The following is a 57,671-nucleotide window of genomic DNA, read 5'->3' as shown; positions in this document are numbered from 1 at the left end:
GCGTATTCTTAACAAAAACAGTTAAACTATACAATATAATCTTGCTGACAGTAATAATATATGGTAAAAGTGTAGTGAACAAATGGGGGGAATTATTTTTGAATGAAAGGTGTCAAGAAAGCGTTTCCCTAAAAGGAGGTCTATATGAGGAAAAAGATCAGTTTACTTCTGTGTGGAATCATGATTGTTTTGGCGCTTGGAGGGTGCGCATCGGGATCCGGAACAGACGGACAGCCGGCTGATACGGCAGACATGAAAGGATCGGAGGATTCTTTCGGACCTGTGGAAATCAGCATCTGGCATGATGGGGATGAGGCCATCATGAATGCGTTGCAGACAAGAATAAATGGCACGTTATCATCTGAGAAAATAACCGTTACATTTGTAAAAAAGCCAGGTCTTGCAGATCAGATCAAGCTGTATGGCAATGATGAAGCGAACGGTCCGGATATGTATTTCTCTGCACATGATTCCCTGGGTATCTATGCGGAAATGGGAATCTTGTCTCCTGTTACGGATTTTATAAGTGAAGATGCCATGCAGGATATGCTTGCAATGACTGTAAACGGGTGTACATACAAAGATACCAGGTATCTGCTTCCTGTTTATTTTGAAACCCTCCTCTTTCTGTATAATAAAGATTTATGGAAGGGGGACGTGCCGGATACCACGGATGGGCTGTATGAATACATGAAAGCGAATACGGATATAAACGCCGGATTCTATGGAATGGTGAACCAGCATTCAACAGCTTACAATGTGGCGCCTTTTATTAATGGATTTGGCGGCTGCATCATTGATACCGAAGGAAATCCGGGGTTAGATAAACAGGAAACAAAGGATGCGATCCTGTATAATAAGAAATTTGCAGAATTACAGGCAGATGGAGATTACAACACAGTAACCACATTATTTAATGAAGGGAAAGCGGCAGCCATTATAGGAGGGCCGTGGCTGATGCCAGGAATAAAAGCGGCTGGAATTCATTTGGGATTCAAATCTTTATTGAGCTTTCGCCTGCCGAACGGAAATTCTCTGATGCCCTATGCCGGTATACAGGGCGCAGGAGTTTTTAAACATGCCGCCAGGGACAAAAAAGATGCGATTGCCAAAGTCCTTACGGTGATGGCCAGCCCTGAAACAGGAGTAGAACTGGCGGAGAATTTTAACTGTGCCCCTGCCAATGAAAAAGCCTATGAAGATCCTGAGGTAGCAGCAAATGAAATGGCTGCCGCTATGAAAGAGACGGCGCAGAATGCAGTCCCTGCACCGAATATCCCGCAGATCAGCGTGATGTGGTCACCTGCCGAATCTTTGCTGGCTGCTGTGAATAAGTCAGATGAAGATGTAAACAAGGCTGCCGGACGCTATCAGAAAGAAGCACTGGCTGCGGTCGCGAATATGCAGTAAAGATATTTCGGCCTGATTGAAATAAGAGGAGAGAGTAATGCACAATAAAATGAAAATCCGGCCCTGGATCTATACTTTTCCGGCTATGCTCATAATCGGGGCCATTATCGTTTTCCCCATAGCCTATACAGGGTATATATCAGTTACGAATATGAATTTATACCATTGGGACAATTATAAGATCATTGGCCTTAACAATTACTTCCGGGCATTAGTTAAGGTGGATTCCGGCTTTCTGACGGCACTTTTAACAACGGTGATCTGGACCGTCCTTAACATGGTGATACAGGTTGCCGCGGCATTTTTAATAGCACTGTTATTAAATGTAAAAGGATTGAAGTATTCCAGAGTATACAAGACCCTTCTCATGTTTCCCTGGGCAATGCCAGCCTATATATCCATTCTTTTATGGCGAGTCGGCATTTATAATACGGAATTTGGCTTATTGAATAAAGTGCTGGTTTATTTAGGGTTTGGGAAGTTAAATTACTTATCAAACAATATACCGGCATTTCTATCCTGCATGGTGTTGAATTTATGGATGGCAATGCCTTTTATGATCATGATGATGGACGGAGCGATGCAGAGCATTGACGGGAGCTATTATGAAAGCGCAAGGCTTGATGGGGCCGGATGCTTAAAACAGATACAATACATTACCATACCGGCTATAAAGCCCATTCTTACCCCGGCTGTTATCATGACTGCTTTTACTACCTTTAAGCAGTTTGATATCTTTTATTTGCTGACCATGCAAAAAGGTGCTCTGACCGGTGCCACCCTGCAGACGATCATAACTTATGCCCATCAGAATGCATTCGTGTCCAATAATTACGGTTTATCTTCAGCGGTCTCTATTATTATTTTTGGATTTATTATACTTTTTTCTGTTTTTATAAATCGTGAAATCGGGGAGGAGGAAGGATGAAAATAAAAAAATCATTAAAGCTGATTCTGGTTAACATCATATTGGCAGGCTTGTGCTTTGCTGTTTTGATTCCGGTTCTGTACGCGCTGGCCTTGTCGGTCAACGGTACAGGAAGCGTATTCTCCGGTGATTTCTTTTTGATCCCTTCAAAAGTATCCTTGAGCAACTATAGCTGGATCCTGTTTCAGGAGCCGTTTTTATTGTGGTTTAAAAATTCTCTGATATTGAGCCTGGGAACCATGATACTTGCTATGGGGACGGCCATAACAGCTTCCTATGCATTTTCCAGATTCCGTTTCAGAGGAAGAAAAGCGGTCCTGTATCTGCTGATCCTGCTGAATGCCTTCCCGCAGATATTATCCATGTTCGCCATATTCCGGCTGTTCAAAGCCCTTGACCTGATGGATTCAGGAATCGGCCTGATCATAATCTATGCAGGGTCCATGTGTATTTTCGGTATCTGGAACATGAAAGGGTATTTTGACACCATACCCATAGAATTTGAAGAAGCCTCAAAAATTGACGGAGCCAGCGACATCCAGCTGCTGTTTCGGATCATCCTGCCCCTTGCCAGGCCGGCCATTATAGTTACCGCAGTCATGATCCTGATTTTTGTCTGGAATGAATATTTATTTTCCACGACGTTTTTAATGAATAAGAACAGCTATTCTTTGGCGGGAGGTCTGTATCTGCTCCAGTCCAATGATTACAGCCGGAACTGGCCTGTGTTTTCTGCGGCTGCCATATTGGTTTCTGTTCCTATTCTGATTATATTTTACCGTATTCAGAAATATATGATATCCGGTTTGACGGCCGGAGGAGTTAAGGGTTGACGAAAAGGAGAAAAATTATGGACAGATGTGCGGTACTGCATATACCTCTATCCCAATATGCATTTGCAAATACGGAAAAAGGAATGACGATCCGGATCCGGGTGAAAAAAAAGGATCTGGTTTCCTGTACTCTTTATTATGGAGACCGGGCTTGCAGAAAAATACCCATGGAATTTACTGAAGTTCCCATGAAGGCAACAGCGGAAGATGATTTATTTGAATATTATGAGGCGGTATTTGAAACCCCATTTAACCGGGTATGTTATTATTTTAAGCTGAATGACGGGAAGGAATGGGTTTATTATTATGGAGATAAGTTTACCAGGGAATTGCCGGGTATTACAATCAATCATAAATATATGGAAGGACGAAGTGAATATTATCAGTATCCGGTTATTTTAAGGGAAGAAGTGGCGGATGTTCCTGAGTGGTTTAAAAATGCTGTGGTATATAATATTTTTCCGGACAGCTTTGCCGGGGGAAGGAAATTTATATCCGGTGCAGAACAGGAAAAAGTATTGGAAGATAATCATATATGCCATTCCCGGCTTGGAGGTACGATTAACGGAATCAGGGAAAACCTGGATTACATACAGGGCCTTGGGTTTGACTGTATATATCTGAATCCGATTTTTGCGGCAGGGGAATCTCATAAGTATGATGTTCTGGACTATTACCATATTGATCCCTGCTTTGGAACCAATGAAGATTTCAGACGGCTGGTTGATGAGATCCATGAAAAGGGAATGCATATTATCTTGGATGGGGTATTTAACCATTGCAGCTGGAAATTTTTTGCTTTTGAGGATGTGGTAAAAAATGGAGAGAAGTCGTTATACAAAGATTGGTTTTATGAGTTGAATTTCCCTGTTATCCGCCCGGAAAATGAGGATATAAAGCCGGATTATGCCTGCTTTGCCTACGAAAGAAAGATGCCGAAGTTTAATACTTCCAATCAGAAGGTACAGGAATATTTTACCGGAGTATGCCGCTACTGGATCAGAGAGTATCACATAGACGGCTGGCGGCTGGATGTAGCCAATGAAGCGGCCAGGAGCTTCTGGAGGGCTTTCCGGCAGGCTGCCAAAGAAGAAAATCCCGAAAGCGTATTGATCGGAGAGGTATGGGAAAATGCCGAAACCTGGCTGAAAGGGGATATCTTTGATTCCACGATGAATTATGAATTCAGAAACCTTTGCAGGGATTTTTTCGCTCTGGGCAAAATAGAAGCCGGGACATTTTCCTTTCGTATGAACCAGATGCTTCTAAGGTATCCGGATAATTTAAGAGACGGACAGTTAAATCTTCTGGACAGCCATGATGTACCCAGATTCCTTTCCGTTTGCGGGGATGATGAAAGGCGTTTCCGGTTATCGGTTCTGTTCTTAATGCTTTCCCCAGGCGTACCGAGCCTGTTTTATGGGGATGAAATGGGGATAAAGGGAATAGAGGAGCGGGAATACAGAAGCCCCATGGAATGGGGAAGTGCCAATGAAAGCCTGAGATCATTTGTGACCCAGGTGATAAAATTAAGAAAAGATTATATTGATTATCATTCAAGATATAGTTACTGTCCCGCGGAAAGCGGCAGCCGCCTTTTTGGATTTATGAGGAAAGGAGAAAAGGGAAACATCCTGGTTTATTTAAATGCAGGGGAAAAGGAAGAAAATTTACCGGTCACAGAAAAGTACCGGATATTCATGGAGGATGGTATAGAAGCGGGCAGGATTAAGGCCTGGGGATATGGGGTATATTCATTTTAAGATAATGAGGGGCGGGATGATAAAGAATCCCGCCCCTTATCTTTTTGATGCACAGAGCGTTTTTACTGCCAGTTTATGGTTACATTCCCTGTACCGGAAGCCGGTACGGTGTAGGTGTGATTATTACCGTCCTGCCATGTCACATTTCCTGAACCATCTTTTTTTATTGCTTTAAATTCGATTTTTTGATTTGCTGGCAGGTAGACCGTAAGGTTCCAGTCCGGGTAATCCGGGCAATTTGCCGGCCCTGCCGCCAAAGCCGGAGTCCAGTTTCCAAGGGCGGACACATTGCCGGTAATATAGATATTCTGTCCCCAATTGGTGGCTGCATTTTTTACAGTGAAATTCACGGGGATTAAATCGGAAGGATTGGAATCCGGTACGTATAGCTTAGAGCTGTTCCCGTTTAAAGTAATGGTGATCTTCTTATCAGAATTTACAACGATCTTATCATTTGAATCCATTGCATTGACTAACACGCTGCCTGCTTTAAGTGAACTTTCCGCACGGAGAGGCATGGTAACCGATTCGCTTCCGTCTGCATTTCGGAATGCACAGATTACTTCCTGGCCCGTGTCTTTACCGGAATCCACACGTCTGGAAAAAGCATAAAAATGGGTAGATGTCCACATTTCACGTTGAGTTCCGTTTTGCAAGGCTTCATACTGGGACCTTAAGCTGTTTAATTTTGCTATCAGCTGATAGGTATTGGTTGAGGGATCGAAATAGTCATGCACCACATTTCCCTGATAATCTTTTGTAACCATGGACCAGCGGTTCCAGGTGTCGGCAATACCGTTTATGTAAGAGCCGTTTGTATTACCCCGGTTTTGTTCTGTTCCCTGAAAAACAACGGGGATGCCTCTGGCAGTAAAGATAAAGGTTAAGGCATTGTGAAGTTTATTCACGTCGCCCCCGGCTTCTGTCAGGAAGCGGTTCCTGTCATGATTATCAATAAAGGTAACCATGTCATTTAAATGGGATCCATATAGATGATCCTTGCTGAAAACAGACTGCAGGGATATTTCGGATGTGTTGTTAAAATTCTTTCCGTATGCAAAATCATTTACAATAGCCTGAAATAAAGGAAAATCAAGCATTCCGGTTTCTCCGTTATCCCCGACCCAGTCCTTGATAAAGTTGACATCCATATCGAAATTTTCACCAAAGGTCGGTACGCCTATATATTCCTGCAGGGCGTGGATATCGGCCGGCTTCATGCATTTTGCGGCGTCTACCCGTGCGGCATCCGCACCGGTTAAGGTAAACCAGTTTTTAATCGAATCAAATACGGCGGATCTGGCGTCAGAATTATCAAAATCTATATCATCCAGACCTCCAAGATCACCGCTTTCCAGCATGGCAGTACTTTCCGGAGTATGTGGAAGCTCCCTGTTAAAGTCAATATCCCCTTTATTATGATACCAGTTTTTATTGTTAAAGGGAGACGCCGGCTGAAGCTGAGTACCGGTTTTTAAATTGCCGCCGGTTGTATAGTGCGCATTACTTCCGATCCCCTGAAGATAATCTCCCATATGGTTTGGTACTATGTCAATGATGACTTTTATATTATTTTCATGACAGGTATCAACCAATTTCTTTAAGATCTGCCTGCTTTCTTCCGGATCTTCGGCACCAAAGTAACGGTTGGCACGATTGGGGTCATAAGTATTATACCCGTGATAAGCGGTGGGCCACTGTACCCCGTTAGAATCGGGAACACTCCAGAGTTGGGGATCTGTTACAGGGGATATCCAGATGGCTGTATACCCCATCCCTTTTATGTAAGGTATTTTTTCAATGATTCCCTCCCAGTCTCCGCCGTGCATATAGCGGAAGTCATCCTGTGTATTTTCCGTATTACGGAATGCCTCTCCTTTCGCATTATTATCCGGGTTGCCGTCATAAAACCTGTCCACCATGATCTGGTAAATAGTATCCTGGCGAAGGTTATCCTTTGCCAGTGCATGTGCAGGTATGGGAATGCCGGATATCATGATAATACATAAAAAAGATACAATCAGCTTTTTGAAAAAATGTTTTGCATTCATATACTTTCCTCCTGTACGAAAACGGTTTACTGGTTGCAAAATTATTTTGGTAATTACCAATTGTATACATGTTAAATTATACCAGAAATATTACTAAAAACAATATAAAAACATGCAAAATGCTTGATAAAATTGGGAAAGCGGTGTACTATTATTAGTAAATTTAACCTTATCAAGGAAGTGGTAATAAGATTATGCCCGGTGAAGCGGGGCGCGCTGTGAGCAAGCAGCGAAGCGGATTGGGAATATCCGCTTTGACTAAAAACGGAGGGTTTCATGAATATAACGATTAAAGATGTTGCCAGAGAGGCAGGGGTTTCCATATCTACCGTATCCAAGGTATTGAATGATGGATCTTCCATATCAGATGCAACCAAAGAATATGTAAGAAACATTATGGAGGAGCTTGGGTATCAGCCCAATGAACAGGCGCGGAATTTTGCAAGGAAAAAAACGAATAATATTATTTATATCGTTTTACTGGAAGAACACATCGCATTTAAAAATCCCCATATGTTTGAAATCATGTGCGGGGTCCAGAATGCGCTGTCGAAAAAGAAGTATAATTTAAGTTTTTTAGGTGTAGCATCCGGTGAAGCCTTAAGCCGTATACAGGATATTACAGGAAGAAAAAGTGCGGACGGCATCATTGTTCATGGTTCCGTTACTACCAGGGAAATAGCAGAGTATTTATCGGCAAGCGGATTTCCGCACATCATAATCGGAAGGCCGCCTTTTAAATGCACAGCGTGCTGGATCGATATTAATAACAGCATATCCGGAGAGATGGCAGCGAAACATTTGACGGAATGCGGCTGCCGGAAAATAGCCTTTATCGGAGGCCCAAAGGGAGATGAAATCTCAACAAAACGCTTAAACGGATTCCAGTCTGCAATGTACAACATTGGATACCGGGTTTCCGGTAAATACATAAAATATGGCGATAACAGCAAGGAAAGCGGTTACCGTCTTGCAATGGAGCTGTTTGAGGAAACAGAGCAGCCGGATGGAATAATCTGCGAAAATAATTATATTGCATTGGGGGTCGTAAAAGCGATGAATGCCATAAAAAAACGGATTCCTGAGGATATAAAATTGATCAGCTTTGATGATTATCCTTTATCCCGGATCATCGAGCCCTGTTTGACCGTGGTTGATATCGATGTATATGATATGGGATATCAGGCCGGAGATATCCTGTTCAGGAAGATTAAAAACCCGGAATTGAATGTACAGTCTTATACCACGCTTCCCAGGATTATTGTAAGAAATTCCACGGGAAAAAAGACGATGTAAATTTCCGGTATAGTTTGTAAAGCTTTTGAAAAGTCTCTTGATTAATGATCCGAGTAGATTTATTCTTTAAAAAGTGAGAAGTGCTTCCATTTTTATAAACAATAAAATTTACCCAGGATTTATGAAAATCAGGAGGAAAGATATATGAATGGCAGAAAGAAGTGTGCGGCTGCTGCTATTTCGGCTGCTTTGACAATGATGCTGGCAGGGGGATATGTATATGCAGCAACCCAGCATTTTTACGACTCTACGACCGATGAAGCATGGGAGGGCTGGGTACAACAGTGGGAGAGCCAGGTGAGCACGGACTACGAGAAAATTGCATTGACACCAGGCACCGATGAAACACAAATGAATTTCGCATGGTATTCGAAAACGGACGGGACGGCCACACCGAAGATCGAGCTGTCCAAAAGCAGTGATATGAGCGGTGCGGTCACCTTTGAGGGGTACGCGGCACCGGCAATTGACGGATACAGCAGCAATAAGGTAACAGCTAAGGCTCTGTCAGAGAATACGACCTATTATTACCGATACTATAAAAATGGAGCGCCCGGTCAGGTTGCCTCCTTTAAAACCCATGGTTTCAACAGCTACTCCATGCTGTATGTAGGGGATCCCCAGATCGGTGCATCCAAGGGTCAGACTACTTCCGCAGGGGATAAGCTGGAAAATAAATCCGCCCTCAATACAGCGGCCCGGAATGACGCTTTCAGCTGGAATAAGACCTTGGATACGGCCATGGCGGCCAATCCGGATATCAGTTTTATCCTTTCTGCAGGGGATCAGATCAACAAAAATGTGGAGGGCAGAGATCCCGGCAACGAAATGGAGTATGCAGGTTTCTTAAATGCGGACTGGATGAAATCGCTGCCAATTGCAACTACCATAGGCAACCATGATTCCACAAATGAAAGCTACAGCTACCATTTCAATAATCCAAATGATACACAGTTAGGCAAGACGACTGCCGGGGGGGATTATTTTTATAAATATGGTCCGGCGCTGTATGTGGTTCTGAATACGAACAACTACAACTGTGCGGAGCATGAACAGGTCATGCGGCAGGCGGTTTCTGCCTATCCCAATACGGCATGGAGAATCGTCATGTTCCATCAGGATATCTACGGCAGCGGTCTGGATCACTCTGATTCCGACGGGATTGTGCTGAGAACGCAGCTGACTCCTCTGATGGATAAATTTGATGTGGATGTGGTGCTCCAGGGACATGACCATACCTATTCCAGAAGCTATCTGCTGAAGTCCGATTCAAAGACCCATTCCAGCTATGATTTTCATGATTGGGATAATGTAACGGATGGGGCAGGCAATGTATTCCCTTACAGCAATACTGCTTATCAGGCGGAGAATAACTGCTATACTATTGCGAACACCATGCCTGGCAGCGTGACCAATGCGGACGGTACCCTGTACATGGAAGCCAATTCCGCTACGGGCAGCAAATACTACGAATTAATTCCGAATCAACAGGATTACATAGCGGTCAGAAACCAGAACTGGAATCCTTCCTATTCCGTGATCCGGGTAAATCAGAATACATTTTCCATCGATACCTACGAGATTGCGGACGGGCGGCCACAGAAAATCGATCAAACCTTTACGCTTAAAAAGACCGATATTGCAAGAAGATAATTCTGCATATAATGATTCCGGGCTCCGGGGGCGTCCAGATTTAGCAGGGGCGTCCCTTTTGCTGAGCGTCCGGCTGGAAGCGGTGCATGCAAAATAGAGAGAGGAAGTAGAAAATATGGAGCAAAAACGACTGTCTGACATCTTTGGGAATTTCCGCGGAAGCAAACGGATGCAGCGGGTACTGTCTGCCGCGGTGACAACCGCATTTATCCTGTTCTTAATTTGCTTTAACCGGATTGACATTGTCAATCTGATCTCTACGGAAGGGAGGACCTTTGAACGGGCCCGGGTCATAGAGGTTTTAAAAGACAATATACAGGAGGACGGAAGCAGGGCCGGACAGCAGAGCGTTTTGGTGGAATTACAGTCAGGGCCCATGAAGGGTCAGACGGCGGAGGCCACCAGCAACAACGGATATTTATTCGGGGCGGCCTGTGAACCGGGGATGCAGGTAGTTGTGATACAGAGTCTGGCGGGGGATATCTCGATCCATACGGTTTACAGTGTGGACCGGGAATGGGCGGTGCTGGGATTTGCACTGATTTTCCTGGCCGTGGTCTGCGTGATCGGCGGAAAGAAGGGGGTGCAGGCCTGTATCGGGCTTATATTCACATTCATCTGCATCATCTGGCTTTATATCCCGATGATTTATAAAGGATATTCGCCCTTCCTGGCGGCTGTGCTGGTGGCGGCTGTTACTACCTTTGTCACCATGTATCTTCTGGGAGGCTGGTCCGGAAAGACAGCCTGCGCTGTGGCCGGAACGGTCAGCGGTGTGGTGATTGCCGGGATTTCCGCCTTTCTGTTTGGGAAGGCAGCCCATATTTCCGGATACAATGTTTCGAATATCGAGTCCCTGATGGTCCTGGAAAATATCCGTGGAATCCGGGTGGGAGAGCTGTTGTTCTCCGGTCTGTTGATTTCCGCGCTGGGTGCAGTCATGGATGTGGGGATGTCCATTTCCTCCACTGTTTTTGAAATTCATGACCAGAAGCCGGAGCTTAACAGGAAGGAACTGTTCTGCTCCGGTATGAACGTGGGCCGTGATGCCATGGGCACCATGGTCAATACCCTGATCCTGGCTTTTGTGGGAAGTTCGGCCAGCACATTGCTTTTAAATTATGCATATGAATTGCCCTATCTTCAGGTCATTAATTCCAATAATATGGTGATCGAGATAATGCAGGGGATATCCGGAAGCCTGGGCGTGGTAATGACGGTTCCGATCGTATCCTTTCTCGCATCTTTTGTGGCAGCAGGAAGAAGGGGCATAGAATTACCTCATCTATGATTTCAGGTATTGAATTCTATGCTTCAATTCATCAAATTTTTTTACCAGAATACCGGTTGACCAGTTGTAAATTTCACGGGTCTCATACATCCTGTAATCGCATTCCTGCGCCACAAGAAGCATGGCATAGAGATCATACCAGAGAGCGCGTATGGATTCCTTTTCTGACAACCGTTCCATACCATATCCGTTTTTAAAGTCATCGTTGCTTCCATATGTACGGAATCCGACTTCCATTAAGGGATCTGCCCACAGACTTCTTTCCCAATCGATCAAACCTGTGATCCTGTGATCCCTTACGAAGATATTTCCGTCCCATAAGTCCCAGTGTACCAGGCGGGGAGTTGTGATCTCTTCAAAGAAAGATTCGCTGAGGATCAGATATTTAAAAAGTTCTGATACAGATATTTTTAAATCCACAGACATTGATTCGGCATCCTGAACGGCCAGTTCTATCATATGGAAAAATACGGAATACCAATGGCTGCCCTGCAGGTCCGGCTGTCCGATATAGCCAAATTTATCTCCGGTGATATGGTTGATTTTTCTGTTCAGCTTTCCCGTGTCAAATCTGATTTGTTTTTTTACATCATCCGGCAGTCTGTCCTGCAGGGAAGAAAAGCTGTCTCCCTGTAATTCCTCCATGAAAAAATAAGGGGAAGTACAGATCTTACAGCTGTCATCATAGGAAAGAACCTTTGCAACCGGCACATCTGTTTTTTCTGCGGCAATCTGCATTGCCGTAACTTCGCTTAACATAATGTTCTTTTCATAGGACATGATGTTAACTCCTTTGGGCGGCGCTATTTTTAATATGCATCTGCTGCCGTTTTCAAAGGAGACCCTGTAAGCAACATTAAAATAGCCCTCGGTCAGTTCCGTGACTTCGGTGTATTTTACAAGGGGAAAAGCGTTTGTTATCATAGTATCCAGCACTTCTTTGGTTTGAGAGTTTTTCGTCAGGCTTTTCATATGGTTCCCATCCCATCCATTCTAAAATATGTTTTCCTGTAACCTATATTATATCATTGCATATAAACGAAAGCCATAAGATTTTAAGGAATTGGCGGAAGTCAGGCTATTTTGCAGCATAAGGAACTTTCTTATATTCCCTTGTCCGGAACTCAAACGTCTCGGTTAATGGCTCTCCGTTTTCGTATATCCATGTCTGGATCAGCTGTGGTTTTAAGGAAAACAACCGTTCGTTTTCCAAATATGTATATCGTTCATAGGAGCCTGGAAAATGTTCATTATAAAGAGTACAAAAGACCGGGTTATCCTGTGGGCGGCCCATTTCTTCACAGATCCCCTCGATCTGTATGTTTTCATTGCAAAGTGCTGCATGAGGATTCCCTTTAAGCTGACTGTATTTCCGAAATGTCTTGTCTGTCTGGAAATAGAATAAACCATCTGCAATAATGATGCTCATCATTCTGGAAGTGACCTGGTCATTCCAGGAGGTGGAAAGTACCATTTTTCCATGGTCTGTAAGCTGTTCAAATAGCTTTTGACATTGCCCTGTAAATTGATCTGTCATATTCATACTCCTATATAAAGGTTTGTTTGCGGTTATTTTAGATTATAACATAAGTCCGCATGGCTGTCAGCCGGTATTATCGAAAATTTGTTCGATTGATCAATATAATGGACGGTACCTCATATCCTGTGTTATACTAACTCAGGAATTCGTAATCACAGGTGCGTGAATGAAAGGAGGAACGGTCTCATGGCAAAGAAGAATGTGCGCAATACCAGGGGCAAGATTGTAAATGCTGCCTGGAAATTATTCTATGAACAGGGATATGAGGATACCACCGTAGAAGAAATCATTGAGCTTTCCCGGACTTCCAAGGGGTCTTTTTATCATTATTTTGATGGAAAGGATGCGCTGCTGAGTACCTTAAGCGTTCTGTTCGACGATAAATATGAAGAGCTGACCAAAACCCTTGATCCGGAAATGCCTGCAATGGAGAAGCTTTTGCTGCTCAACAGTGAGCTGTTTGGCATGATAGAAAACAGCATTTCCATTGATTTGCTGGCAAGGCTCCTTTCCACCCAGCTTGTTACGAATGGAGAGAAGCATTTGCTGGACCATAACCGGACTTATTATAAGCTTCTTCGAAAGATCATTGCCCAGGGGCAGGAGAAGGGGCAGATAGGCACCCGTTCCAGTGTCAGCGAGATGGTAAAGCTTTATGCTCTGTGCGAGCGTGCACTCTTATATGACTGGTGCTTGTGCGGCGGGGAATATTCTCTTCGCCAGTACAGTACATCCGTTATGCCCTCCTTTTTAAGCAGCTTTCTTCCTGAATTATAATTGGAAATAAGATTTGTATGATACTTATTATAAAATATAGTACGGTGTTAAAATGTTTTAAAATAAGGGAAAAACAGAGTTTAATATTAAAATCGTCTAGTATTTAGTCTATACTGTAGTCTGTATTGTGTTCTACTTTTGTCCATGCTATAATACTCCCATTATGGCTTTTTGGGCTTATACTAAAAAGCAGTATCAGCATTTCTATAACAGGAGGGACTATATGAGTATAGGACAAGTGGGGATTTTATCCTCTATTCTCATCTATCTGATCGGCATGGTCTACATAGGATTTTATTGCAGCAAAAAGGGCGGCGGGGATTCTGCCGATGAGTTCTATCTGGGCGGAAGAAAGCTTGGGCCTCTGGTTACGGCCATGAGCGCGGAAGCTTCCGATATGAGCAGCTGGCTCCTTATGGGACTTCCCGGAGTCGCTTATTTAAGTGGAATTGCAGATGCAGGCTGGACCGCCATCGGACTGGCTGCCGGTACCTATTTAAACTGGCTGGTTGTTGCGAAACGGCTGCGGCGGTATTCGGTTGTGTGCGATGCCATTACCATTCCGGACTTTTTTTCAAGGCGTTACCGGGACGGGAAAAATATCTTAATGTGCATTTCCGCCATCATTATTTTAATCTTTTTTATTCCCTATACTGCATCCGGATTTAAGGCTGTGGGTACGCTGTTTAACAGTTTGTTTCATATTAATTACCATGCGGCTATGATTGCAGGCGCCGCCGTAATTATCGGGTACACCGTGATGGGCGGATTTATGGCCGTATCTACCACGGACTTAATCCAAAGCATTGTCATGAGCATTGCGCTGGTTATTATCGTGTTTTTCGGTATTTCGGCATCCGGAGGCTGGCAGAATGTAATGGAAAATGCCCATTCCCTTAAGGGCTATTTAAGCATGACTCAGGTTCACGACATGGCGGAAGGCACTGCTTCTCCATATGGCTTTCTTTCCATTATCTCCACGCTGGCGTGGGGGCTCGGTTATTTCGGAATGCCCCATATTCTGCTGCGTTTTATGGCGATCAGCGATGAGGACAAGCTTAAGACTTCCCGCCGGATCGCCTCTGTATGGGTGGTTATCTCCATGTTTGTGGCGATTCTGATCGGGATCATCGGTTACAGCGTTTCAATCGCCGGCCATATCCCCATGCTGTCGACAAGATCCGATGCGGAAACCGTTATAATCAGACTGGCAGACCTTTTGGGGCGGAACGGATTCTTATTAGCTATTACTGCCGGAGTGGTTCTGGCAGGAATTCTGGCATGTACCATGTCAACGGCGGACTCCCAGCTTTTAACCGCAGCCTCCGGCGTATCCCAGAATCTTATGCAGGACTTTTTAAAGATTAAGGTAAGCACAAAAGCTTCCATGATGGTTGCGCGGCTTACGGTTATCGGAGTCGCCCTGATCGGCATTATTCTGGCCTGGGATCCTGACAGCTCCGTGTTCGCCATCGTATCCTTTGCATGGGCAGGTTTTGGCGCCTCCTTTGGGCCTGTAATGCTCTTTGCTCTGTTCTGGAAGCGCAGCAATCTGTGGGGAGCAATCGCCGGCATGGTATCCGGCGGCGCTATGGTATTCATTTGGAAATATGCCGTACGTCCATTGGGCGGTGCATGGAATATCTATGAACTGCTTCCGGCATTTACCGCAGCATGTGCTGCCATTATCCTTGTATCTCTGGTCACGGCTCCGCCTTCCAAAGAGATTTATGAGGAATTTGAATCGGTCGGAAGAAAAAATAAATAGGGCTTTATAATGGTAATACCAGGAGGAAAACAGGTTTTCCTCCTGGTATTAGTTGTTTTCAGAGTTTGGCTTTCTGAAAATCACGTTGACAGAAAAAAAGATTAGAATTATAATAGTTAGAAACCTAATTATTAAAAGGATGATGGTATGATGACATTTCACTATCTGTTAATGGCAAATCAGGCGATTTACCAGAGGAGACTCATGGATATCCTGAAGGATACGGAATTGACACTGGGTCAGCCTAAGGTTCTGGATTATTTAAGAGACCACGATGGAGCGACCCAGAAGGAGATTGCAGCAGCCTGTTATATTGAAGCGGCAACCATTACAAGCGTATTGAATGGAATGGAGGCAAAGGGCCTCATTGAAAGAAAGCGGCTGAACGGAAACAGGCGCTCTTATCATGTGTTTATGACCGAAAAGGGGCAAAGGATGCAGAAAAAAGTAGAAGAAATCTTCCTTCAGCTGGAAGAGGAAACTTTTAAAGGCATTTCAGAAGAGAAAAGAGGAGAATTTCTGGAGCAGTTTTTTAAAATCCATAAGAACATTATACCATCATGATGACTAGTTAAAGGAGACATAAGATATGCCACAAGGAGTTATAATCAATTGCATCGCTGTTTTTCTGGGAGGGATCCTGGGGGCTTTTTTAAAGGACCATTTTCCGCCTAAGCTTACCGAGGCGCTTCCGAATATATTCGGGCTGTCGGCGATTACCATGGGAGTTTACTTAATCATCCGGCTGGAGAGTCTGGCAGCGGTGGTGCTTGCCGTTATTGTCGGAACGGTTTTCGGCGAGCTGTTCAGCCTGGAAGATAATCTGCTGATAGGGCTTCATAAGCTGGATGCCAGGCTTCCTGTTCACTTAAATGAGGACCAGCTTGATATTCTGATCAGCCTGATCATTCTGTTCTGTTTCAGCGGGACGGGAATATTTGGAGCCATGAATTCCGCTATGACCGGGGACAATTCCATTCTGTATGCGAAGGCTGTCATGGATTTCTTTACAGCCATTATTTTCGGCACAACGGCCGGGTATATGGTCGGATTTATCGCGGTTCCCCAGTTTGTTGTAGGTGCTTTGCTGTTTTGCGGAGCATCTTATATTCTGCCTATGGTAACTGATATCATGCTGTCTAATTTTAAGGCCTGCGGCGGAATCATCACGCTGGCTGTGGGGCTTAAAATTTCCAATATTAAAAAGACCAGGGTGCTTAATATTCTGCCGGCACTTATTCTGGTATTTCCGTTCTCATTACTGCTGTAAGAAGCTGACCTGTAAATAGAGCGGCAGAGAAGATTTATATTTTCTATGCTGTGACCCTGGGTATGGATGCCTTATTATTAACTTTGGAGGAAAAATCTATGGATATTTATTCGCAAAAAAACGGACAGAACATCTCGGCACTGATGAAAAGCCTTCAGCAGAATAATATGGCAGGCTTCCATGTAAAGAATAAAAAAGAACTTCTGGAACTTTTGAGGAGGTTCATTGCGGATGGAACGACCGTAGGCTGCGGGGATTCGGTCACCCTTGAGCAGACGGGAGTGTTTGATGATTTAAGAAAAAGGGATATTAACTTTCTGGATAAGTTTGATCCTTCCCTTAGCCGGGAAGAAAAACGGGAAATATACTTAAGAAATTTTTCCGCGGACACGTTTATCACCGGGGCGAATGCAGTCACCATGGACGGAAAGATTTTTAACATTGACGGTAACGGAAGCCGGGTTGCTCCCATGCTGTATGGACCGAAACAGGTTATCGTTGTTGTGGGAACGAACAAGATAACAGAAGATGCGGAGGCAGCAGTGAAGAGAGCCAGACAGATTGCGGCTCCCTTAGATGCAAAGAGGCTTAACAAGGAAACTCCCTGTACGGCTCTTGACCGCTGCATTGATTGCAGGCACAAGGAGAGAATCTGCAATGACTTTGTTTTGATTGCAGGCCAGTTTACAAAAGACAGGATTAAAGTAATCGTTGTTAATGAGGAACTGGGCTATTGATAAACCCAGTTCCTCATTGTGCCATTTTCACGAAGCATGCAAATCTTTTCTTGCGTAAAGTCTGCTTGCCATAAAACAGCCTGCCAGAATAATCATAAATGAAAGCAGGATGTAAAAAGGACTTAACCCGTTTTTCGAAACCGATATCACATCAAAATAACTCACCGGTGCCAGAAACTTTAAGAAATCCACTGTACCGGCATAATCAAGCACAAAGCTGATTACATAAAACGTCACAACCGTAAGCATTGTAAAAAGACTTGCGGCTTTATAGTTTTTCGCAATGCCCGAAATGAAAAGCCCTATGGCGAACAGCACAACCTGCGTGATAAATATTCCGGCAGTTGTGATCACATGCGTGCCGGTTATGCTCATATCGCCGAGCGGGAGTATGATGCACAGATATGACATGATTCCGACAGTGAGCGAAAATACAGCAAGATTTGTTACGGCCGCCCCGATTTTCGCCCAAATGACGCTTGAACGCTTATATGGTTTTGAAAACAGAAACTCACTTGTGCCAAACTTTTCTTCTCTGGCAACGGCAAATACCCCTGAAAAACCCGCAAAAAAGAAGGCAAGCAGATTGGTCCAATATACCATACACTGATATGCCCCCAAGGCGGTGTCAACTTTCGCCCCCTTCAACCCGGATAAAATCAGTATAATTTTGGGGAAGCTTTCCACCAGTGCTGCAATTTCTGCCATTGCGTCTTTCAGCATAACAAACTCTATCGCTGCAAATCCGGTAAGTATCACGATTAATGCAAGCCAGATCATCAACAATTTTCGCGTTAGTTTCAGCTCTTTTAAATAGATTGCTTTCATACTTAACCTCCAAACACAACGTCTTTTTTCAGGAATTTTCTGTAGCTGACCAGCAGCAGCCCTGCGCCAAGCACAGCATACCACACCACAAAATTCCATTCGTAAAATCCGGTTTCAACAATACTCATAGGATTAAAGAACGCAAAGGGAGTGAAATAGCCCAATATCGGCTGATTGATTTTCTTTGACATAGAGCTTAAGCAAAATAGCGCAAACATAACGCACGAGGATATGAGCACAGGTGTGCGTACATTTGAGAAAAAAGTTCCTGCGGCTGTCCCGAAAACCACAAACATCAATTCAACCAGCACGTATGATTTTGCTATAAGCAGGAACTGCTGCCAATCAACGCGGACTCCTTTGACTGTCAGCATCGCTAACGCTGCCCCTGTTATATAGGCGGTTCCCACAATCAGGCTGTCTGCCGCACAGGCAAGAAACTTGCCCCGGAAAACTTCGCCTCGCGAATGCGGCTTGGTCAGCAGGAATTCCGCCGATCTGTTTGCATATTCTTTTGTATGCGACGAAAAGGCAATGCTCATTCCGTGAATCGCCGCCGCTGCCATAGCAAAGCTGTTCAAAAAGCTGAACATGCCAAGCGGAGTCATTACGAATGCGGCGCTGACGCCGAAAGCTCCAAACAGCGGATTGTTTTCCATCGCCTCCACCATCAAAGTATCACCGCCTGAGATAAAACCAATGTAAGTCGGTAGCATGAGAAAGATCAGTCCGCCCGCGGACAGTGCCCAGATGATGATATTTTTCTTTAACTGCTTCAGTTCATACTTCAATACAGTCATCCCATTCACCTCACCTGTAATAGTGCATAAAAATTTCTTCCAGCGCCGGCTCTTCGATAAAAAGATCGCGGACATTTAAAACGGACAGCTTCGCCAGGACATCCGCGATGTTTCCCATAAACATAAATGTGGCAGTGCTGCCATCCTGCTGATAATTGCTAATGCCGTCGAGGTTAAAATACCCTGCCGGTATTTCAGTTGCCGTAACGCTGATCTTTTTATGGCTGTTCGCCCGAAGCTCGCTGATTTTTTGTACGCCGATCATTTTACCTTCTTTCAAAATCGCCACGCGGTCGCAGATTTTCTGCACCTCCGACAGAACATGGGACGAAAAAAAGATCGTTGCACCGCGTTTATTTTCTTCTTTTAAAATATTGAAAAACTCCTGTTGGATCAGCGGGTCTAAACCGCTGGTGGGTTCATCTAATATAATGAGTTTGGGCGAGTGCAGCAGAGCGCATACAATCCCGATTTTCTTTTTATTGCCCAAAGATAGGTCGGCGATTTTACGCGATAAGTCCAGGTTTAAGCGTTTGGATAGCTCTTTTATTTTGTCATCGCATTTTACGCCGTACAAATCCGCCGCATACCGCACCAGCTCCCGGACCGTCATGTTATCATAATAGGCGGATTCGCCGGGCAGATATCCCACATCCTTCGCGATTTCCGGGGCCTGCCTGATACAGTCTTTGCCAAAAATCTCCGCGCTGCCTGAGGTTGGGTGGATTAACGCCAAAAGAGTACGGATGGTAGTGGATTTACCCGCCCCATTGGGGCCGATAAAGCCGAAAATCTCTCCTTCCTCCACGGAAAAGCTGACGTTTTCAATGCCTCTGTGTTCCCCATAGCTTTTGGTCAGGTTTTTAATATTAATTGCGCTCACAGATGATCCTCCTCTCTCATTTCAAAAACTCGACATATCCCGTGTTGCCGTTTACGCGGATCCGGTCCCCATCCGTTATGTGTTTTGTTGCGTCGGTCACGCCTACAACGGCGGGCAGACCGTATTCACGCGTGATGACCGCGCCGTGGGTGGCCATTCCGCCTACTTCCGTAACCAGTCCGCCAACGGATATAAATGCCGGCGTCCAGCTTGGGTCGGTGAATTTCGTCACAAGAATATCGCCTTTTTCTATTTTTCCCGTCTCCTTTATGTCGAAGACGACCCGGGCCCGCCCCTCGGCCACTCCGCCCGATACGGCAAGACCGGGCAGTGCCCCTTCGGGAACATTACGTCTGTATTCGCCTTCTACCACCTCGCCGTCGGAGAACATAAGGCGCGGCGGGGTCAGGGCGGCATACTTTTCATAATCCGCGCGCATCGCATCGATTTTCGCGTAATCGGGCTCATATTTTCCGGCGAACAAATCTGCCAGCTCCGGAAGCCGCATATAGAAGACGTCTTCTGCGCTTCTGAGCCTGCCGGCGCGGACAAGCTTTTCGGCTTCCCGCAGGATCGCCTGTTTGTATTCCCAGTACCGCTTCATCCAGTAATATTTCGGCGATTCGCGCAGGCCTAAAAAGTTGCGGTAAAAGGACAGTCTCTTTGCCAGCTTTTTTGCTTTCCCCGCGCCCCATTTTTGTTTGGCGGCGGAAACAAGCGCTTTTACCGCCGTATTGCTTTCCTGCTTCCCCTGCCGGAACTTTTGCTCGGCGTGGCCTGCCGGAAGTTTTATGTCCGCCAGTATGGTCGGGAGAATCTTTGCCGGTTCCTCGGCGAACCGCGGTTTCGCGATGTCGATCTCTCCGGGACAGCGCATTCCGTACCGGGCGAAGAATGCCTCAAACGCCTTTGCGGTCTCTCCGCCGCCCTGCCGTTTTCTTAATTCTTCAAGGTTGAATTGCTCCCCCGACGTTTCAAGGTATTTTATAACATCCGGGAAATCGCGTGCAGCGTCCGCGATACGGCTGACGTAAAATCCCATTTCCGAGGTGATATTCCCCTTTATGGATTTTGATATATCAACGCTTATGTTGTCCCGCCCAAGCAGGAGCTTCCCCGCTTTATCGATCGGCTTTGTGAGGTAGAAAGCAACCAATAGAGGCCCCAGGCCTTCCGGGGCGAACAGACTCTTCATCAGATCATCAGTATCGTTTTGGATATACTCGATCATTGCACGGCCGGACAGCTTTGAAAGCCTGTTTCTGGTCTTATTTATTACCGCTTCCATGCGACGGTTGTAGCCGTCAATGATGGCTGGATCGTTCTTTTGATATATTCTAAATCCGGCGATAATGCATTTTCCCAAGCCTTTCGGTATGGCGAAGTCACTTTTCCGGCCTTTCGGAATGGAGTTTATATAATCCTTTCTTGCCAGAACCTGATTGAATGCGCTGTTCATCAGCTCATCGGAATTAGACAGTTTTTGCCGAACCAGCGCCTTGCCCACCGGACTGTTTAAGTTATGGGTGATCTCCATATACGGCCGCCCGCCGATTTCCGTAACCTTTACGGTTTTTGACATCAATTTCCAAAGGGATATGCCAAGGGGCAGCATGGTGTCGGTCATCATTTGCAGATGCCCGACGGAAATGAAACAGCGTTTGAATCCATCCGGCGAAGGAGGGCACGGGAAAAGCGTGGTGATCGCGCGGGATTGTACGATATGGAATTTCTCACCGTCAAAACACCATTCAATATCCTGGGGGCAGCCGTATTCGCGCTCAATCTCTTTTCCGATGTTTGTAAGGGCAATGATCTGCGCTTCGGTCAAACAGGGCTTGCCCCCGCTCTTTTGCTTTATGCCTTCTTTGAATGTCCATGTAATGGGCGTTTTACGCCCGGACACCAGGTCCTCACCCAATCCTTCTACCGCTTCTATTGCCATTGTAAAACGGTCGGAGGTCATTGGGTCGGCGGTAAACATCACACCCGCTGCCTTTGCCGCCACCATTTTCTGGACAACCACAGCCATTTGGACTTCGCTTTCATTGAACTTATTTTTGGAACGGTAAGAAACCGCCCGTTCGTTATATAAAGACGCAAAGCAGTCGGTCACCGCCTTTTTTACCGCTTCAAAGCCGGAAACGTTCAAATAGGTGTCCTGCTGGCCGGCGAAGGAAGCGTCCGGCAAATCCTCAGCCGTGGCGGACGAACGTACGGCCACGGAAACATGGTCCCCCATGTCCGTATATGCGGATCGGATCAGTTCCGAGGCTTCGGCAGGCAGGGTCAGTCCGGCGACTGCCTGTTTCACATTATCCTGGGCTTCATTTACGGCAGGAAGGATATACTTCCTGAAAAATTCTGTTGTGATGATAAAGCCGTCGGGTACGTTCGCCGTGGACAGCCGGGATAGCCTTGCAAGACTGGCGCCCTTGCCTCCTGACAGCCCAAGCGAAGCAGCTTCCTTATCGTATATTTTCAGTATATACATCACAGATATTCCTCCTTATACAGATTATTTTTCAGCATATGCATGGTTTTTTCCAATTCTTCGGTTACTTTGCCCAAATCGCACTGCTCATCGGACATTTCGTGGGCGTACCCTTCCGCCATGAGGAATATCAAGCGCATAATTACGTCGATATCCACGCCTTCTTTGAATTTTTCCGCGTCTTCCTCTTTCACCACCAGGTCATACGAAAACCGCTGTGCATCCGGCATGATCTTTTTTGTGATATCCGCAACCGTACGGTCGGTTTCCTCAAACATGCTGATGATAAATTTCAAAATATGAGGGTACTTTTCCAGTATGCCCATTTTCATTTTAGAAGCTACAAGGATGCGTTCAAATAAATCGTCATATGCATCAATTTCATTGCGCTTGTAAGCGTCAAGCATAACGTTTCTTACATATTCCGACAGGTATAAATACAGATCCTTTTTTGTGCCGAAATAATGAAACAGCATGGGCTTGGATACCCCGCTGCCTTGCGCAATGTCGCTCATGGATGCCTTCTTGTATCCATGTCTGCCAAAACACTTTAATGCCGCCTCAATAATGAGCAGCTGCTTTTCTTCCGGAAGTTCTTTGAATTTTTCCATCTTTTCACCTTCTATGATTATTGTTGACCGATTCGGTTTATGGCTTGAGTATAACACGATGAACCGAATCGGTCAATGGTAATAAAAAGAAAAAAGAACACGCAAAATGCTGTCAGGCATTTCACATGTTCCTTTATGCAGTTCCTTAAAGGCTGCTTTTATTTCTTTTAATCACCTTAAGTCTGGTGAACTCTTCCCTGTCTTTTTCCTCCAGGGAGTTGGTGATATTTTTTGTCAGGGTCTCATAACGGGGAATGGTGATGTTCTTTAAGGCATTGGCCCGTTTCTGGGTCCTTTTAATGCTGTTTGCCAGACGGTAAGCGGAATTTTCCACCATGGAAAGCTTAACTGTCAGTTTCTTTACCTTTTCGAACTGGTAACGGGCTTCATCCAGGGATTCTCTGGTGCTGTAATAAGCATAAGTTAAGTTTAAAGGCATTTCATCGTGCTCCACCAGCGGGATCTCCGTTCCCATGATGCTTCGGGTCTTAATGCGCACCGAATCGTCCACAGGGACTGCCATGGCTATGTCCTGCACATAGTTGATGCCTAATTCGATGTTGGCTTTTTGCAGGGCCTTGTAGGCGGAAGTAAAGGTCACGTCAATTTCCGACTGGATGCCTTTGGCCTCATCGATCAGGCTCATCAGTTCCTTGATCAGAATATTCCGCTTTTTATCCATCAGTTCATAACCCTGTCTGGCTAAGGCCAGAGAGTTTTTCGCAAGGATTAAATTCCCCTTGGTGGGAAATGTATTGGGATTCATGGATATCCCTCCTATTCTTCCGGATCGTCAAGGGTGGTTGGTTTGTAGTACTGGTCTAAGACCTTGGTATCGATACGGTCCAGCTCGGCTCTCGGGAGAAGACCTAAAAGTTCCCAGCCAATGGTCAGTGTTTCAATGATATTCCGGTTGGCATGGTTTCCCTGTCCCACAAAGCGGTTCTCAAATTCCTTGCCGAATACCAGATATTTTTTATCAATGGGGGACAGCTCATCTTCCCCGATAACAGAAGCCAGGGCTCTTGCATCGCCTACCTTGGCGTAGCAGGAGAAAAGCTGGTTTGCCACACCCTGATGGTCTGCTCTTGTGAAGCCTTCTCCAATTCCGTCCTTCATCAGACGGCTCAGGGAAGGAAGTACATTGATGGGCGGATAAACCGACTGGCCGTATAAGCTTCGGTCCAGAACGATCTGCCCTTCCGTAATATATCCCGTAAGGTCGGGGATGGGGTGGGTGATGTCATCGTTCGGCATGGTCAGGATGGGAATCTGGGTCACAGAGCCGTGGCGGTCTTTTACGATACCGGCCCGCTCATAGATGGAAGCCAGCTCGCTGTATAAATAGCCGGGATAGCCCTTTCTGGAAGGAATCTCCCCCTTGGACGAGGAAACCTCGCGGAGAGCCTCCGCATAAGCGGTCATATCGGTCAAAATGACCAGAATGTGCATGCCCTTTTCAAAGGCCAGGTATTCTGCCAGGGTCAGTGCCACCTTCGGCGTGATAAGCCGTTCCACCACCGGATCGTTTGCCAGGTTGATGAACATGGCTACGTGGTCGGAAACCCCGCTTTCCTCAAAGGTGCGGCGGAAGAAATCAGCCACATCGTATTTAACGCCCATGGCTGCAAACACCACTGCAAATTTTTCGCTGGATTCGGCGTCATCCCCTAAGGAAGCCTGCTGTACGATCTGGGCTGCCAGCTCGTCATGAGGAAGACCGTTGCCTGAGAAAATGGGGAGCTTCTGGCCGCGGATCAGTGTCATCAGTCCGTCGATGGCTGAGATCCCGGTACGGATATAATCCCTGGGATATTCACGGGTGACCGGATTTAACGGCTTTCCGTTGATGTCCAGGAAGATATCGGAGTTGATGTCCCCCAATCCGTCTATGGGCTCCCCGATGCCGTTAAAGGTACGTCCTAACATGTCTTCGGATACGGAAAGTTCCATAGGGTGTCCGGTGAGCCGGGTGTGGACATTTCTTAAGGCCAGCCCGTCGGTTCCCTCAAATACCTGAATGATGGCCTTATCTTCATAGACTTCGATGATACGTCCCAGCTTCTTTGTCTTTCCCTCTACGGTCATTTCCACAATTTCATCGAAAGCAGCATTCTGGACGCCTTCCAAAACGACCATGGGGCCGTTGATCGCGCTTAGTCCTAAATATTCGATTGCCATAGTCTGCCTCCTTCTTATGCGTTTCGCTCGATGACTGAATCGTAGAAAGCATCGATCTGCTTTTTGTAGTCATCGAACATATCCAGTCTGTCGTTGGGTACATCGTATTTGATGGAAATGATTTTATCAAAGACCGGGTCCTCTTTTAATACGGACATGGGCATTCCCATGGATACGAGAGACCGGGATTTTTTGTATAGATAAAGAATCAGATCCATCATCTTAAACTGTTTTTCCATTGGGACACAGGTATCTTCCTTATGGAATGCATTCTGCTGTAAAAATCCGATCCGGATCACCTTGGAGATCTCCAGTATGAGCTTCTGGTCATCGGGAAGCATATCTCCGCCGATCAGTTTAACGATCTCCATTAAGCTGCTTTCCTGGGTCAGCAGAAAGACCATGCGGTTTCTGTAATCCACGAATTTCTTATCCACGTTTTCCACGTACCAGGGAGCTAAATCGGTTAAATATTCGGAATAGCTGCTGAGCCAGTGGATGGCCGGGAAATGGCGTTCGTTTGCCAGGTTGCGGTCCAGTCCCCAGAAGCAGCGCACAAAACGCTTGGTATTCTGGGTCACGGGCTCGGAGAAGTCACCTCCCTGGGGAGATACGGCGCCGATGATGGTGACAGAACCTTCGGTTCCGTTCATGTTCTGCATCATTCCGGCCCTCTCATAGAAGGCGGATAAGCGGGAAGCTAAGTAAGCCGGGAAGCCTTCCTCAGCCGGCATTTCTTCGAGACGTCCGGATAACTCTCTTAAGGCCTCGGCCCAGCGGGAGGTGGAGTCCGCCATGATAGCCACATGATACCCCATATCCCGGTAGTATTCCGCCAGGGTGAGTCCGGAGTAGAGGCTGGCTTCACGGGCGGCAACGGGCATATTGGAGGTATTGGCGATCAGTGTGGTGCGGTCCATCAATGGATTTCCGGAACGGGGATCGATCAGCTCGGAGAATTCCTCAAGCACCTGCGTCATCTCATTGCCACGTTCGCCGCAGCCGATGTAGATGATGATATCCGCATCGGACCATTTGGCTATCTGGTGCTGGGTCATGGTCTTGCCCGTGCCGAAGCCGCCGGGGATACAGGCGGTGCCGCCTTTTGCAAGAGGGAACAGGGTATCAATGATCCTCTGTCCGGTGACAAGAGGCTTGGATGCCGGGTATCTCTTTAATATAGGTCTCGGAATGCGGATGGGCCATTTCTGGGTCATGGTGATCTTCTTTTCGGAGCCGTCTGACAGCTGGAGTGTTAACAGGGGATCGGATATGGTGTAAGAACCATCCTCCACTACATCTAAAACATAACCTTCCATATCCGGCGGAATCATGACCTTATGGACAATGGCAGGCGTTTCGGGAACCTCCGCAATAATGGCTCCGGGGAACAGATGGTCTCCCTTTTTTACTGTCATATGGGTCTTCCAGAGCTTCGCATTATCAAGGGAATCCACATGAATGCCCCGGTCAATATATGCTCCTCCGGTCTTTGCGATCTCGCTTAAAGGGCGTTCGATCCCGTCAAAGATGTTATTTAAAATACCGGGAGCCAGGGTGACAGATACGGGGAAACCGGTGGAAGTGACGGTTTCTCCCGGCTTTAAGCTACTGGTTTCCTCATATACCTGGACAATGGTGCGGCGGTCCGTAAGACCGATGATCTCACCGACTAAATGATCCTTGCCGACGTAGACCATTTCATTCATTCTGAATCCGGAATCGCCCTTTAAATAAATGACAGGGCCGTTAATGCCGGAAATGGTGCCTGTATTAGTCATTAGCCGTACCTCCCAACAAATCCTTTACATCAAAGCGGAATTCATGTTTCGCTTCCGCCAGCTTGGTTTGAAATGAATTATCAATTAAAATATGCCTGGAAGGGATGACTGCCCGGGTTCCTCCCATAAATGAGTATTCGCTCACCCGGATGTCGGCGCTGTTATGAAGCGCCAGCTTATTGATCTTTTCCTCATCTGCAGGATCGATGTAGATGGTGATAAACTCTTTACCGGCCAGCTCTTTGGCCTCCTGTATCTGCTTTTCCAAAAGCTTTGTGTATTCCGGGGTTTCCATGAACCCCGCCAGTTTATCCTTAAGCTCCACAAACAGCTTATCTTTGAGTTCATCCTGTTTTTTTCCAAACTCCCGTTTCATGCTGATCTGTTCCAGAGAGAGTCTTTTGTTGATCTCCCGTTCGATCCGCTCGCTTTCCATGGCCACCTGCTGTCCGGCCCGGCGTTTCGCATCTTCCTGATGTTCGGTAAAGGTCTTTTCCAGGGCAGCGGTATATTCATCAAGCATCTTTGCACTGCGGGTTCTGGCATCTTCCATACAAAAATCCAGGAAATGCTGTAATTTTTCCTCAGTTGTCAAGATGACCACCTCTTTCTTATAGTTTTAATCCGATCGCTTCGTTTACATAATCGGTGATAAAGTTCGGCTTGCGGCCGGTACCATGGCGGTCAGGGATTTCCACAATTAATGGGAGCTTGCGGTTTAGCTTCACATCATTGATGATGTCCGGAAACTCTCTTCCGAATTTTTCCGTTAGAAGTATGATCCCGATCTCCTTATCGGCCAGGACTTTATCCAGTTCATGTTTCAGCTCAGCCTTTTCATGGACGACAGCGCCTTCCACCCCGGCTAACCTCATGCCGGTCCAGGTATCCACGTTGTCGCTGATCAAATACATTTTCATCGGTTACAGCTTGCCTAAGATCATGAAAGAAATGATCAGACCATACAGACATACACCTTCGGCAAGACCTACGAAGATCAATGATTTACCGAGAATGGAGCTATCCTCGCTGATGGCGCCGAGAGCAGCGCTGGCAGCTGCGGAAACGGCGATACCGCCGCCGATGCAGGCAAGGCCAGTGGAAAGAGCGGCAGCCAGATAGCCCATGCCGGCAATGTTTCCTGCTCCGGCAGTTGCTGTTTCCGCAGCCGCAGCATTGCCGTTAAATAGAAAGATACCGGAAACGATCAGGGTTCCGAAGAACAAAAATGTGTTGATGCCGAGAGCAGTCTTATAACGTCCCTTTGTTTTTTCGCCCATGGCGAATGCTCCGAATGGTACGGCGATGCTTAAGATCAATGCGATTGCAAATGTGATTTTAACTAAATTAGACATAATGTTACCTCCGTTTTGGTTTTTAATTTTTCTTTCCGTAAGGTTTAAATGCACGGCCGGTTCCGCGGTAGAAACGGCTGAATAATTCGTAATATTCCAGACGAAGTACCTGGATCCCTACAATAAGTCCTTCCATGCCGCAGACAAAAAAATTCCCAAGAATCACAACCAACCAGTTGGGATTTCCTGCTTCTGCGCCGGATAACATGAGCACTACTTCCATCATGGCCGCGTGGCTGACCGCAAAAGCGCCTACACGGACAAAGGAGAGGGTGTTGGAGAAGTAGCTTAATAATACTTCAAACAGTTCGAAAAAACCCTGAATCACAAACATGCCCTTACCTTCCGGCATGATCCGGGCCTTCTTTTCCACCAGGTTGGTGAGCGGCTCCTTAAAGAACATGATGAGCAGCGGGATGCCGAACATAATAACAAGCAGTATGGATGCCGGAATCGGGTTCTTTGTCATGTAGAGGACTATGGTGAGCACAAGGCTGGCGTAAAAGACAAGTCCTGCCACGCCGTTTGTATCGAACAGGGTCCTTTCCGGATCATGGGAGCGGATGCTGTTTAGGATGTTTAGGACCATGGTTAACAGGATAATCCCCATACCGATGGAAACCGCTACGATGAACACCGTATTCAGCCTTCCGATAAAGGGCAGGCTGGTCATGTGCTCCATGGGGCGGAGCCAGACCGCGTCTATCACATCTTCAAATCCGAAAATACTGCCGAACAGGAAACCGAATATGGTAGAGAAGAATCCGCAGCAGGATACAATGGCTGCCAGATTCATCTTTTTGAGCCGGTAAAGGAGGTACCCGCCAAACAAAAGGCAGAGGCCCTGTCCAACGTCCCCGAACATAAACCCAAACAGGAAGGAATAGGTGATTCCGATTAAAATAGTTGGGTCGATCTCATTGTAGGCGGGAAGGCCGTACATCCGTATGAACATCTCAAACGGTTTGAAAAGCCCGGGATTGTGAAGCTTGGTAGGGGGCTTGCTCATAATATTGCTGTGGTCATCCTCCACGATGCAGAAGGTTTTTTTGTCATCCGCTATTTCTTTCTGGAAGGCAGCTGCATCCCGGTTGCTCATCCAGCCGCAGAGAATGTAGAAGGTATTGATGTTCTGCTTGGTACAGGCGGCCAGCTTTCGGACATTGAAGTTGGTTGAGAAGGTCTCCAGCCGGTTTAAGGCAGCCAGTAAATCATTCTGCCTGGAGGCCAGCATCTGGGACATCTGTTTATGAAGGCTGTTTAAGTCTGTCTGCAGAGCGCTTATGTTATCCTCCAGAGAATGGATGGCATCTAACGGTGTGCCTTCATATTCATCAGGTAAGAAGAAACGTTCAAAGTGCATGGAGGAGTAAATCGCGTCGATCTGGTTTGATATGGTTTCAGGAACAAAGTAAACCACCCAGACATATTCGTTATCCTCCCGGCATTTATACAGGACGGTATCAATGGTATCATAGACATAACTTTCAAATTTGTTGTAATATTCATGGGAAATGCGTCCAAATCGGAATTTAATGTACTTAAATTGAAGGATGGAGCTTAAATCATAATTAAGTCCGGTAAAAGGAATGATCCGGTCTAAGGATTCCTGAAGGGAATTCTGCTTAGCCAGAATGTTTTCCTCCCTTGCCGTGAGCTCCTTTACCTGTTCATCAATCTCTGTGATCATTCTTGCTGCCTGTTCTATGGAAACCTGCCGCCTGGTGCTGTCCGGACTTCCGGGCGGAAGTAATTGTGCAAGCTCTATGGCTCGCTGGTATGTCTCTTTGTATGGATTGGTTTCAATATAAGGCCTTAAGTCTTTCACCGTTTTTAATTCCGACAGCGCGTTTTCCAAATGGATCTCATACTTGGATAAATAGGTGTCAATGACCCGGTCAATGTCTTCCCTGGGTCCGGTGATACTTAAGAATTTCATCTTTTCTATCACGGAAAAGCAACCCCCTTTACTGTTTTACCACATAGGAGATGATTTCATCCGGGCTTACGCGGTACCGGATGCTCTCTATGAGGGTGATAATCTTCTGAATTTCCTCCTCTTTAAAATAAAGATAGGAGTTTAGTGTGGCAATGGAGTAAGGATTCTGCTGACTGGTGGAACGGTAAATCTTATTTAACACGTCCTGGGTCAGTTGTTCCAAGTCCGACTTGTCTGCGGCTTCCAAATCCTCCATCCGTCCGTAGTAAGTGGTTCTTAGAACGGTATAGAATTCATCCAGTGTGGCTGCCTCCGCCATTTTAGTCACCTGCTCCTTATTCAGATGATAATTGATGGGAATAAGAAGGGAATAAATGTCTGCCGGCTGCAGATGATAATATTTCTTGGAACGGTAGATCCACTGGATGTTCAGCAGATCCAGCTTGCTGCCAAAGCAGCGGGAAAGAAGTTCCTGTTCTTTCCGGCCTAGATATTTACCCATGACCTTCCAAATGCTTTTAAAGTACAGAAGGTCCAAGTGAACCTCATAATCAAACAAGGCAGGCTGGTCCCCATCATCTAAGTGGGACAGCAGGTCATAGTAGACCGATCCCTCCAGGTTAGCGATAAACTCATGAAGATCCCCGGAAGATGATAATTTTAACAGATCCAGCCGGGAATGTTTCTCAAAAAATTCCTGGAATACGGAAAGATCGATGTCCAGCCGGTTACGTCCCATTGCGTTGCGGAAGCATTTTTTCAGGATATCGATTTCAAAGTGCATAAAATATAAATCAAGGAATTTACGCTGGGTCAAATTGGCGAACCGGTAGAGTTTTGCAAAATCCTCATACAGGGAAAGGATCAGCCGCTGCTCGATCGCTCCCCGGTGAAGCTCCACCCCCTCTAAGTTGGCGAACAGCCCTTCATAAGCAGGAAGGCGCCGTAAATATTCCACTGCATCAGAAACGGTTTCAAGCGCTGCCATTTCGCGAAACTGGCTGTCGGTGACCAGATGGCTCTCCATGGCCCTTACCTTGGTTGTAATGCCGCTGTAGGATAGCAGGTCTCCCATAGGATCACTCCTTTATCATAGTATGAAATAAATCCTCTGCATATTGGGTATGATGTTCTTCATAACGTTTTTCCATGGTTTCGAGGACTTTTTTCGAATCACTCCGTTGTTTCTCCAGACGGTTATTCATGTTGATTTCCATGCTGGCCCGCAGTTCTTCAATTTTTTTATTTGTTTCCGCTTCCAACTGCGCATCAAATGCGGCAGTCCGTTCTTCCATCTCTTTGGCAAATGCCTTTTTACGCTCGTTGGCGTTATCCATGATGGAAGTTGCAGCCGATTCAATCTCGGATATTTTCTCAATCACAGTATCCACATTGTGCCCTCCCTTTCTGATCGTTAAATATATAGCGTAGTTCTAACTTACAATCATACTACAAATTTAAAAAAATGCCATAGGATGTTAGGAAAAATCGACAATATTAATGGAATTTTATCATAAATATAAGTTACACCGTTCGGACTGAGGTTATGCATGAACATAAGAAAAAGCGAAGAGCAGAGGATCATTTCCTCTGGATTCTTCGCTTTTAAAAACAATGGAAAGGAACAGTTTTTTTACTGTATTACTGGCGGGCGGATGCCCCGCTTTCTGCAGCAGTGGAGGTTTCACTGGTTTCGTCCGTGCCGCTGCCGGACTCTGCTTCTGATATGGTCAGAAATTCAGTGGCTATGTAAGCCTGTTTTCCTTCAAACATAATGACTGTCCATTTATCATCATAGGTTTCCACGTACTCCACTACCGTACCGGAAGCAAGACTTCCAAGCTTGGTACCATTGGTTGATGGCTCCGAACGCACATTAAGCTTGCTCTTGGTGGTGTAAATCTTTGGAGCTTCTGTCTCGGGCTCCGTTGGTTCTGTCGTTGCTTCGGTGGTCGGCATGACCTCGGTCGTCGCTTCGGTCGATATTTCAGGTGCCGTGGTTTCTTTTTTATCATTTTTTCCAGGTATCAGTTTTACAATTATCAGGATAAGCACAAGAAGGACCAGGAAAATCAAAGCCGGTTTTAACAGGCCATATGCATCAAAGCCTCTCTTCTTGGAACGCCTCCTGCTTCTGCTGCGGGACGAGGGTCTCTGGCCGTTTCCGGAAGTATTTCTCTGAGGAGATCTCTGGCTGGGCCTTGCCCCGGAAGGTCTTGTTCCGCTGTTTCTTGCCGGACCTGGCCGTTCGCCGGATCTGACGGGTGCAGTCCTTGCACCGCCGTTTCTTTGAGAACCGGTTCTCTGGGACTCGCTCCTTGGAGCGCCGCTTCGTGCGGGGATACTCCTGGAAGTAACGGATGCGGCCTTAACGCCTGTGGAGCGCTGTGGGGAAGAGGCTGTACGATGTTTTCCTCCGCCTATAGAGTTTGCAAAGGCATTGACTTCTTTGGACAGAAGCTGGAAGGCTTCGTTTGCATCATAGGGACTGTCATCTCCTTCGTGAACCGCTTTGTTTCCCAGCACACGGATTCTGTGGTAGTGGTCTCTGGCAGTCTGGGAAATAAAGTGCCCTTCAAATAACTGGTCAATGCTGTCGGCCAGATCGCCTTCTACGATCAGTGCCTTTTCTCCCAGATAATTTACCATATATTCCAGAGTCTGCCGGGCTTTGATCATGGCCATATTATACTGTTTCTGAGCCATGAGATTTCCGGCTTCACTTAGATTCTGCTGGATTCTGATCCAGAAACTGTTGTCTGTAGTTCCCATATATTTCCTCCTTTGCAAAACGGTTGTATGCCAATATACAGACATTATACTAGATTATTGGAAATTGCGCACCTGTTATTTTGTAGAATTTTGTTTTGTAAGAGAAAAGTAAAAAACAGCAAACTTGCGTTCTGCGCGCTATCTATGATACAATCTACCTGCAATATCATACCACGGTTATCTTAAAAAAGATTAAATGATCTGGAGGAATTTAAATATGAGGTTACGTCACATACCAGGCTCGGAAGAGGAAATCGCGGGAAGCCCATATGTGGTCCAGAACCCTTCTGAAAAAAGGGGCCGCTGGAAGGAAGTGTTTGGCAATGAAAATCCTATAGAAATAGAAGTTGGCATGGGAAAGGGGCGTTTCATCATGGAGCTTGCCTCCCTTCACCCGGAAATAAATTATGTTGGAATCGAAAGGTATCCCAGTGTGCTGTTACGCGGGCTTCAGAAGCGTGCTCAGCTGGAGCTTGATAATATCTATTTCATGTGTGTGGATGCAAAAAATCTGGCTGAGATATTTGAGCCGGGGGAGGTTCAGAAGATCTATTTAAACTTTTCCGATCCCTGGCCCAAGGACCGTCACGCAAAGCGCAGGCTCACATCAGAGGAATTTATGGCGGTTTATGACCGGATCTTAAAGCCTGACGGTGTAGTGGAGTTTAAAACCGACAACAAAGGCCTTTTTGATTACTCCCTGGAAGCAGTTCCCGGAGCTTGCTGGGAGATAAAGGAATATACGTATGACCTTCATCACAGTGAGATGGGAGAAGGGAACGTGATGACAGAGTACGAGGAGAAGTTTTCCTCTCAGGGGAACCCCATATATAAACTTGTAGCGGGCAGAAGGTAATTCAAATTTTTTTACCGGCGTTAAGGTTTTAATAACCGGAGCGCCGGTTTTGCATATAATAAAGCAAAAGTAGATGCGGGAGCAATGGCAATGGGCATGAAAGACAAGGTTACCAGCAAACTTCTCCAGACTACCAGCGATAAGACACAACTGAATAAGAGAATGCTGGGCTGGAATAAATCTTTTGTAGAAGTGAACAAAACATTAGGAGGAAATGCACAAAAAAATAAGAATAATAAATAAATTCGAAAATGTTGTAAATTATTTGTAAAAAAGGTGTTGACTTTTGTTGGATACAGATATATAATAACACACGTGCTCGAGACGAGAGCATAATGAAATGAACGAAAGACAAGCGCCTTTAGCTCAGTTGGTAGAGCAGTAGACTCTTAATCTATTTGTCCAGGGTTCGAGTCCCTGAAGGCGCACTAAAAAAGTACTGGTTTTGCAGACGGAGAGCTGCGGGGTCGGTGCTTTTCCTTTGTGTAGAAATAATGGTCGGAATCTATTTGTCCTTTGGGAAGGACTTAAGGGTAAAAAAAGTACTGTCTTTGACGACTGCGTCGGGGACAGTACTTCTTTTTGTTTTTGGAAATATTATTTTACATATTTATTTCATTATAAATATAATGAGCAGTTGAAAATTTAGCTTAATTCTGAGTTTAAGGGAATTGTCAATCAGTGGTTATCGTTTAAGCATTCCCAACAATAAACGGGGCTTCCTTCTTTCGGTTCAAAAGGCACCTTAGTATCTACTCCACAAGAAGAACATTTAACATTATAATATTCTCTTGATGCACGAATGGCATTTTTACGAACCATTCGACAATTTTTGCATCGTTTAGGTACACGTAAACCTTGTTGAGCATAGAAATTCTGTTCGCCTGCCGAAAATATAAATTCGCTACCGCACTCTATACACTTTGAAGAAATATCCGCTTGACATAGCGGTTGCGAGTTTTCTAGTGTTTCATTGCCACTAGCGTAAATGTTAAACTGTTTGTCTTTTCTCCCACTTATAGACAATTCAACATTTAATGATGGATGAATAATCATTTTCCAAGGTGAATCAATCAATAAAGAATACTTCTCCTTATATTCCCATTGAGTTGCAGTATCTTTATTCAAATAATTCCCAATAAAGCCAATCCTATATAAATCATTAAGTACCGTAACCAGCTTCTCGGTTAAGAAGGTATTGGGAAACAGTTTACCTATTCTTTCATTGATTTCATCATATGAAAATGTAGTTTTATATCCTCGAAAACACTGAACAATACAATCTATTTCCTCTGCAGTATAGAGTGCACGCATCTCTTCTTGCACTTCTACCAAGCATTGTTTAGAGTAGACGTGCATGAATGTTTCAAATGCATTTTGATTAAACGAGTGAAATTTTTTTGAATTTTTAGATTGGGCTGCAAGAATTAATCGTACTATATCTCGAGGTCTGTACCACGTATTATCAAGAATATATGTACATATATGTGTATTGTAAACTTGTGGCACAAACCATCTTTTTATAAGCTCGTGCTGCGTCGAATCGACAATACCAGCTTTTTCTTCAGCCATTTCTATCCGTCTTAATAGTATACTAATAATTGGGTGCTTAAACGAGTTTGTATTCGTATATTCCCAAGTAAGCCGCTTATCATATCCTTGCATAATTTTGTGTAACTGGTTGGATTGTACAAAACGATTTATTGAATTAAGTATCTCCAATCGAACAGAACAAATAAATTTTGTTCTTTCACGAAAAGTGTCATTCATCCTCTTGGTGGTAAAAAGAAGGTCTCTAATCATTCGTAAGTCTCGATAGAATACATCACTGTCACTTCTGTAGGCTTCCAATTCATCAATAAAAATATAGTATGGTATATCCGTTCTTGTTGCGTTCAGAATAAGTTCATCCGCCTTTTGAATGATGTTAATGAAGTCGCCATAACTTGCCGTATTGTTAAAGTGAGGCTTGGATAAATCCAAAGGTTCAATACCGATACTTGGCTCTACGGTTCCAAATTGAGGATTGGTAGTTGCTGAGAATGAAATTTTAGCTGGAATACGCATTTTCCCACCATAGATAGTCTTGTCAATTTTTGATATTTCACGGCAGAATTTAGTCCAGTCGTCATCGTCTATGAAAAGGTTATTATTAAAACTATTATTATCATCAATAATTTTCTGATAAAATTGCCATCTCCAAATGTACGTAAAGTCACACTCTAATTCTTTACCAGATGCAGCTATAGATGCATCGACAGCGATTGGCGTTGAGATAGCCCGGGATATTGTATTTAGTTTTGCTCTATCTACCTGCGAGTATCCGCTTTCAAAAAAAACAAAGGATGAGCACGCTGCATTATCTAATGTCCTAACATAGTTTTCAAGAAAGTGTAGTAACGCCGTTTTTCCTGTTCCCTTATCACCCATCACAAAATATGGAGAACCGTATTTTGTGATGGCTATTTCCTCAACGTCTATTCCTGTTGGTTCGATATAACTGTTAACAAACTCATCATATCCTTGCTCTTTTATTTCATCATTAGCATCTGGTTTTCCGGCGTAAATATCCCCAATTGTTAACAATTTTTTATCCTTTATCATAAATATCAACCTCCTAATTTTTATAAATACGTTTTGGACTATTACTTCTGATACTTATTCATATTTAAGATTATATCCACAATCAAACATAGTGCCAGTTTCCCATTATTGCTATTATATTAAGCTGATGCCAATGAATAATTCTGTATTAATTATATTATATATGGAAAATTTTACAAGTAAAAAAGTGTATCTCAACCAAGTTCCCGGCCGGAGAAGCTCCGGCTGATCGGGAAGACTGATTGAGATACTTTTATTTTATTTGACGGAAGAAAATTGCATCTAATTTATATACATCTGCATCCATCATGCGGTATTGGTTAGCCATTTTCACATAATCCCTGGTAGTGGTGTAATCACTATGACCGAGCATATCACGCAGAAATTCCAGGTTTCCACCGCCTACCAGATTAGAAACAGCAAACGTATGTCTTAATAAATGCGGATGCAGCCTTTCAACACCTGTCCATTTCCTTATCCTGAAAAAGAGCTGTTTCAATACATTATAGTTGATAGCTTCCGAGCCTTTTGTTTTAAGAATCAGTGCATCCATAGGTTTAACCTCTCGATAATCCAAATAACTGCGTAAGTATATTCGTAAATTCCAGGCCAGGGGAACAATACGGGACTTGTGATTCTTTGAATCTTCTATTAATATGTAATCTTTATCAAAGCAAATATCCTTTACCTTTAAACCAATGACTTCCTCACTTCTTAGACCGCCATCAAGCATAAGATGGATAATACATAAATTTCTAAGCCCCATTTCAGTTGAGTTTAAGAATACCTGATCGAGTGCCTGAACCTCATGACTGTATAAAGGGAGTTGTATCCGGGAATCGTTGGTAGGAAGCCGGGGTCTTTTAAAAGTAACTTCACAGTCCAGGTCATCACGAATATAGTTGAAAAATACTTTAACAGCTCTCGTATAAATTCTGATGGTAGAATTTTTTAGATTTCCTTTCTTTTCGTCCCCGATCTTAAACGGATGATGCTCATATTTGGGCTTAAATCTAAGGTGTTTTATATAGCTTTGTACGATATCAGGAGCCAGGCTATCCACCGGAATTTTGTCAATTGGTTTTTTAAACTCTGATTCCAAATACTCAAAGAAAAAGCTTAAGTTCTGCTCATAATATTTACAGGTACTATTATCACAATAAGATTCTTTTAACCCCATAAACTTTTCAAATGCCTTTTTAACTGTTATCTTATTCATTCGTAAAATCTCCTTGAAATTCATTTTTGCTCATGCTATTATGACTATAGACTTCACCAGTTGTTTTATCTATGATCGTGAGTTCAGACCTTGCAGTATATGTAAGGTTGCCCGGCAGTTCATCGGAGTTGAGCTGCTGGGCCTTTTTCGTTTTATACCGTAAAGCCTTCTCAACATCATTATCATTTAACGTACAAAGTGCATCTACAACATCTTGCATGATATCATCTTCATTCATACCCTTATTATAAAATCCTAACGTTACAATACTATTGATCGCCCGCCGTTTCACCAGATCAGCATTCAGATGGCGGCTATATTCCCGTACCAGCTTAAGCTGCTTCGGAGGAACATGTACATCTACCAGCTTACAGCTGCGCAGAGACTTCCAGAATCCGCACATTTCACGGCGGGATTTATTCACATCCCCTTCCGGTTCTACCATACGAAATACAAAGTTTGTCAGATAATCCATAATCAGTTTCCGATTGTCCAGGTAATCATAAATTCTTTTAGCAGTTAACTTTGACTTGTTATCTCGAAGCGGAAGCAGTACATAAGATTTTGAATGGCGGCGGCGTGTCTGATACTCCACATTCATAATCAGGTTTACTTTTGGTGTAAGACCGTCAACAAATTTCTGTAAGGTATCTTCCTCCATGGTCTGCTCCCCGGATAAGAGCCTGCGGCAGACTGACTTTGCATTTTCATCGGAGCCATGTTCCAGGTAGAAGGAAGCACGGGCCATATTAAGGTACTGCCAGCTTCGGCGCTTATAGCATTCTTCATAAACATGCAGATCATAGCGGTTAATTAATCCGTTGAACAGCCAGAAGTAAAAGAACCAGCCTTTATAACCCATTTCAACAACCTCTTTACTCTTCATGTAGATTCTAATAAAGACTTTATCCGTTCTCTTTCCCAGGGCAACATAATCAATCTCATAATCCTGACTACCTTTCTTCTCTGTATGGGTGACAGCATCGTTAAACCGATCTACACGCATCTTGTAAAAGTTTTCCAGGGAAAAGAAGCGTTCCGGATTACTTAGGTAATTGCTATGCCAGCAATAATCAATTCGGTTTTCCTGGGCATAGGCAATCTGTAAGCCAAAATGTTCGGCTAATGCCTGGACATATTCATAAGACCGTTCGAATGATTCATTGACCCCGTATATCCAAAGCATATAACTTCTGATCTGTACCACCAATTCACAAGTGACGGATACCGCCGAATCGGAAGATTTTGGAACTACAGGAGCTAAAAAGATATCAAACCATTCAGGGTATTCCAGGCAGACATTATACATTTTTGCAAAACTGAATGGTCTAAGGTTTAAGGAGAAGCCCGAACCAAAGTCAAGACGAAGAAAGTCGACGTTTACATTTTTTGAGAGCTTCCGATTCATTGCGTCAAAGTATTTTCGGAACTTCATGACATTCATATCCGAAGAATCGGCAGTAAAGTCATTTATAAATTTCACTGAATAATAAAACGTATCAATGTTATGTAGGAATTTAGACTTTTTAAAATCAAACCAGTATTTTTGGTCCTCACTATTCATTTCCCTACATATATCACAAGATTCTAAAAACCTTTTATCAAGCATATAAAACACCTCACTTTAATCAGTTAAAGTTTTTGGCGAAAGGGGTAGTTTCGCCAAATTTTAAAATTACTTTCGAGCCCTTGTATTTCCTAGAAAAAATACGAATTTTCCATGTATTTCCAGACCACGTTTTACAGGCACGTGGTAAGGGGCATTTGCGGTGTTGGCGAGGGCGCCCGGCGCGTTCAGGGGCCCCGGCTGCGCCACCCCTATCCGCCCTGGGCGCCCTCGTCAAACAACTTGTATGAATCATACATGCGATAGTACTTCTTGCGCCCGTAAAAAAATGAAACACCGCATTTTTCCTTGACCCCGTACCAGTATTCCACTGACACAAAAAGAGGATGCCCAAGGGAGAACAAGCCTAAGAAAAAACCGATCGTGCCGAAATTGTTAATTTTCCGGTGCCTGTATTCGTATTCGATCAGGCTGCGGATTTGACGGTCGATCAGACGGTCGAACTGGCTGACCAGTATAATATGATAGCCATATTTCCGGTGCTGGGTGAAAAAGCTGGCCCATTGCTGGCGGCTCCGGTCATTCCAGGAACGGCAGTTGAATATAAGCTGGCATTCATCTATAACCAGCCAGGTCTGACCTTCAATAATTTTCCCCCTCTTATCCCTGCGGTGACACAGCCGGGAAAAGTCCAGAAGCCAGTCAACCGATAATTCAAAGTTATCTTTACAAAAAAAGTACCCCCTTTTCTTTGCCTTTATCATGTCATAATTAATATCAAAGTTAGCAATGACATTTTTTCCATGATTCAGCTGGAAATAAATATCCTTTGCGACATGGTAAGACTTGCCGGAACCGGGAGTACCGGAATAGAAATAAATCATAATGCCTACCTCCTTGTATCTCATGATTCCTTCCAGCCTGTGCCGATCGGAAGCAGCCGGCGGTAAATTTGAGATACATCATTCAATCATTTTTACCCACCGGAGCGCCAGCTGTACCAAATAAAAAACTGCGATCGCTGTAACCCAAAGCTGGGTAATTGCGATAATTTGCGCCACAGGTACAAAATAATTCAGATAGCCTAAAAAAGGTATCTTATCAATCTGGTTTATAAATGACTGGAATGGGCTGTCAGGCAGAAAAAACACACAGGCATTGCCAAGCTTTATCAATATGTACCTTATCTTCTCCAGCATAAAATCACCCCTTAATAAGTCCCCTGGTAAGGACAATTAGACCAATGCAATAACCTACAAGTGTCGTTAACCTGATAACCATAACTAATGGCTGCCAGTCATCTGTAGACAAGTCTATAATAATGGATTCCTGAACTCCCAGGCTGCCAACTGTAAAAGGAATCTCCCAACGGGGTCTTAAGGATGTCTCGGAAAATAATTGAATACATGCAAACAAATCAAATGGGATGCAGAAAGGAAATTTATTAACAATATCAGAATTTATCTGCCACTTATTGGGATCCAAATCATCATCGTTCGAATTAAATAAATTAGCCAAAGCATCTACCATTTGTCCGGGCATAGCTTTTATGCCATTCAGGATATCAAGTAAATGCTGGGGAATCCCCTGAACAGCAGTAACAACGGATTGCATACCGTCTATAAGCGGTGTAAAGCGTTCCAGTATCTTGCCGGAAGCTTCATCAATGATCACTTCTATATTGCCGGGAATGGCCTTTATAGCCTTTAAAATATCGGACAGGGAACCGGGGATATTCTTGACAAATGCCTTTACATCATCAAGACTACTGCCTAGCTTTTTAATCGGACCTGTAATGTCAGGAAGCCATGGGAATTTCTCATTAGGTTCCTCTGGCTCTTCCTGATTCGATTTACCGCCATAAATGACCGTAAGAGTAGGAGCCAAGGCTTTTTCCCTTTCTTTAGCGGTAACTGCTTCCTTAATGCTTGTAAGCAATTCCAGAATTTCCGCTTCCGTACCCGGTATGGCGATCGTGCCGTCCGTTTCAATTTCCCGCCCCTGAATATCGGGAGCAGATTCCACGTCAGTTTCAAAAGCATAATCGCTATAATTATTGACAGTTTCCCCTATAACACCTGTAGATAAAAAAGTACCCATATCGTCTGCATTGTCATAAATTGGGAAAGGAAGTGTATCCAAAATTTCCAAATAGGTAGACAATGGAAGTTGAAGACCATATTTAGTATCAGTTACTTTCGAATAAACAACACCGTCACGATAAGCAATCGAAGAATATAAAAAATTACGAACACCATTTTTAATACCATAAAGACTTAAATTAAAGTAATTATAAGGTTTATAATTTTCATCATAACCAACGCTTGGCGTAATATAGCCGCCAAAACGTTCACAATTCGAAGCGATATAAATATCAAATTCGCCAGTAAGTGTAGGAATCGTAACAGAATAATCAGCAGGATCAAGCGGGGGATTAAGAGAGCTTAAATCAATGTTATTTTTGTAAGTAACGGAATCCTCAAAGGCAGGGGAAACAGCCCCATACTGAATCTTTTCGATTCCGGTTTCCGTACCATAACCTTTTTGAGTTTTCAGAAAATCCCGGATCATGCTGATCGCTTCTTTGCTAATGCTGACAACCTCACCGTAAGTCCACTTTGCACTGTCCTCAATCAGCTTGTTAAAGACAGTAACGTACCGCCCGTCAACCTTTACCCATTCCCCAAGAGCATCCACGAATCCTCCAAGCATTTCCCCGGCCATATGTACACCCAGGACAGAGAGAAGCAGATCAAAAATGAACTTTGCAGCCCCCGCAAGAACCGGAACAGCCGGAGCAACAGCGGCGGCCTGAGCTTCCTCCCGTGCCCTGATATAATCGGAAAATGGTGTCACCGTAAACATAAAGACCGCAAGAGTAAGAGCGAAAAGCCTTTTTAAACGTTTCATGATAAACTCCTTTCTTTGTATCTCAATTTGACTCACCGTCTGCCAGGAGCTGCTCCGATCAGGAACTTCATTGAGATACAATAAAAAATTGTACAAAAAAGGAAGGGCAGGGCATGCCCCTCCTAATTTGTCATGACACTGGTTCTTATTTTGCCACCTGGCGGAAAAATTTAATGCCGAATCTTACCGCCATGACTGCTCCGACAACAGCTAAAGCAATCGGGAGAGCTGCGGCAATCGTACCAAGCATGTCACTTTTTACACTGGTAAATGCAGTCGTCAGGGTTCCAGTGATATCAACAGCACCTTCCGCTGCATAAGCGGGAACGGCCGTAGCCATTGATACAGCAACCGGGAGAGCAACAAGTCCAATCCTGCGTGCATTTTCCTGAATTTTGTTAGTCATAAAATAACCTCCTTTAAGATTTTATCATTAACCCCAGTAGGGAGCTAATTACATAGAAAATTAGTTCAACAATCAGTTTTAATATCATTCCGATACAAATACCACCGGAACATACCGCTATGTATGTTTCAATCATGCCAGCGCCTCCTGCCTATCAGACAAACACCGATCAGAATACCTAAAAACAATAAAAGAACGATTGCAAAATCATGGTCAGGTGAAGCAGCGGAAGAGGTTTCTTCCCCATCTTCAAGGGTGTATGCTTCCGCTTCTGCTACCTCTAAATCAAAATCAGCTTCCGAAGATGTAGAAAGATTCATCAGCTCACCTTCTTATCCATCTTAGGTTCCTCTTTTGGTGCCTGTCCCCCGGCGTTTAGCTGACTGTCAGGTACCGGGACAATTTCCACGTCGGATATGTAGTCAAGGTCCATGATCTTAAGCACTGGCTTTCCATCACTGCCGATTGACATGGAAAACTCTGCGTCATACAGTGCGGGGGCCCTCTTGATCTTTGCCATCACTCCAAACTCACAGCTTGATTTCGCCGGGCGAGTTCCCTTGGTCCCGTTTACGTTATCCTCTGCAACCAGATTGGTATTAAAGTAATAGTTGACTGACGTACCGGCCACTCTCTGACCTCTTTCATCGGTCATATCATACTGACCGGCGTAAAGTAAAATAATCTGCATTCTCATAAATATACCTTCCTTTCATCTTAAACAGCCTTAAAAGGCCGTCCGCAATTAATATGACATATTTGTTATCCCTGTATGGTTAAAACCAAGGGAAAGTAACCTGAATTTGACGCGGTCTACAATGCTTATAGCCTAAATATTACCGCGCTACTGCAAGGTATTGGCCGAGCAATTTGGGCCCCCCGGCGTTGCCCCCAAATTGCCAAGCCGCCGTACCGGATACCCGATACGGAGCCGGGCGGGACGGTGATCAAGGAAAAACTGGGGAAATTGAATCAACCTGGCGAAGGCCGGGGAACTTACAAGCTTAGGCTCCGGAACTTTAAATGCCGTCCTTTGGCACCAGCGGCACGGCTGCGCCTTTGCCGGGCACCTGGCCGGACGGCGGGGGAGAGTGTCCGGCCTGTAGCCTGGGGCCGGGACTAAACCAAAACCCGGCCCGCAATGTATACAGCAGAACCTTAATTTTGAATCGTTTGGTTTAAAACCTTAATAATGCTTTCTTTTGCTTTTATAACACCTTCCGTCCCATAAATGGTATGGAAAACGATATCGTTAACAACCTGATCTGTACCAAAGTCATATAAAACATAGTGCCTGATGAAGCCTTTTAAAATATCTTCATCATTTAAATTCCCATGTGCCAGATCGAATAACCAAAGTTTCATTTCCTCCGTGTACCGTTCCATTGATGGACACCCCTTTCCATGTATCTCACTTACTGGAACTGGTTTGAGATACAGTATCAAACAATGCCGATCTTAGTATAAACGCTGTTACCATATGTCTTCTTTCCACGTTTGAATCGTTTGGTTTAAAGCCTTAATAATGCTTTCTCTTGCATTTATAACACCTCCCGTCCCAAACATGGTATGGAAAACAATATCGTTAATAACCTGGCTTACACCAAAGTCATACAAAACATAGTACTTGATGAAGCCTTTTAAAGTATTTTCATCATTTAAATTTCCACATGCCAGATTAAACAACCAGAGTTTCATTTCTTCCGTGTACCGTTCCACTGATGAATGCCTCCTTTCCATGTATCTCACTTGCTACAGCTGCAGCCTGGTTAATTAAGCTGTTATGAGATACAGAATTAAATGATATGGTGACTTCGGATATACGTTATATCAAAAGATAATGATCTCAATTCAGATGCTAATTCATCTAACCTTTTAGCAGTATCCTTAAGATATTTCTCCCGTTCGGAAATCTGCTTATTAAGCCGATCAAGTGTTTCATTTCTTTCTGGTTCGGTGTCTCTGGCATCCCGGATAATATTAACAAACTTCTGATTAAACCCTTCACCGGAATAATTGTTGATGTAATCGTAAACCTCTTCCGGAATCCTTACACTTTTTGCAACACTCATGCGGACACCTCCCGGAGCATTTCATGTTCCATTAGGTACTGAATGCTAAAATGTTCAATCAGGTAATCGGTGCCTTCTGATTCGTTTCGAAAGCAGATGATAGTATCGCCTAAGACGGGTGTAACAGTTACACGGATACAGTCACCAGTAACAGGATGCAGATATGACATCCAGTAGCAGGAACGATGATGACTAAAGTCGCATTTATGCACCAAGGGAAGATCGCTGTTAACTGCACTCATGAGCGCATACATCTTAGATTTGTTTAGATTGAGCCTATAACTCATTTGACCTCCTATCCGCGGCGGGTATAAGAGCCTGCCGCAAACACATCATTAATAAGTTACTGTGTTTACAGGAGCGACCAAAAATGTTAGAATAAGACTGCGACGTTTTATTGAAACATTTCTGGTGTTCCTGCACTGGAGCTCCATATTAGACATCCGTGAGGATGATAATATGGCCTTTTCCGTGAGGGGTGAAAAGGTATCACCCCTCACGCTTATAGTTATACTTCACAAATGACAACAAGTCAATGATATAATATAACAAATGACAATTTTTTGAGAGGAAAAATAATGACAATATGTGAACGTATTTTTGATATCATACAAGAAAAAAGGTTAAAAACATCGGAACTGGCTAAAAAACTAGAAATAAAGCAAAGTGTAATCTCTAACTGGAAAAAAAGAAATAGTAATCCTCCAATTGAATATTCTGTTGTAATATGTGAATTTTTGGGGATATCTTTAGAATATCTAATCACAGGTAAGGAGAAGCAAGAAGGACTAACAGAATATGAAGTGGAAATGCTAAAGCATTTCCGTCAGCTACCAGAGAAAATACAACTCCGCGAGCTTGGCCGTTTAGAATCTAAAGCAGAACAATATTCTTCGGGGAAATCATCAGAATCAAAGATTGGATAAAACATAAATAAAGAAATTGTATCTCAACTCAATTCCTGATCGGAGAAGCTCCGGGCAACCAGGGAAGCAAATTGAGATACAGAAGAGAGGGACTCCAAAAAGCGGAGCCCCTCTCTTTTTCGAAAATTGTAGACGAAACGTAAAAAAGGCAATATAATGTAAATGCTGTCGCAACTCTATACCCGACAGGGGAAGGAGGTGCAAAATGGATAGCATTTTAAACTTTTTAGTTTCGGTTATGGCAAGAGTAGTAGGATACTACATATGCAAATGGTTAGACCGAAACCGCAAAGACAGCTAGCCTAAAAAGAAACCCCAGAGACTGCCATCTCTGGGGTTTCGCTTTGTGCAAAATGGAACATCTTAAACTTTTTTGGATACCTTTATATTACACCCAAAAAATGAAGATGTCAACTGCTGGACAAAATGTATCTCAAAATTTTCGCAGCTGCCAGGATCCGTAAACAAAATTGAGATACAGCGAAAATAAGAAAGCCCAAGGCGTTTACCATGGACTTTCATAGCTGTTCCACCCTATTCCTACACAGCAGAAAGGATACTAATATTTTATATCCAAATGAATAACATGTCAACCATTCTTGCACCTCAAATCCCGCTCTGATCGTCGGCTGCAGCTCTGAAAATGAGATACAAAATACCTATATTCCTCTTAATCTATTTGTCCAGGGTTCGAGTCCCTGAAGGCATACTAAAAAAGTACTGGTTTTGCAGACGGAGAGCTGCGGGGTCGGTGCTTTTCCTTTGTCTGGATTTATGCAGGTTTGAGCGTGTTTGTTAAGTAAAATTTAAATTGGTTGGAAAGCGGATGCCGGCTGGGTGTCCGCTTTTTTCTTTTTAGAAAAAATGTGCCTTTGCAAATTCTTTTTAAATTTTTTTCTTTGGATATGTGCGTTATTCCTCCAATAAAATATACATGTCCTATTTGTTACATTATTAAGAATTGACTATGAACCTTTTTGCACTTTTCTTTTAAAAGTTGAATAATATAGTATAAGTAAAAAAATAAAAGGAGACAAGATGTCAATACAAAACGGTTCTTCTGAAAAAGAAGATAATGCAATGCTGAACAGAGGGTATCCAGTTCGAGATGAAGGTATATCAATTCAGGTTGATAAATATTTTGGCCGGCTGATGAATTTTATAGAAGAACGTAATTTGGAAGATATCAAGGAGGGAATTAAACAAAATTTACGGTACTGTCAGAAAAAAGATCGGCCAAATTATGATGCAATTGTTAATTATTATAACCATTACAGTAGCTTGTGGGGAGCGTATGATCCTGACAAAGGAATATATGATCTTGTGGAAAACCGTGCAGATGCATTAGTAAATCATAAAAAAGATTTTGAATGGTTGTATGGGCAGCTTAGCGATTATAGGTCTAAGAAGATTTTGTTAAACATCCTTTCATATTGGCTAAAGACGGATAAGACATTTACTGGAGATATTTGTGATAAGTGTTTTAATCAATATTTTGATTTTGATTTGATTCGTTGTGATCGCAATGAGGTTTTTGTAGACATTGGAGCTTATATAGGGGATACATTGATACAATATACGAATATGTTTGGCAAAGATTGTTATAAACGGATTTATTGTTACGAAATTGTACCGGCAAATGTACAATCTATTTATAAAAACGTGGAGACATTTAAACTAAAAAATGTAGTAGTGCGTGCGAAGGGTGTAAGTGATAAAAGCGGATTTATGTATTTAGAGCAGGACGGTATTTCCTCCGTCAATCAACTTGGGGAAAAGGGATCAATAAGGATTCCAACAGTTCCCATAGATGATGATATTGAAGGGGAAGTAACTTTTATTAAGATGGACATTGAGGGTGGAGAAGAAAGTGCATTATTAGGGTGTCGGAATAAGATAGCGAAGTATCATCCTAAGTTGGCATTGAGTTCTTACCATAATCATAAAGATCTATGGAAATTGGCACGTATCATTAGTGAAATTGATGCGTCTTATCGGTTTTATTTGCGATATTATGGGTATGCACTGGTTCCGACAGAATTTGTATTATATGCGTTGTAATGGCCGGCAGTTAGAAAAAAATAAAAAAATATATATCAAAAAATTTGGGGATTATATTTTTCGTTTTTCCCCAAATTTCCATTGCGTCTTCCTAAGTCCTGCTTTATGGCATCGGCCATTAAAATGATAGAACCGCGCACCTTGAATCCATCAGGTTTGCGCGGCTCTTTTTTGTTATAGCTTTGCGCAGCTTGCGGAACAGCGACTTAGAAAAAAAGCCTATTAAATTTATTACAGAAGAAGATTTGTGCATAATTGAGATACAAATTTTACTTGACATCTTTATTTGGATAGAATATGCTAAAGATAGCCAAGAAACTTAATATGTACATTACGCACAAAGCGAAACCCCGGAGAGGGCTAGTCTCCGGGGTTTCTTTTAGGTTAGTTGTCCTTATTGTCTCGGTCTAACCATTTGCGTATGTAATAGCCAACTACATCTTCAATGACCGTGAATTCGGTTATGACAGAATGAAGCCTTAGAGTCTCGTAAATTTTCTCTGCTTTTTCCCTGGGAGAGAAGGTATATCCGGGCTTTGCTAGGTGTCCGATTATGGGATAAACCGAGTTTCTGTACTTCCAGGCATTATTTTTTGTGTGGTATTTTACAATTAGCCCGGCTCTGTCCGGAGTGATATCCTGGAATGATTCCTGAGGGATACCTAAAAAATAACCTTGCCCCAGATCTACATTTAATTGAATCAGTGTCCTTAATTCGTCCTCGGTCTCAATTCCTTCAGCGATCAGCAGAATTCCGGCATTTTTACCGAAATCTACCATTGCCTTGCATAGCAATTGCTTTGTTTCATCCTTATCGATGTCCCGGACAAGGTTCATATCCAGTTTTATAAGATCCGGTCTGACGTTTGCAATGAAGTTGAGGCCGGAATAACCGGCGCCGACGTCATCGATCGCGATTCCATAATTCTGGTTTTTATAATGATGTATGGAACTTAAAAAAGTGTCTCTGTCGATTACGGCGACACGTTCCGTTATTTCAAATATGATGTTATCGGAATTCAGGCCATATTCCTTCAGCCTGCATTTTGTAAAACCTTTCCGAAATTTTTTATCGTGAATAATATTAGAATTCACGTTTAGAAAAAGCTTTTTTCTTCATCCAGGTATATGGAGTTTTCCAAAGCCTTTGTTCGGCATAATGTTTCCATTTTCAATAAATAAATGTTATCGGAGCAAGTAAAAAAGTACAAGCATAATATTGTAAAAATTATGTAATACTTAAATGATAGAAGACGATTAGAAAACCATCCTGCCAAGTCACTTTATCCGGACGGCAAAACAGGCTTCCTGCATCAGCATGAGATCCGCACTTCGATCCAGTGAATGACATCTTTTATCACTTCATCCTTGCAATATTCATAAAAGATCTCATGGAACAGCCCGTGCTCCGCCCGGAACTTTCCTGTTCAGAAACGGTTTTGTCCCATCAAATAAAGAAATCATTTCTCCCATAAACAAACCATCTTATATAATTTTGCTTTTTTCCTCATTGTGTCATAAAACTTTATTTTAATAGGAAGAAAAACATTAAAAATTAGAGAGTTTTAAGACGGAGCATTTGTGAGATTTGTGGGACTAAAGGAGGGATGCAGGCTGGAAGGTGTCTTTTTTTCCATCATTTTCATTATAATTTCATCAGCCTTAGGTAGTAATTACGGAGAAAATAAAAAACGGAAAATTATTTGTTGTAATTATTCACAAATTATAAGAATTTTTTTTGTTATAAAATCTGGAAAAATACTTTGAAAGCGGGGGACTTTACAAATGCTTTACAATTTCACTTAAAAAATTAATAATAAATTCAGAAAAATAACCACATAAATTGTTCCAAATGTTCAAACAATTGCAGACATTAATAAGACGTTACGATTCAGGCAAAGAGTTGACAATTAGAAAAGATAAAAGTATGATACACGGTATACCTAATATTAATTGTATTATTATGAGTACAATTTGATGAAACTGGTATGATATAAAGGAGAAAGACAGTCTCTTAAGAAAGGAAGTGAGCATTACGGAGGATTTAGCAGAGAAGTTAATGGAAGAACTGAACTGCGAAACGGTATTTACCATTCCCATATTTGGCGGCATTCCAATCGCTGAATCCGTAGTGGTAACATGGATTATCATGGCTGCACTGACTCTCCTTTCCATCGTCCTGGTAAGAAATTTAAAAGTTGAGAACCCTGGAAAGAAGCAGCTGGCGCTTGAGATGACAATCGGCGGAATTTACAATTTCTTTGAAGACCTGGTCGGAGAAGAAGGGAAGCGTTATATACCCTATCTGATCTCCGTGGCAATTTATATCGGAGTGGCCAATTTGATTGGCCTGGTGGGCTTCAAGCCGCCAACCAAGGATCTAAATGCCACCGCAGCGCTTGCTATTATGAGCATCCTGCTGATAGAATATTCAGGTTTTCACAAAAAAGGGGTCAAGGGATTTATAAAGGGCTTTGCGGAGCCGGTAGCGATCATTGCCCCGATCAATGTCCTGGAATTATTTATTAAACCGCTTTCCTTGTGCATGCGGCTTTTCGGTAATGTCCTTGGATCATTCGTAGTTATGGAATTAATCAAGCAATTGGCGGCGCCCATCATACCAATTCCGTTTACCTGTTATTTTGACATTTTTGACGGATTGATCCAGGCGTATGTATTTGTATTTTTAACAGCCCTCTTCATAAAAGAAGCAGTGGAGTAGACAAAAGTAAATCAAAAGGAGAGATTATTATGTTAACAGCTATTGGAGCAGGAATCGCAGTATTAACAGGTGTTGGAGCAGGTGTAGGTATCGGTCTGGCAACTTCCAAGGCAGTGGATGCCATTGCAAGACAGCCGGAGGCAGAAGGAAAAATCAGCAAATCTTTATTGTTAGGATGTGCACTTGCAGAGGCAACTGCCATCTACGGTTTCGTCATTGCCCTTCTCATCATCTTATTCCTCAAATAATGCATTCATTCGGGAATTACTTAGAAAAATTAGAAAGAAAGGCAGGCGGTACAGATGCTTAGACTGGATATGAACCTTGTATGGAATATCGTGAATCTCATCGTCCTGTATCTTCTGCTTAAACATTTCCTGATTAAGCCGGTTATGGGTGTGATGAATAAACGGCAGGTGATGATTGAGCAGAGCATTTCAAATGCCAGGAGTTCAGAGGGGCAGGCAACAGAGATTAAGAAGCAGTATGAAGAAAAGCTGGCAGCATCCTCTGAAGAAGGAGCAAAGCTCATTGAAGAAGCGAGAATCCAGGCCAGGGCTCAGTATGACAGGATCTTAAAGGATGCGGAAGAAAATGCAGGACGGGTGATCGTGGAAGCTCAGAAAAAAGCGGAAGCCGATCAGGAAAAGGCTATGCGTGAGGCAAAAGCGCAGATTGCCGGCTTAGTCATTGCAGCAGCAGCCAAGGTAGTTAATCAGGAAGCGAGTGTGAAGGCAAACCAGGCGCTTTACGATTCATTTTTAGCAGAAGCAGGTGATTCTCATGATGCAGGCAGCAATTAATTACGGGCAGGTGCTGTATGAACTATCCATTCCTGAGACGGTCATAGAGGAAGCGGCTCTGGCGCTAAGGACGGTGCCGGAGCTTAAACACGCTCTGAAAAACCCTGTCATAGCAAAAAGAGCCAAGCACCGGATCATTGACCGGGTATTTCCGGAAGAGATTCGAAACTTTCTTAAGGTTCTGGTGGACCGTCAGGATATGGGACTTGCAGAAGAAATCTTTGAGGCATGGCGCACCTATGCCTGCAGACAGCAGGGGATTCTGGAAGCTTCCCTGTACTATGTGACGGAGCCGGAGGAAGAACAGCTTAGTGAAATTAAGAACATGCTGTGCAGGAAATACCGGAAAAAGGATGTAAGGCTCCGCTTGATAGAAGACCCCGGTTTAATTGGTGGATTCATCATCCGCGTAGGAGATGTGGAGACTGACTGGAGTTTAAAGGGACGTCTGCGGCAATTAGAACAAAAAATAATGCGGAGGTGATAAAACGTGGCTTCCATCAATTCAGATGAAATTATTTCTATATTGAGAAGTGAGATTGAAGATTATGACGCACATGCCAGGGACCAGGAAGTGGGAACTGTCATCAGCGTAGGCGACGGCATCGTAACCGTTTATGGGATCGACCATGCGATGTACGGCGAAATCGTTATTTTTGATAATGGTGTAAAGGGCATGGTGCAGGATATCAGAAGAGAAGATATCGGCTGCATCCTGTTCGGACCGGAACGGGATATTAAGGAAGGCTGTAAGGTCACCAGAACAAAGCGGCGTGCAGGCATTCCGGTAGGCGATGCATTTATCGGAAGAGTTGTAAACGCTCTGGGCGCGCCGATTGACGGAAAAGGTGAAATCCCGTCGGATGATTACCGGCCCATTGAGAATGAAGCGCCGGGTATTATTGACCGAAAGAGCGTGACCGTTCCCATGGAAACCGGTATTCTTGCCATTGACTCCATGTTCCCCATTGGACGTGGACAGAGGGAGCTGATCATCGGCGACCGCCAGACCGGAAAGACTTCCATTGCCATTGACGCCATTTTAAATCAGAAGGGGAAAGATGTGGTATGCGTGTACGTAGCTGTGGGGCAGAAGGCGTCCACCGTTGCAAAACTGGTAAATACCCTGACACATTACGGAGCTATGGATTATACCATTGTCGTATCCTCTGCGGCCAGTGAGCCGGCACCTTTACAGTATATCGCTCCTTATTCCGGAACGGCGCTTGCGGAATATTTCATGTATAAGGGAAAAGATGTACTGATCGTATACGATGATTTATCAAAGCATGCAGTGGCCTACCGTGCCCTGTCCCTGCTTTTGGAACGCTCTCCGGGACGTGAGGCTTATCCGGGTGACGTATTCTATCTTCATTCCAGGCTGTTAGAGCGTTCCAGCCGGCTGCGTGAAGAATCAGGAGGCGGTTCCATTACGGCGCTGCCGATCATTGAAACCCAGGCGGGAGATGTATCTGCCTATATTCCAACCAACGTCATTTCCATCACAGACGGACAGATATTCCTGGAGAGTGACCTCTTTTTCGCAGGTATGAGGCCGGCTGTTAACGTTGGTCTGTCCGTATCCCGAGTCGGCGGTGCAGCCCAGACAAAAGCAATGAAAAAGGCTGCAGGAAGCCTCCGTATTGATCTGGCCCAGTGCCGGGAGATGGAGGTATTCACCCAGTTCAGCTCTGATCTGGATCCGGCTACCAAGGAACAGATCCTGTACGGAAAGGGACTGACTGAGCTGTTAAAACAGCCTTTAGGTCATCCATTAAGCCTTCATGCCCAGGTGATCAGCCTGGTGGCTGCCAATAACCGCCTGCTTTTGGATGTAAAGACCTCCAAAATCAAGGATTTCCAGAGAGAAATGCTGGTTTTCTTTGATGAGGTCCATCCGGAAATCGGTAAGGAAATTGAAGAAAGCAAGGTACTGTCTGACGAGCTGAAGCAGAAAATTCTTGATGCGGCGGCTGAATTTAAACAGAAACGGGTGTAAGATATGGCAAATGCGAGAGAGATACAAAGCAGGATGAACAGCATCAAAAGTACCATGAAGATAACCAATGCGATGTATACCATTTCCTCGTCAAAGCTTAAAAGGGCAAGAAAAGCCCTGACTGATACGGAGCCTTATTTTTATGCGCTGCAGAGAACCATTGCCAGGATCATAAGGCATACGCCCGACATTGACGACCCGTATCTGGATACCAGGCCAGAGATAAAGAAAGAGGACCGTAAGATCGGATACATCGTTGTAACGGCTGACAAGGGACTTGCGGGTGCTTATAATCATAACGTATTCAAGCTGGCCCAGGAGCAGATTGACAAGGGCGGTAACCCTATGCTGTTCGTAGTAGGAGAACTGGGGCAGCAGTATTTTACAAAAAAAGGCATACCGGTGGAGCAGGATTTCCGGTATACTGTGCAGAAGCCCAATATGAGCCGTGCCAGGATCATTGAAGAAAAAATCGTGGATTATTTCCTGTCCGGGAAACTTGACGAGGTGTATATGATTTACACCAGAATGGCCAATGCTATGAAGATGGAGGCTGAAATAGAACAGCTTCTTCCTATTCCGAAATGCCATGGGAGCCGGAGCGTTCCCATTAGCGTTCATCTGGAAGAGATCACCATGAAGCCGTCTCCCCAGGCTGTGATCGATGCGATCGTGCCCAATTATATAGCAGGTTTTATCTATGGCGGTCTGGTGGAGTCTTATTCCAGCGAACAGAATTCCAGAATGATGGCAATGCAGGCTGCGACAAAAAGTGCCCAGGAAATGCTTGACGAACTGGCTATTACCTATAACCGGGTCCGCCAGGCGGCCATCACCCAGGAGATTACCGAGGTGATCAGCGGAGCAAAGGCCCAGAAGAAAAAAAGGAAGAAAGCGTAATGGAAACGTATCTCCGATTAATGAAGAGAGGAGGAGTCCTCACGACTGTGAGTAACAGAATATGAATAAAGGAAAGATCGTACAGGTCCTGGGACCTGTAGTAGACGTTGAGTTTTTAGAAGGCGGTGACTTACCGAACATTAAGGACGCCCTTGAGGTGGACAATGACGGGAAGCGCTGCGTAATGGAAGTTGCCCAGCATATGGGGAACAATACAGTCCGCTGCATCATGCTGGCTTCCAGCGAAGGGCTGTGCAAGGATATGGAAGTGACCGCTACCGGGGAAGGCATCAAGGTCCCGGTAGGGGAACAGACGCTGGGACGTCTTTTTAATGTCCTTGGAGAGACCATTGACAACGGGGAAGCCTTAAAGGGCGGACCGGAATGGGTCATTCACAGAGATCCGCCGGCTTTTGAGGAACAGAGCCCGGTCGCGGAAATCCTGGAAACAGGAATTAAGGTGATTGACCTTTTGGCTCCTTATGCAAAGGGAGGAAAGATCGGTTTATTCGGCGGTGCGGGTGTTGGAAAGACAGTTCTGATCCAGGAGCTCATCCACAATATCGCCACAGAGCATGGCGGGTATTCCATTTTTACCGGTGTAGGGGAACGTTCCCGTGAGGGTAATGACCTTTGGACTGAAATGGGGGAATCCGGTGTTATCGAAAAGACCGCTTTGGTATTCGGTCAGATGAATGAACCGCCGGGAGCACGTATGCGTGTTGCTGAGACAGGACTTACCATGGCGGAATATTTCCGTGATGAAGAACATAAGAACGTGCTGCTGTTCATTGATAATATTTTCCGTTTCACCCAGGCAGGTTCCGAGGTTTCCGCCCTTCTTGGACGTATGCCGTCCGCAGTCGGCTACCAGCCGACCCTGGCTACGGAAATGGGAGAGCTGCAGGAGCGGATCACTTCCACGAAAAATGGTTCCGTTACCTCGGTACAGGCGGTTTATGTCCCAGCCGATGACTTAACGGACCCGGCTCCGGCAACCACCTTTGCCCATTTGGATGCAACTACGGTTTTATCCAGAAAGATCGTGGAACAGGGCATTTATCCGGCGGTTGATCCCCTTGAGTCCAATTCCCGTATCCTGGAACCGGATGTAGTTGGAGAAGAACACTATGAAGTAGCCCGTAAGGTGCAGGAAATTCTTCAGAAATACAAAGAGCTTCAGGATATTATCGCGATCCTGGGTATGGAGGAACTGGGAGATGACGATAAGACTACCGTTTACCGTGCCAGAAAGATCCAGAAATTCTTATCCCAGCCTTTCTCAGTAGCTGAGAACTTTACCGGAATTGCAGGAAAATACGTTCCCCTTAAGGAAACGGTCCGCGGATTTAAGGCAATTGTGGATGGTGAGATGGACCAGTATCCGGAAGCTGCATTCTTTAATGTGGGAACCATTGACGAGGTCATTGAAAATGCCAGGACATTAGAGGCTTAGCTTGGAGGTGCTGCCTGTGAGTACAAATACATTTTTCCTACAGGTTCTTGCCAGCGATAAGGTGTTTTATAAGGGCTTATGCCAAAAGCTTGTCATTCCGCTTGCGGATGGCGAAAAGGCGGTTCTTCCCCACCATGAGGATATGGTAATTGCGGTATCCATTGGAGAGATGCGCCTGATGGATGAAAACGGTCAGTGGATTCACGGTGTTGTTGGAAATGGCTTTGTCCAGATCGTCAACAACCGTGTAACCATGCTTGTTGATACCGCCGAGCATCCGGAGGACATTGATGAACGCCGCGCCGAGGAAGCCAGGGAAAGGGCAGCCGAACAGTTAAGGCAGAGCAAGAGCATTCAGGAGCATTCTCATTTTGAGGCTTCTTTAGCCAGATCACTGGCAAGGCTGCGTACAAAGCACAAATATAAGATTTGACAGGAATCCGATTATAGGAAAAAAGATATCCCAAAAGGTAAAATCGCCTTAAGGGATATCTTTTTTATTCAATGGCTCTTAAAGAAGGGATATCTTTTCATCAGGAAGCATTGGCATGTATGCTCCGAACCATGGCGTATTGGCCCAGCTCGGAAAATCCAAGCTTCCGGTAGATATGGCCGGCCTCCGGATTATTGTAAAACAGGCATAAGAACTTCATGCCTTCTTCCAGGCAATCCTTGCAGAGGCGGGCTACCAGTGCGGAAGCATATCCTTTTTCCCGGTAACCGGGCAGTGTCCCGACGCTTACTACCATGGCAGACATGGAATTTTCAGCAGCGGTACCCGCAACGGATACCAGAATATCTCCTTCAAAAATGCCGTACATACGGCCTCCGTTGGTAATGGAAGAACGGATATCTTCCTGATTTTCTTCCGGAGTTTTCTCCTTTATCGTAAAGAACTCATCAATTTGATAAAGGAGATTGCAGATGGACGGGATGTCTTTTTCCCCAAGCTTTCGGGCATTGGAAGCCGGACGTGCCTCGCTGGATAAGGAATCCAGCCTTGCCAGATAGTTCGGAACGATCTCCAGCCCCTTTAGATGGGACAGGAGCCGTTCGATCAATTCTTTCTTACCGCTTAAATTCTTCATGGAGCATCCGGATAAAAATTCCGCCGCTTCTTCTGCCGGAAACTTCTCATCATGGCTGTAAAATACATAATTCTTCCGATAATCCAGAAGAAAAAAAGGAAACATCCCCCCGTGCCAGGAATCAGAAGTATAGGCAGAAACGTCCGGGCCGTCAAGGCCGTAATTTTCCAGATCACCAATGATAAAAAGATTGAATTCCGGTTCCTTCAGAATGTAATCCATGGCTTCCCGGTAATTCCCGCCGGTCAGTTTTTTCATGATAAGCTCCCTCCTTTCTCTTTATCCCAGAGCCACGTCTAAAATCATCATGACCAGAAATCCTGCCATCACGCCCAGGGTCCCTGCATTGGAATGTTCCCCCAGATGAGCCTCCGGAATCAGTTCCTCTACGACCACATACATCATAGCTCCGGCCGCAAAAGACAGCAGCCAGGGCATAAGAGGTGCGATGCCTCCGGCAATGATAACGGTGAGAATGCCGAATATGGGTTCTACAATGCCGGACATGCTGCCGCGGATAAATGCTTTTCCGACGGAAAGACCTTCCTGGCGGAGCGGCAGGGAAATGGCAGCGCCTTCCGGGAAATTCTGGATGCCGATCCCGATTGCCAGAGCCATGGCCGCGGTATAAAGGGAAGGATCGCTTCCGTGCTGTGCGGCCAGTGCAAAAGCCAGGCCTACGGCCATGCCTTCCGGAATGTTATGGAGCGTGACTGCCATCACCAGCAGGGTAGTGCGTTTCCAGGTAGAAGAGATCCCCTCTGCCTCATTGTTACCGGGATTGCTGACGTCCGGATGGAGATGAGGTAAGTAAGTATCCAATAGAATCAAAAACAGTACGCCTAAGAGAAAACCTCCGGCAGCCGGGATCCAGCCGATTCCTCCGTTTGCTTCGGCTTCTTCTATGGCTGGTATGAGAAGTGACCAGATAGAGGCCGCTATCATGACGCCTGCGGCAAAACCAAGAAAAATTCTCTGGACAGCCTGGTTTACCTCCTTACGAAAGAAAAATACAACAGAAGCTCCCAGTGTGGTCATGAGAAACGTGAAGCCGGTACCGCCGGCAGCCCACAAGATCGGTGTCATAAAAAGCCCTCCTTTTCTATTTATAGTCAGTTGGT

56 protein-coding genes, 1 tRNA gene and 1 pseudogene are annotated in these 57,671 nt (G+C 44.4%); 25 read left to right on the top strand and 33 right to left on the bottom strand.

All coding sequences use genetic code 11. The features are described 5' to 3' along the window. The first annotated feature begins 144 nt into the window (after positions 1-144). The 4 genes from BQ9856_RS21235 to BQ9856_RS21220 are packed head-to-tail and all read left to right on the top strand — an operon-like array spanning position 145 to position 4,934. A complete protein-coding gene (locus BQ9856_RS21235) occupies positions 145-1,410 on the top strand; it encodes an extracellular solute-binding protein (RefSeq protein WP_077612789.1) in 1,266 nt (421 codons plus the stop codon). Positions 1,411-1,447: 37 nt separating this feature from the next. Continuing rightward, the gene (locus tag BQ9856_RS21230) at positions 1,448-2,338 is read left to right on the top strand and encodes a carbohydrate ABC transporter permease (RefSeq protein ID WP_077612788.1); all 891 of its coding nucleotides are present in this window, start codon (positions 1,448-1,450) and stop codon (positions 2,336-2,338) included. After that, a complete protein-coding gene (locus BQ9856_RS21225; RefSeq protein ID WP_077612787.1) occupies positions 2,335-3,171 on the top strand; it encodes a sugar ABC transporter permease in 837 nt (278 codons plus the stop codon). The genes BQ9856_RS21230 and BQ9856_RS21225 overlap by 4 nt, the downstream gene beginning before the upstream one ends. 17 nt (positions 3,172-3,188) lie before the next feature. Continuing rightward, positions 3,189-4,934, top strand: coding sequence for a glycoside hydrolase family 13 protein (locus BQ9856_RS21220; protein ID WP_077612786.1), 1,746 nt, complete (start codon positions 3,189-3,191; stop codon positions 4,932-4,934). Positions 4,935-4,996: 62 nt separating this feature from the next. On the opposite strand, the gene BQ9856_RS21215 is transcribed toward BQ9856_RS21220, so the two are convergent. Then, positions 4,997-6,985 carry an alpha-amylase family glycosyl hydrolase gene (locus BQ9856_RS21215; RefSeq protein WP_159442057.1) on the bottom strand — a complete coding sequence of 663 codons (1,989 nt, stop codon included), beginning with the start codon at positions 6,983-6,985 and terminating at the stop codon, positions 4,997-4,999. A 276-nt stretch (positions 6,986-7,261) separates the two neighbouring features. On the opposite strand from BQ9856_RS21215, the gene BQ9856_RS21210 reads away from it, so the two are divergent. The 3 genes from BQ9856_RS21210 (at position 7,262) to BQ9856_RS21200 (ending at position 11,225) form a co-directional block, all read left to right on the top strand. Continuing rightward, complete coding sequence (locus tag BQ9856_RS21210) at positions 7,262-8,281, top strand: LacI family DNA-binding transcriptional regulator (protein ID WP_077612785.1); 1,020 nt, start codon at positions 7,262-7,264, stop codon at positions 8,279-8,281. Positions 8,282-8,425: 144 nt separating this feature from the next. After that, complete coding sequence (locus BQ9856_RS21205; protein WP_077612784.1) at positions 8,426-9,934, top strand: purple acid phosphatase family protein; 1,509 nt, start codon at positions 8,426-8,428, stop codon at positions 9,932-9,934. A 115-nt stretch (positions 9,935-10,049) separates the two neighbouring features. Then, on the top strand, positions 10,050-11,225 hold the full coding sequence (locus BQ9856_RS21200; protein WP_139348745.1) for a YibE/F family protein: 1,176 nt from the start codon (positions 10,050-10,052) through the stop codon (positions 11,223-11,225). Here the strand turns inward: BQ9856_RS21200 and BQ9856_RS21195 are convergent. Together BQ9856_RS21195 and BQ9856_RS21190 are read right to left on the bottom strand one after the other, a co-directional pair. Beyond that, a complete protein-coding gene (locus BQ9856_RS21195; protein WP_077612783.1) occupies positions 11,220-12,197 on the bottom strand; it encodes a phosphotransferase family protein in 978 nt (325 codons plus the stop codon). The genes BQ9856_RS21200 and BQ9856_RS21195 overlap by 6 nt on opposite strands. 106 nt (positions 12,198-12,303) lie before the next feature. Next, positions 12,304-12,762, bottom strand: a complete 459-nt coding sequence (locus BQ9856_RS21190; protein ID WP_077612782.1) for a pyridoxamine 5'-phosphate oxidase family protein — start codon at positions 12,760-12,762, stop codon at positions 12,304-12,306. Positions 12,763-12,951: 189 nt separating this feature from the next. On the opposite strand from BQ9856_RS21190, the gene BQ9856_RS21185 reads away from it, so the two are divergent. The 5 genes from BQ9856_RS21185 (at position 12,952) to BQ9856_RS21165 (ending at position 17,317) form a co-directional block, all read left to right on the top strand. After that, a complete protein-coding gene (locus BQ9856_RS21185; protein WP_077612781.1) occupies positions 12,952-13,542 on the top strand; it encodes a TetR/AcrR family transcriptional regulator in 591 nt (196 codons plus the stop codon). 223 nt (positions 13,543-13,765) lie between these two features. Next, positions 13,766-15,310 carry a sodium/proline symporter gene (locus tag BQ9856_RS21180; RefSeq protein ID WP_077612780.1) on the top strand — a complete coding sequence of 515 codons (1,545 nt, stop codon included), beginning with the start codon at positions 13,766-13,768 and terminating at the stop codon, positions 15,308-15,310. Positions 15,311-15,457: 147 nt separating this feature from the next. Next, positions 15,458-15,874 carry a MarR family winged helix-turn-helix transcriptional regulator gene (locus BQ9856_RS21175; protein ID WP_442855556.1) on the top strand — a complete coding sequence of 139 codons (417 nt, stop codon included), beginning with the start codon at positions 15,458-15,460 and terminating at the stop codon, positions 15,872-15,874. 25 nt (positions 15,875-15,899) lie between these two features. Then, positions 15,900-16,580: a DUF554 domain-containing protein gene (locus tag BQ9856_RS21170; RefSeq protein WP_077612778.1), complete on the top strand. Its 681-nt coding sequence runs from the start codon at positions 15,900-15,902 to the stop codon at positions 16,578-16,580. A gap of 98 nt (positions 16,581-16,678) precedes the next feature. Then, positions 16,679-17,317 (top strand): lactate utilization protein, encoded by a 639-nt coding sequence (locus BQ9856_RS21165; RefSeq protein WP_077612777.1) that lies wholly within the window; start codon positions 16,679-16,681, stop codon positions 17,315-17,317. Positions 17,318-17,344: 27 nt separating this feature from the next. On the opposite strand, the gene BQ9856_RS21160 is transcribed toward BQ9856_RS21165, so the two are convergent. From BQ9856_RS21160 to BQ9856_RS21090, 15 genes are all read right to left on the bottom strand, one after another. After that, entirely contained in the window at positions 17,345-18,145 is an 801-nt protein-coding gene (locus BQ9856_RS21160) for an ABC transporter permease (RefSeq protein WP_159442056.1), read from the bottom strand. A gap of 2 nt (positions 18,146-18,147) precedes the next feature. Further along, entirely contained in the window at positions 18,148-18,945 is a 798-nt protein-coding gene (locus tag BQ9856_RS21155) for an ABC transporter permease subunit (protein WP_159442055.1), read from the bottom strand. 10 nt (positions 18,946-18,955) lie between these two features. Continuing rightward, positions 18,956-19,828, bottom strand: a complete 873-nt coding sequence (locus tag BQ9856_RS21150) for an ABC transporter ATP-binding protein (RefSeq protein WP_077612775.1) — start codon at positions 19,826-19,828, stop codon at positions 18,956-18,958. Positions 19,829-19,844: 16 nt separating this feature from the next. Beyond that, positions 19,845-22,322, bottom strand: a complete 2,478-nt coding sequence (locus BQ9856_RS21145) for a phosphoenolpyruvate synthase (protein ID WP_077612774.1) — start codon at positions 22,320-22,322, stop codon at positions 19,845-19,847. Next, a complete protein-coding gene (locus tag BQ9856_RS21140) occupies positions 22,322-22,933 on the bottom strand; it encodes a TetR/AcrR family transcriptional regulator (RefSeq protein WP_077612773.1) in 612 nt (203 codons plus the stop codon). Before BQ9856_RS21140 ends, BQ9856_RS21145 begins: the two co-directional genes overlap by 1 nt. A gap of 145 nt (positions 22,934-23,078) precedes the next feature. After that, positions 23,079-23,699, bottom strand: coding sequence for a V-type ATP synthase subunit D (locus BQ9856_RS21135; protein WP_077612772.1), 621 nt, complete (start codon positions 23,697-23,699; stop codon positions 23,079-23,081). Between the two features lie 11 nt (positions 23,700-23,710). Continuing rightward, on the bottom strand, positions 23,711-25,114 hold the full coding sequence (locus BQ9856_RS21130; protein WP_077612771.1) for a V-type ATP synthase subunit B: 1,404 nt from the start codon (positions 25,112-25,114) through the stop codon (positions 23,711-23,713). 14 nt (positions 25,115-25,128) lie between these two features. Next, on the bottom strand, positions 25,129-26,895 hold the full coding sequence (locus BQ9856_RS21125; protein WP_077612770.1) for a V-type ATP synthase subunit A: 1,767 nt from the start codon (positions 26,893-26,895) through the stop codon (positions 25,129-25,131). Continuing rightward, positions 26,888-27,490 carry a V-type ATP synthase subunit E gene (locus BQ9856_RS21120; RefSeq protein ID WP_077612769.1) on the bottom strand — a complete coding sequence of 201 codons (603 nt, stop codon included), beginning with the start codon at positions 27,488-27,490 and terminating at the stop codon, positions 26,888-26,890. The genes BQ9856_RS21125 and BQ9856_RS21120 overlap by 8 nt, the downstream gene beginning before the upstream one ends. 16 nt (positions 27,491-27,506) lie before the next feature. Continuing rightward, positions 27,507-27,815 carry a V-type ATP synthase subunit F gene (locus BQ9856_RS21115; protein ID WP_077612768.1) on the bottom strand — a complete coding sequence of 103 codons (309 nt, stop codon included), beginning with the start codon at positions 27,813-27,815 and terminating at the stop codon, positions 27,507-27,509. 3 nt (positions 27,816-27,818) lie between these two features. Further along, the gene (locus tag BQ9856_RS21110; RefSeq protein WP_077612767.1) at positions 27,819-28,250 is read right to left on the bottom strand and encodes an ATP synthase subunit C; all 432 of its coding nucleotides are present in this window, start codon (positions 28,248-28,250) and stop codon (positions 27,819-27,821) included. Between the two features lie 22 nt (positions 28,251-28,272). Further along, positions 28,273-30,201 (bottom strand): V-type ATP synthase subunit I, encoded by a 1,929-nt coding sequence (locus tag BQ9856_RS21105; protein WP_077612766.1) that lies wholly within the window; start codon positions 30,199-30,201, stop codon positions 28,273-28,275. Between the two features lie 16 nt (positions 30,202-30,217). Further along, a complete protein-coding gene (locus BQ9856_RS21100; RefSeq protein WP_077612765.1) occupies positions 30,218-31,264 on the bottom strand; it encodes a V0D/AC39 family V-type ATPase subunit in 1,047 nt (348 codons plus the stop codon). Positions 31,265-31,268: 4 nt separating this feature from the next. Next, on the bottom strand, positions 31,269-31,580 hold the full coding sequence (locus BQ9856_RS21095) for an ATPase (protein ID WP_077612764.1): 312 nt from the start codon (positions 31,578-31,580) through the stop codon (positions 31,269-31,271). Positions 31,581-31,830: 250 nt separating this feature from the next. Then, a complete protein-coding gene (locus BQ9856_RS21090; RefSeq protein WP_077612763.1) occupies positions 31,831-32,961 on the bottom strand; it encodes an SH3 domain-containing protein in 1,131 nt (376 codons plus the stop codon). Between the two features lie 217 nt (positions 32,962-33,178). Between BQ9856_RS21090 and trmB the strand changes: the two genes are divergently transcribed. The 3 genes from trmB (at position 33,179) to BQ9856_RS21080 (ending at position 34,245) form a co-directional block, all read left to right on the top strand. Continuing rightward, positions 33,179-33,817: a tRNA (guanosine(46)-N7)-methyltransferase TrmB gene (gene trmB, locus BQ9856_RS21085; RefSeq protein WP_077612762.1), complete on the top strand. Its 639-nt coding sequence runs from the start codon at positions 33,179-33,181 to the stop codon at positions 33,815-33,817. 90 nt (positions 33,818-33,907) lie between these two features. Then, positions 33,908-34,060, top strand: coding sequence for a hypothetical protein (locus BQ9856_RS24950; protein ID WP_200801335.1), 153 nt, complete (start codon positions 33,908-33,910; stop codon positions 34,058-34,060). 112 nt (positions 34,061-34,172) lie between these two features. Further along, positions 34,173-34,245: transfer RNA gene (locus BQ9856_RS21080), tRNA-Lys, on the top strand. A gap of 250 nt (positions 34,246-34,495) precedes the next feature. Here BQ9856_RS21080 and BQ9856_RS25585 read toward each other — a convergent pair. The 12 genes from BQ9856_RS25585 to BQ9856_RS21020 form a co-directional block, all read right to left on the bottom strand. Then, positions 34,496-36,421 carry a P-loop ATPase, Sll1717 family gene (locus BQ9856_RS25585; protein ID WP_328587258.1) on the bottom strand — a complete coding sequence of 642 codons (1,926 nt, stop codon included), beginning with the start codon at positions 36,419-36,421 and terminating at the stop codon, positions 34,496-34,498. Positions 36,422-36,674: 253 nt separating this feature from the next. After that, the gene (locus BQ9856_RS21070) at positions 36,675-37,640 is read right to left on the bottom strand and encodes a tyrosine-type recombinase/integrase (protein WP_159442054.1); all 966 of its coding nucleotides are present in this window, start codon (positions 37,638-37,640) and stop codon (positions 36,675-36,677) included. Further along, a complete protein-coding gene (locus BQ9856_RS21065; RefSeq protein ID WP_139348744.1) occupies positions 37,633-39,204 on the bottom strand; it encodes a hypothetical protein in 1,572 nt (523 codons plus the stop codon). Before BQ9856_RS21065 ends, BQ9856_RS21070 begins: the two co-directional genes overlap by 8 nt. A 254-nt stretch (positions 39,205-39,458) precedes the next feature. Next, positions 39,459-40,091 (bottom strand): zonular occludens toxin domain-containing protein, encoded by a 633-nt coding sequence (locus BQ9856_RS21060; protein WP_077612759.1) that lies wholly within the window; start codon positions 40,089-40,091, stop codon positions 39,459-39,461. Positions 40,092-40,169: 78 nt separating this feature from the next. After that, the gene (locus BQ9856_RS21055; protein ID WP_077612758.1) at positions 40,170-40,406 is read right to left on the bottom strand and encodes a hypothetical protein; all 237 of its coding nucleotides are present in this window, start codon (positions 40,404-40,406) and stop codon (positions 40,170-40,172) included. 4 nt (positions 40,407-40,410) lie between these two features. Then, a complete protein-coding gene (locus BQ9856_RS21050; protein WP_077612757.1) occupies positions 40,411-42,117 on the bottom strand; it encodes a hypothetical protein in 1,707 nt (568 codons plus the stop codon). A gap of 145 nt (positions 42,118-42,262) precedes the next feature. Beyond that, positions 42,263-42,523, bottom strand: a complete 261-nt coding sequence (locus BQ9856_RS21045) for a hypothetical protein (RefSeq protein WP_077612756.1) — start codon at positions 42,521-42,523, stop codon at positions 42,263-42,265. A 128-nt stretch (positions 42,524-42,651) separates the two neighbouring features. Next, positions 42,652-42,843, bottom strand: a complete 192-nt coding sequence (locus BQ9856_RS21040) for a hypothetical protein (protein WP_077612755.1) — start codon at positions 42,841-42,843, stop codon at positions 42,652-42,654. Next, positions 42,843-43,220: a hypothetical protein gene (locus BQ9856_RS21035; protein ID WP_077612754.1), complete on the bottom strand. Its 378-nt coding sequence runs from the start codon at positions 43,218-43,220 to the stop codon at positions 42,843-42,845. Before BQ9856_RS21035 ends, BQ9856_RS21040 begins: the two co-directional genes overlap by 1 nt. A 461-nt stretch (positions 43,221-43,681) precedes the next feature. After that, on the bottom strand, positions 43,682-43,909 hold the full coding sequence (locus BQ9856_RS21030) for a hypothetical protein (protein WP_077612753.1): 228 nt from the start codon (positions 43,907-43,909) through the stop codon (positions 43,682-43,684). Between the two features lie 87 nt (positions 43,910-43,996). Beyond that, positions 43,997-44,242, bottom strand: a complete 246-nt coding sequence (locus BQ9856_RS21025) for a hypothetical protein (protein WP_077612752.1) — start codon at positions 44,240-44,242, stop codon at positions 43,997-43,999. Positions 44,243-44,319: 77 nt separating this feature from the next. Next, a complete protein-coding gene (locus BQ9856_RS21020) occupies positions 44,320-44,595 on the bottom strand; it encodes a hypothetical protein (protein ID WP_077612751.1) in 276 nt (91 codons plus the stop codon). A 578-nt stretch (positions 44,596-45,173) separates the two neighbouring features. On the opposite strand from BQ9856_RS21020, the gene BQ9856_RS21010 reads away from it, so the two are divergent. Next, positions 45,174-45,521, top strand: coding sequence for a helix-turn-helix domain-containing protein (locus BQ9856_RS21010; protein ID WP_077612749.1), 348 nt, complete (start codon positions 45,174-45,176; stop codon positions 45,519-45,521). 1,038 nt (positions 45,522-46,559) lie between these two features. Further along, the gene (locus BQ9856_RS21005; protein WP_077612748.1) at positions 46,560-47,582 is read left to right on the top strand and encodes an FkbM family methyltransferase; all 1,023 of its coding nucleotides are present in this window, start codon (positions 46,560-46,562) and stop codon (positions 47,580-47,582) included. Between the two features lie 384 nt (positions 47,583-47,966). Here BQ9856_RS21005 and BQ9856_RS21000 read toward each other — a convergent pair. Continuing rightward, positions 47,967-48,680: pseudogene (locus BQ9856_RS21000) on the bottom strand (EAL domain-containing protein); the annotation flags it as partial. A 961-nt stretch (positions 48,681-49,641) separates the two neighbouring features. Between BQ9856_RS21000 and BQ9856_RS20995 the strand changes: the two are divergent. The 8 genes from BQ9856_RS20995 to atpC all read left to right on the top strand — a co-directional run bounded on the left by BQ9856_RS20995 (position 49,642) and on the right by atpC (position 55,895). Further along, positions 49,642-50,304, top strand: coding sequence for a F0F1 ATP synthase subunit A (locus tag BQ9856_RS20995; protein ID WP_200801334.1), 663 nt, complete (start codon positions 49,642-49,644; stop codon positions 50,302-50,304). Between the two features lie 23 nt (positions 50,305-50,327). Beyond that, entirely contained in the window at positions 50,328-50,552 is a 225-nt protein-coding gene (atpE, locus tag BQ9856_RS20990) for an ATP synthase F0 subunit C (protein ID WP_171038724.1), read from the top strand. A 54-nt stretch (positions 50,553-50,606) separates the two neighbouring features. Then, positions 50,607-51,107: a F0F1 ATP synthase subunit B gene (gene atpF, locus BQ9856_RS20985; RefSeq protein WP_077612745.1), complete on the top strand. Its 501-nt coding sequence runs from the start codon at positions 50,607-50,609 to the stop codon at positions 51,105-51,107. After that, positions 51,088-51,591: an ATP synthase F1 subunit delta gene (gene atpH / locus BQ9856_RS20980; RefSeq protein WP_077612744.1), complete on the top strand. Its 504-nt coding sequence runs from the start codon at positions 51,088-51,090 to the stop codon at positions 51,589-51,591. The genes atpF and atpH overlap by 20 nt, the downstream gene beginning before the upstream one ends. A 6-nt stretch (positions 51,592-51,597) precedes the next feature. Continuing rightward, the gene (gene atpA / locus BQ9856_RS20975) at positions 51,598-53,106 is read left to right on the top strand and encodes a F0F1 ATP synthase subunit alpha (protein WP_077612743.1); all 1,509 of its coding nucleotides are present in this window, start codon (positions 51,598-51,600) and stop codon (positions 53,104-53,106) included. A 3-nt stretch (positions 53,107-53,109) separates the two neighbouring features. Beyond that, complete coding sequence (gene atpG / locus BQ9856_RS20970; protein WP_077612742.1) at positions 53,110-54,006, top strand: ATP synthase F1 subunit gamma; 897 nt, start codon at positions 53,110-53,112, stop codon at positions 54,004-54,006. A 61-nt stretch (positions 54,007-54,067) separates the two neighbouring features. Further along, positions 54,068-55,462: a F0F1 ATP synthase subunit beta gene (gene atpD, locus BQ9856_RS20965; RefSeq protein ID WP_077612741.1), complete on the top strand. Its 1,395-nt coding sequence runs from the start codon at positions 54,068-54,070 to the stop codon at positions 55,460-55,462. A gap of 16 nt (positions 55,463-55,478) precedes the next feature. Beyond that, positions 55,479-55,895, top strand: a complete 417-nt coding sequence (gene atpC / locus BQ9856_RS20960; RefSeq protein ID WP_077613484.1) for an ATP synthase F1 subunit epsilon — start codon at positions 55,479-55,481, stop codon at positions 55,893-55,895. Between the two features lie 100 nt (positions 55,896-55,995). Here the strand turns inward: atpC and BQ9856_RS20955 are convergent, their stop codons facing one another. Continuing rightward, a complete protein-coding gene (locus BQ9856_RS20955) occupies positions 55,996-56,808 on the bottom strand; it encodes a GNAT family N-acetyltransferase (RefSeq protein WP_077612740.1) in 813 nt (270 codons plus the stop codon). A 21-nt stretch (positions 56,809-56,829) separates the two neighbouring features. Next, positions 56,830-57,636, bottom strand: coding sequence for a ZIP family metal transporter (locus tag BQ9856_RS20950; protein WP_077612739.1), 807 nt, complete (start codon positions 57,634-57,636; stop codon positions 56,830-56,832). Between the last annotated feature and the right edge of the window lie 35 nt (positions 57,637-57,671).

Source organism: Clostridium sp. Marseille-P2415 (assembly GCF_900155545.1).
Taxonomy (GTDB): Bacteria; Bacillota; Clostridia; order Lachnospirales; family Lachnospiraceae; genus Lacrimispora.
The sequence above is the reverse complement of the archived record's forward strand: the minus strand, read 5'-3'. Positions and strand labels throughout refer to the sequence as shown.

Coding starts and splice junctions, on each gene's coding strand:
- BQ9856_RS21205 (WP_077612784.1), top strand. CDS start 8,426: ATGAATGGCAGAAAGAAGTGTGCGGCTGCTGCTATTTCGGCTGCTTTG.
- BQ9856_RS21210 (WP_077612785.1), top strand. CDS start 7,262: ATGAATATAACGATTAAAGATGTTGCCAGAGAGGCAGGGGTTTCCATA.
- BQ9856_RS21010 (WP_077612749.1), top strand. CDS start 45,174: ATGACAATATGTGAACGTATTTTTGATATCATACAAGAAAAAAGGTTA.
- BQ9856_RS21155 (WP_159442055.1), bottom strand. CDS start 18,945: ATGACTGTATTGAAGTATGAACTGAAGCAGTTAAAGAAAAATATCATC.
- BQ9856_RS21030 (WP_077612753.1), bottom strand. CDS start 43,909: ATGGAACGGTACACGGAGGAAATGAAACTTTGGTTATTCGATCTGGCA.
- BQ9856_RS21165 (WP_077612777.1), top strand. CDS start 16,679: ATGGATATTTATTCGCAAAAAAACGGACAGAACATCTCGGCACTGATG.
- BQ9856_RS21215 (WP_159442057.1), bottom strand. CDS start 6,985: ATGAATGCAAAACATTTTTTCAAAAAGCTGATTGTATCTTTTTTATGT.
- BQ9856_RS21185 (WP_077612781.1), top strand. CDS start 12,952: ATGGCAAAGAAGAATGTGCGCAATACCAGGGGCAAGATTGTAAATGCT.
- BQ9856_RS21090 (WP_077612763.1), bottom strand. CDS start 32,961: ATGGGAACTACAGACAACAGTTTCTGGATCAGAATCCAGCAGAATCTA.
- BQ9856_RS21160 (WP_159442056.1), bottom strand. CDS start 18,145: ATGAAAGCAATCTATTTAAAAGAGCTGAAACTAACGCGAAAATTGTTG.
- BQ9856_RS21020 (WP_077612751.1), bottom strand. CDS start 44,595: ATGAGTGTTGCAAAAAGTGTAAGGATTCCGGAAGAGGTTTACGATTAC.
- BQ9856_RS21065 (WP_139348744.1), bottom strand. CDS start 39,204: ATGAATAGTGAGGACCAAAAATACTGGTTTGATTTTAAAAAGTCTAAA.
- BQ9856_RS20955 (WP_077612740.1), bottom strand. CDS start 56,808: ATGAAAAAACTGACCGGCGGGAATTACCGGGAAGCCATGGATTACATT.
- BQ9856_RS21235 (WP_077612789.1), top strand. CDS start 145: ATGAGGAAAAAGATCAGTTTACTTCTGTGTGGAATCATGATTGTTTTG.
- atpG (WP_077612742.1), top strand. CDS start 53,110: ATGGCAAATGCGAGAGAGATACAAAGCAGGATGAACAGCATCAAAAGT.
- BQ9856_RS21115 (WP_077612768.1), bottom strand. CDS start 27,815: ATGAAAATGTATTTGATCAGCGACAACGTGGATACCTGGACCGGCATG.
- BQ9856_RS21100 (WP_077612765.1), bottom strand. CDS start 31,264: ATGGGAGACCTGCTATCCTACAGCGGCATTACAACCAAGGTAAGGGCC.
- BQ9856_RS21040 (WP_077612755.1), bottom strand. CDS start 42,843: ATGAATCTTTCTACATCTTCGGAAGCTGATTTTGATTTAGAGGTAGCA.
- BQ9856_RS21055 (WP_077612758.1), bottom strand. CDS start 40,406: ATGCTGGAGAAGATAAGGTACATATTGATAAAGCTTGGCAATGCCTGT.
- BQ9856_RS21070 (WP_159442054.1), bottom strand. CDS start 37,640: ATGAATAAGATAACAGTTAAAAAGGCATTTGAAAAGTTTATGGGGTTA.
- BQ9856_RS21125 (WP_077612770.1), bottom strand. CDS start 26,895: ATGACTAATACAGGCACCATTTCCGGCATTAACGGCCCTGTCATTTAT.
- BQ9856_RS21170 (WP_077612778.1), top strand. CDS start 15,900: ATGCCACAAGGAGTTATAATCAATTGCATCGCTGTTTTTCTGGGAGGG.
- BQ9856_RS21180 (WP_077612780.1), top strand. CDS start 13,766: ATGAGTATAGGACAAGTGGGGATTTTATCCTCTATTCTCATCTATCTG.
- BQ9856_RS20950 (WP_077612739.1), bottom strand. CDS start 57,636: ATGACACCGATCTTGTGGGCTGCCGGCGGTACCGGCTTCACGTTTCTC.
- trmB (WP_077612762.1), top strand. CDS start 33,179: ATGAGGTTACGTCACATACCAGGCTCGGAAGAGGAAATCGCGGGAAGC.
- BQ9856_RS21035 (WP_077612754.1), bottom strand. CDS start 43,220: ATGAGAATGCAGATTATTTTACTTTACGCCGGTCAGTATGATATGACC.
- BQ9856_RS21175 (WP_442855556.1), top strand. CDS start 15,458: ATGATGACATTTCACTATCTGTTAATGGCAAATCAGGCGATTTACCAG.
- BQ9856_RS21110 (WP_077612767.1), bottom strand. CDS start 28,250: ATGTCTAATTTAGTTAAAATCACATTTGCAATCGCATTGATCTTAAGC.
- BQ9856_RS21005 (WP_077612748.1), top strand. CDS start 46,560: ATGTCAATACAAAACGGTTCTTCTGAAAAAGAAGATAATGCAATGCTG.
- BQ9856_RS21060 (WP_077612759.1), bottom strand. CDS start 40,091: ATGATTTATTTCTATTCCGGTACTCCCGGTTCCGGCAAGTCTTACCAT.
- atpF (WP_077612745.1), top strand. CDS start 50,607: ATGCTTAGACTGGATATGAACCTTGTATGGAATATCGTGAATCTCATC.
- BQ9856_RS21145 (WP_077612774.1), bottom strand. CDS start 22,322: ATGTATATACTGAAAATATACGATAAGGAAGCTGCTTCGCTTGGGCTG.
- BQ9856_RS21130 (WP_077612771.1), bottom strand. CDS start 25,114: ATGGCAATCGAATATTTAGGACTAAGCGCGATCAACGGCCCCATGGTC.
- BQ9856_RS20995 (WP_200801334.1), top strand. CDS start 49,642: ATGGAAGAACTGAACTGCGAAACGGTATTTACCATTCCCATATTTGGC.
- BQ9856_RS21140 (WP_077612773.1), bottom strand. CDS start 22,933: ATGGAAAAATTCAAAGAACTTCCGGAAGAAAAGCAGCTGCTCATTATT.
- BQ9856_RS21225 (WP_077612787.1), top strand. CDS start 2,335: ATGAAAATAAAAAAATCATTAAAGCTGATTCTGGTTAACATCATATTG.
- BQ9856_RS21190 (WP_077612782.1), bottom strand. CDS start 12,762: ATGACAGATCAATTTACAGGGCAATGTCAAAAGCTATTTGAACAGCTT.
- atpH (WP_077612744.1), top strand. CDS start 51,088: ATGATGCAGGCAGCAATTAATTACGGGCAGGTGCTGTATGAACTATCC.
- BQ9856_RS21045 (WP_077612756.1), bottom strand. CDS start 42,523: ATGACTAACAAAATTCAGGAAAATGCACGCAGGATTGGACTTGTTGCT.
- BQ9856_RS21220 (WP_077612786.1), top strand. CDS start 3,189: ATGGACAGATGTGCGGTACTGCATATACCTCTATCCCAATATGCATTT.
- BQ9856_RS21135 (WP_077612772.1), bottom strand. CDS start 23,699: ATGAATCCCAATACATTTCCCACCAAGGGGAATTTAATCCTTGCGAAA.
- BQ9856_RS21195 (WP_077612783.1), bottom strand. CDS start 12,197: ATGAAAAGCCTGACGAAAAACTCTCAAACCAAAGAAGTGCTGGATACT.
- BQ9856_RS21050 (WP_077612757.1), bottom strand. CDS start 42,117: ATGAAACGTTTAAAAAGGCTTTTCGCTCTTACTCTTGCGGTCTTTATG.
- BQ9856_RS21230 (WP_077612788.1), top strand. CDS start 1,448: ATGCACAATAAAATGAAAATCCGGCCCTGGATCTATACTTTTCCGGCT.
- atpD (WP_077612741.1), top strand. CDS start 54,068: ATGAATAAAGGAAAGATCGTACAGGTCCTGGGACCTGTAGTAGACGTT.
- BQ9856_RS21200 (WP_139348745.1), top strand. CDS start 10,050: ATGGAGCAAAAACGACTGTCTGACATCTTTGGGAATTTCCGCGGAAGC.
- BQ9856_RS24950 (WP_200801335.1), top strand. CDS start 33,908: ATGGGCATGAAAGACAAGGTTACCAGCAAACTTCTCCAGACTACCAGC.
- BQ9856_RS25585 (WP_328587258.1), bottom strand. CDS start 36,421: ATGATAAAGGATAAAAAATTGTTAACAATTGGGGATATTTACGCCGGA.